Source organism: Corynebacterium sp. AOP40-4SA-5 (assembly GCF_052377355.1).
GTDB lineage: Bacteria > Actinomycetota > Actinomycetes > Mycobacteriales > Mycobacteriaceae > Corynebacterium.
Genome location: NZ_JBQSWS010000015.1, coordinates 1 through 56778, shown reverse-complemented (window position 1 = coordinate 56778; position 56778 = coordinate 1). Strand labels below are relative to the sequence as shown.

51 protein-coding genes and 3 tRNA genes (1 of these 54 only partly in view) are annotated in these 56778 nt (G+C 68.9%); 7 read left to right on the top strand and 47 right to left on the bottom strand.

All coding sequences use genetic code 11. From position 1 onward, the window contains the following. The 20 genes from carB to aspS form a co-directional block, all read right to left on the bottom strand. Nucleotides 1–1331, bottom strand: the 5' portion of a protein-coding gene (gene carB, locus ACT3S3_RS10185; protein WP_444626740.1) for a carbamoyl-phosphate synthase large subunit. Its footprint begins 2020 nt before the window's first position; 1331 of the gene's 3351 nt are visible here — the first part of the coding sequence; the start codon lies at nt 1329–1331; the stop codon falls past the left edge of the window. Beyond that, nucleotides 1332–2501, bottom strand: coding sequence for a glutamine-hydrolyzing carbamoyl-phosphate synthase small subunit (gene carA, locus ACT3S3_RS10180; RefSeq protein ID WP_301441905.1), 1170 nt, complete (start codon nt 2499–2501; stop codon nt 1332–1334). Next, nucleotides 2498–3892, bottom strand: coding sequence for a dihydroorotase (locus tag ACT3S3_RS10175; RefSeq protein ID WP_301441904.1), 1395 nt, complete (start codon nt 3890–3892; stop codon nt 2498–2500). Before ACT3S3_RS10175 ends, carA begins: the two co-directional genes overlap by 4 nt. Continuing rightward, nucleotides 3889–4872, bottom strand: a complete 984-nt coding sequence (locus ACT3S3_RS10170; protein WP_301441903.1) for an aspartate carbamoyltransferase catalytic subunit — start codon at nt 4870–4872, stop codon at nt 3889–3891. Before ACT3S3_RS10170 ends, ACT3S3_RS10175 begins: the two co-directional genes overlap by 4 nt. After that, on the bottom strand, nt 4869–5465 hold the full coding sequence (gene pyrR, locus ACT3S3_RS10165) for a bifunctional pyr operon transcriptional regulator/uracil phosphoribosyltransferase PyrR (RefSeq protein ID WP_301441902.1): 597 nt from the start codon (nt 5463–5465) through the stop codon (nt 4869–4871). Before pyrR ends, ACT3S3_RS10170 begins: the two co-directional genes overlap by 4 nt. 121 nt (nt 5466–5586) lie before the next feature. Continuing rightward, nucleotides 5587–6216 carry a transcription antitermination factor NusB gene (gene nusB / locus ACT3S3_RS10160; protein WP_301441901.1) on the bottom strand — a complete coding sequence of 210 codons (630 nt, stop codon included), beginning with the start codon at nt 6214–6216 and terminating at the stop codon, nt 5587–5589. Nucleotides 6217–6221: 5 nt separating this feature from the next. Continuing rightward, complete coding sequence (efp, locus tag ACT3S3_RS10155) at nt 6222–6785, bottom strand: elongation factor P (RefSeq protein WP_301441900.1); 564 nt, start codon at nt 6783–6785, stop codon at nt 6222–6224. Between the two features lie 59 nt (nt 6786–6844). Then, complete coding sequence (locus tag ACT3S3_RS10150; protein WP_301441899.1) at nt 6845–7909, bottom strand: M24 family metallopeptidase; 1065 nt, start codon at nt 7907–7909, stop codon at nt 6845–6847. Between the two features lie 57 nt (nt 7910–7966). After that, nucleotides 7967–8398: a type II 3-dehydroquinate dehydratase gene (gene aroQ, locus ACT3S3_RS10145; RefSeq protein ID WP_301441898.1), complete on the bottom strand. Its 432-nt coding sequence runs from the start codon at nt 8396–8398 to the stop codon at nt 7967–7969. Nucleotides 8399–8436: 38 nt separating this feature from the next. Beyond that, nucleotides 8437–9543: a 3-dehydroquinate synthase gene (aroB, locus tag ACT3S3_RS10140; RefSeq protein ID WP_441583063.1), complete on the bottom strand. Its 1107-nt coding sequence runs from the start codon at nt 9541–9543 to the stop codon at nt 8437–8439. Continuing rightward, nucleotides 9540–10154: a shikimate kinase gene (locus tag ACT3S3_RS10135; RefSeq protein WP_301441896.1), complete on the bottom strand. Its 615-nt coding sequence runs from the start codon at nt 10152–10154 to the stop codon at nt 9540–9542. Before ACT3S3_RS10135 ends, aroB begins: the two co-directional genes overlap by 4 nt. Beyond that, nucleotides 10154–11380: a chorismate synthase gene (gene aroC / locus ACT3S3_RS10130; protein ID WP_301441895.1), complete on the bottom strand. Its 1227-nt coding sequence runs from the start codon at nt 11378–11380 to the stop codon at nt 10154–10156. Before aroC ends, ACT3S3_RS10135 begins: the two co-directional genes overlap by 1 nt. Nucleotides 11381–11437: 57 nt before the next feature. Further along, the gene (locus tag ACT3S3_RS10125; RefSeq protein ID WP_441588155.1) at nt 11438–11893 is read right to left on the bottom strand and encodes an A24 family peptidase; all 456 of its coding nucleotides are present in this window, start codon (nt 11891–11893) and stop codon (nt 11438–11440) included. A gap of 46 nt (nt 11894–11939) precedes the next feature. Next, nucleotides 11940–12935, bottom strand: coding sequence for a shikimate dehydrogenase (locus ACT3S3_RS10120; RefSeq protein ID WP_444626739.1), 996 nt, complete (start codon nt 12933–12935; stop codon nt 11940–11942). Between the two features lie 48 nt (nt 12936–12983). Beyond that, on the bottom strand, nt 12984–14168 hold the full coding sequence (mltG, locus tag ACT3S3_RS10115) for an endolytic transglycosylase MltG (protein ID WP_301442968.1): 1185 nt from the start codon (nt 14166–14168) through the stop codon (nt 12984–12986). 151 nt (nt 14169–14319) lie between these two features. Beyond that, nucleotides 14320–14787: a Holliday junction resolvase RuvX gene (gene ruvX, locus ACT3S3_RS10110; protein WP_301442967.1), complete on the bottom strand. Its 468-nt coding sequence runs from the start codon at nt 14785–14787 to the stop codon at nt 14320–14322. Then, a complete protein-coding gene (gene alaS / locus ACT3S3_RS10105) occupies nt 14787–17483 on the bottom strand; it encodes an alanine--tRNA ligase (RefSeq protein WP_301442966.1) in 2697 nt (898 codons plus the stop codon). Before alaS ends, ruvX begins: the two co-directional genes overlap by 1 nt. Nucleotides 17484–17555: 72 nt before the next feature. Continuing rightward, complete coding sequence (locus ACT3S3_RS10100; protein ID WP_444626736.1) at nt 17556–18983, bottom strand: replication-associated recombination protein A; 1428 nt, start codon at nt 18981–18983, stop codon at nt 17556–17558. Then, complete coding sequence (locus ACT3S3_RS10095) at nt 18980–20170, bottom strand: phosphotransferase (RefSeq protein ID WP_301442964.1); 1191 nt, start codon at nt 20168–20170, stop codon at nt 18980–18982. The genes ACT3S3_RS10100 and ACT3S3_RS10095 overlap by 4 nt, the downstream gene beginning before the upstream one ends. Nucleotides 20171–20211: 41 nt before the next feature. Further along, entirely contained in the window at nt 20212–21996 is a 1785-nt protein-coding gene (gene aspS, locus ACT3S3_RS10090; RefSeq protein ID WP_301442963.1) for an aspartate--tRNA ligase, read from the bottom strand. A 170-nt stretch (nt 21997–22166) separates the two neighbouring features. Between aspS and ACT3S3_RS10085 the strand changes: the two genes are divergently transcribed. Beyond that, nucleotides 22167–22508, top strand: coding sequence for a hypothetical protein (locus tag ACT3S3_RS10085; protein ID WP_301442962.1), 342 nt, complete (start codon nt 22167–22169; stop codon nt 22506–22508). A 55-nt stretch (nt 22509–22563) separates the two neighbouring features. Here ACT3S3_RS10085 and ACT3S3_RS10080 read toward each other — a convergent pair whose 3' ends face one another. Beyond that, nucleotides 22564–22695, bottom strand: coding sequence for a hypothetical protein (locus tag ACT3S3_RS10080; protein ID WP_301442961.1), 132 nt, complete (start codon nt 22693–22695; stop codon nt 22564–22566). A gap of 304 nt (nt 22696–22999) precedes the next feature. Here ACT3S3_RS10080 and ACT3S3_RS10075 point away from each other — a divergent pair, with 304 nt between their 5' ends. Together ACT3S3_RS10075 and ypfJ are read left to right on the top strand one after the other, a co-directional pair. Then, nucleotides 23000–24904: a calcineurin-like phosphoesterase C-terminal domain-containing protein gene (locus ACT3S3_RS10075; protein WP_444626735.1), complete on the top strand. Its 1905-nt coding sequence runs from the start codon at nt 23000–23002 to the stop codon at nt 24902–24904. Between the two features lie 26 nt (nt 24905–24930). Then, on the top strand, nt 24931–25878 hold the full coding sequence (ypfJ, locus tag ACT3S3_RS10070; protein ID WP_441579699.1) for a KPN_02809 family neutral zinc metallopeptidase: 948 nt from the start codon (nt 24931–24933) through the stop codon (nt 25876–25878). 27 nt (nt 25879–25905) lie between these two features. Here ypfJ and ACT3S3_RS10065 read toward each other — a convergent pair whose 3' ends face one another. The 5 genes from ACT3S3_RS10065 to ACT3S3_RS10045 form a co-directional block, all read right to left on the bottom strand. Further along, nucleotides 25906–27489, bottom strand: a complete 1584-nt coding sequence (locus ACT3S3_RS10065; RefSeq protein ID WP_301443164.1) for a GMC family oxidoreductase — start codon at nt 27487–27489, stop codon at nt 25906–25908. A 64-nt stretch (nt 27490–27553) separates the two neighbouring features. Then, a complete protein-coding gene (locus ACT3S3_RS10060; RefSeq protein ID WP_301443163.1) occupies nt 27554–29059 on the bottom strand; it encodes an aldehyde dehydrogenase family protein in 1506 nt (501 codons plus the stop codon). Continuing rightward, a complete protein-coding gene (gene betT / locus ACT3S3_RS10055) occupies nt 29052–31202 on the bottom strand; it encodes a choline BCCT transporter BetT (protein ID WP_301443162.1) in 2151 nt (716 codons plus the stop codon). Before betT ends, ACT3S3_RS10060 begins: the two co-directional genes overlap by 8 nt. Nucleotides 31203–31330: 128 nt before the next feature. Continuing rightward, nucleotides 31331–32638: a histidine--tRNA ligase gene (hisS, locus tag ACT3S3_RS10050; RefSeq protein ID WP_441579623.1), complete on the bottom strand. Its 1308-nt coding sequence runs from the start codon at nt 32636–32638 to the stop codon at nt 31331–31333. Between the two features lie 31 nt (nt 32639–32669). Beyond that, the gene (locus tag ACT3S3_RS10045; protein ID WP_301442036.1) at nt 32670–33332 is read right to left on the bottom strand and encodes an MBL fold metallo-hydrolase; all 663 of its coding nucleotides are present in this window, start codon (nt 33330–33332) and stop codon (nt 32670–32672) included. Between the two features lie 182 nt (nt 33333–33514). Here ACT3S3_RS10045 and ACT3S3_RS10040 point away from each other — a divergent pair, with 182 nt between their 5' ends. Continuing rightward, complete coding sequence (locus ACT3S3_RS10040) at nt 33515–34360, top strand: peptidylprolyl isomerase (protein ID WP_301442035.1); 846 nt, start codon at nt 33515–33517, stop codon at nt 34358–34360. Between the two features lie 36 nt (nt 34361–34396). Here the strand turns inward: ACT3S3_RS10040 and ACT3S3_RS10035 are convergent, their stop codons facing one another. The 9 genes from ACT3S3_RS10035 to ruvC form a co-directional block, all read right to left on the bottom strand. Beyond that, nucleotides 34397–36667: a RelA/SpoT family protein gene (locus tag ACT3S3_RS10035; RefSeq protein ID WP_301442034.1), complete on the bottom strand. Its 2271-nt coding sequence runs from the start codon at nt 36665–36667 to the stop codon at nt 34397–34399. Nucleotides 36668–36710: 43 nt separating this feature from the next. Continuing rightward, nucleotides 36711–37253, bottom strand: coding sequence for an adenine phosphoribosyltransferase (locus tag ACT3S3_RS10030; RefSeq protein ID WP_301442033.1), 543 nt, complete (start codon nt 37251–37253; stop codon nt 36711–36713). Then, complete coding sequence (locus ACT3S3_RS10025; RefSeq protein ID WP_444626734.1) at nt 37250–39115, bottom strand: ABC transporter substrate-binding protein; 1866 nt, start codon at nt 39113–39115, stop codon at nt 37250–37252. Before ACT3S3_RS10025 ends, ACT3S3_RS10030 begins: the two co-directional genes overlap by 4 nt. A 22-nt stretch (nt 39116–39137) precedes the next feature. Then, nucleotides 39138–40382 carry a protein translocase subunit SecF gene (gene secF / locus ACT3S3_RS10020; RefSeq protein ID WP_444626732.1) on the bottom strand — a complete coding sequence of 415 codons (1245 nt, stop codon included), beginning with the start codon at nt 40380–40382 and terminating at the stop codon, nt 39138–39140. A 2-nt stretch (nt 40383–40384) separates the two neighbouring features. Next, nucleotides 40385–42259, bottom strand: coding sequence for a protein translocase subunit SecD (gene secD / locus ACT3S3_RS10015; RefSeq protein WP_444626731.1), 1875 nt, complete (start codon nt 42257–42259; stop codon nt 40385–40387). A gap of 160 nt (nt 42260–42419) precedes the next feature. After that, nucleotides 42420–42854 (bottom strand): preprotein translocase subunit YajC, encoded by a 435-nt coding sequence (yajC, locus tag ACT3S3_RS10010; RefSeq protein WP_301442029.1) that lies wholly within the window; start codon nt 42852–42854, stop codon nt 42420–42422. Between the two features lie 28 nt (nt 42855–42882). Further along, nucleotides 42883–43977: a Holliday junction branch migration DNA helicase RuvB gene (gene ruvB, locus ACT3S3_RS10005; protein WP_301442028.1), complete on the bottom strand. Its 1095-nt coding sequence runs from the start codon at nt 43975–43977 to the stop codon at nt 42883–42885. A 29-nt stretch (nt 43978–44006) separates the two neighbouring features. Then, complete coding sequence (ruvA, locus tag ACT3S3_RS10000; RefSeq protein WP_444626729.1) at nt 44007–44651, bottom strand: Holliday junction branch migration protein RuvA; 645 nt, start codon at nt 44649–44651, stop codon at nt 44007–44009. Continuing rightward, on the bottom strand, nt 44652–45224 hold the full coding sequence (ruvC, locus tag ACT3S3_RS09995; protein WP_367620291.1) for a crossover junction endodeoxyribonuclease RuvC: 573 nt from the start codon (nt 45222–45224) through the stop codon (nt 44652–44654). 127 nt (nt 45225–45351) lie between these two features. On the opposite strand from ruvC, the gene ACT3S3_RS09990 reads away from it, so the two are divergent. Continuing rightward, the gene (locus tag ACT3S3_RS09990) at nt 45352–45798 is read left to right on the top strand and encodes a DUF3817 domain-containing protein (protein WP_301442026.1); all 447 of its coding nucleotides are present in this window, start codon (nt 45352–45354) and stop codon (nt 45796–45798) included. A gap of 7 nt (nt 45799–45805) precedes the next feature. On the opposite strand, the gene ACT3S3_RS09985 is transcribed toward ACT3S3_RS09990, so the two are convergent. The 12 genes from ACT3S3_RS09985 to ACT3S3_RS09930 all read right to left on the bottom strand — a co-directional run bounded on the left by ACT3S3_RS09985 (nt 45806) and on the right by ACT3S3_RS09930 (nt 56189). Then, entirely contained in the window at nt 45806–46558 is a 753-nt protein-coding gene (locus ACT3S3_RS09985) for a YebC/PmpR family DNA-binding transcriptional regulator (protein WP_301442025.1), read from the bottom strand. A gap of 84 nt (nt 46559–46642) precedes the next feature. Next, nucleotides 46643–47290 (bottom strand): pyridoxal 5'-phosphate synthase glutaminase subunit PdxT, encoded by a 648-nt coding sequence (pdxT, locus tag ACT3S3_RS09980; protein ID WP_444626728.1) that lies wholly within the window; start codon nt 47288–47290, stop codon nt 46643–46645. Beyond that, a complete protein-coding gene (locus ACT3S3_RS09975; protein ID WP_301442023.1) occupies nt 47291–48193 on the bottom strand; it encodes an acyl-CoA thioesterase in 903 nt (300 codons plus the stop codon). It abuts the gene before it with no gap. Next, nucleotides 48194–49102: a pyridoxal 5'-phosphate synthase lyase subunit PdxS gene (gene pdxS, locus ACT3S3_RS09970; RefSeq protein WP_301442038.1), complete on the bottom strand. Its 909-nt coding sequence runs from the start codon at nt 49100–49102 to the stop codon at nt 48194–48196. It abuts the gene before it with no gap. A 113-nt stretch (nt 49103–49215) separates the two neighbouring features. Beyond that, nucleotides 49216–49692, bottom strand: a complete 477-nt coding sequence (locus tag ACT3S3_RS09965) for a hypothetical protein (protein WP_301442022.1) — start codon at nt 49690–49692, stop codon at nt 49216–49218. Beyond that, complete coding sequence (locus ACT3S3_RS09960; protein ID WP_301442021.1) at nt 49689–50867, bottom strand: glycosyltransferase family 4 protein; 1179 nt, start codon at nt 50865–50867, stop codon at nt 49689–49691. Before ACT3S3_RS09960 ends, ACT3S3_RS09965 begins: the two co-directional genes overlap by 4 nt. Next, a complete protein-coding gene (locus ACT3S3_RS09955; RefSeq protein ID WP_301442020.1) occupies nt 50864–51817 on the bottom strand; it encodes a phosphatidylinositol mannoside acyltransferase in 954 nt (317 codons plus the stop codon). Before ACT3S3_RS09955 ends, ACT3S3_RS09960 begins: the two co-directional genes overlap by 4 nt. Beyond that, on the bottom strand, nt 51810–52499 hold the full coding sequence (pgsA, locus tag ACT3S3_RS09950) for a phosphatidylinositol phosphate synthase (RefSeq protein WP_301442019.1): 690 nt from the start codon (nt 52497–52499) through the stop codon (nt 51810–51812). Before pgsA ends, ACT3S3_RS09955 begins: the two co-directional genes overlap by 8 nt. Nucleotides 52500–52561: 62 nt before the next feature. Then, nucleotides 52562–53137, bottom strand: a complete 576-nt coding sequence (locus tag ACT3S3_RS09945; RefSeq protein ID WP_301442018.1) for an HIT family protein — start codon at nt 53135–53137, stop codon at nt 52562–52564. Continuing rightward, complete coding sequence (thrS, locus tag ACT3S3_RS09940) at nt 53097–55175, bottom strand: threonine--tRNA ligase (protein ID WP_301442017.1); 2079 nt, start codon at nt 55173–55175, stop codon at nt 53097–53099. Before thrS ends, ACT3S3_RS09945 begins: the two co-directional genes overlap by 41 nt. Nucleotides 55176–55249: 74 nt before the next feature. Continuing rightward, nucleotides 55250–55942, bottom strand: a complete 693-nt coding sequence (locus tag ACT3S3_RS09935) for a copper resistance CopC family protein (RefSeq protein WP_444626725.1) — start codon at nt 55940–55942, stop codon at nt 55250–55252. Between the two features lie 172 nt (nt 55943–56114). Further along, nucleotides 56115–56189: transfer RNA gene (locus ACT3S3_RS09930), tRNA-Val, on the bottom strand. Between the two features lie 368 nt (nt 56190–56557). On the opposite strand from ACT3S3_RS09930, the gene ACT3S3_RS09925 reads away from it, so the two are divergent. Beyond that, a tRNA-Gly gene (locus ACT3S3_RS09925) sits at nt 56558–56630 on the top strand. 69 nt (nt 56631–56699) lie between these two features. Continuing rightward, nucleotides 56700–56771, top strand: a tRNA-Cys gene (locus ACT3S3_RS09920). Nucleotides 56772–56778: the final 7 nt, after the last annotated feature.

Sequence of the window (56778 nt, the reverse complement as noted above, 5' to 3'; positions counted from 1 at the left end):
ATACGGCCCTCGGTGGGACGTCCCAGGTCGTCGAGCACGGCGGCGAGGTCGCCGGCACGCTCGCCGGCGAAGTACTCGTCGGTGGTCGTCCAGAAGCCGGCCGGCTTGGTCTCCAGGGAGCGCAGCACCTTGTTCAGGGCGGCGATGTAGTTGCGGCCCACGGACATGGCCTCACCCACGGCCTTCATGGTGGTGGTGAGGGTGTCGTCGGCGCCGGGGAACTTCTCGAAGGCGAAGCGCGGGGCCTTGACGATCACGTAGTCCAGGGTCGGCTCGAAGGCCGCCGGGGTGACCTGGGTGATGTCGTTGCGCAGCTCGTCGAGGGTGTAGCCGATGGCCAGCAGGGCGGCGATCTTGGCGATCGGGAAACCGGTCGCCTTCGACGCCAGCGCCGAGGAGCGCGACACACGCGGGTTCATCTCGATGGTGATCAGGCGGCCGTCGTCGGGGTTGACGGCGAACTGGATGTTGCAGCCGCCGGTGTCCACGCCCACGGCGCGCAGGATGTCGATGCCCTGGTCGCGCATGATCTGGTACTCGCGGTCGGTCAGCGTCATGGAGGGCGCGACGGTCATGGAGTCGCCGGTGTGCACGCCGAGTGCGTCGACGTTCTCGATGGAGCAGATGACCACGGCGTTGTCGTCGCCGTCGCGCATGAGCTCCAGCTCGTACTCCTTCCAGCCGAGGATGGACTCCTCGATGAGCACGTTGGCCTCGGGGGAGGCGGCCAGGCCGCCACCGGCGATGCGGTCCAGGTCCTCGTAGGTGAAGGCGAGGCCGGAGCCCAGACCACCCATGGTGAACGACGGGCGCACGACGACCGGCAGGCCGAGCTCGGCGACGGTGTCGTGGACCTCGTCCATGTTGTGGCAGACCCGCGAGCGGGCGGACTCGCCGCCAATGGAGGCGACGATGTCCTTGAACTTCTGACGGTCCTCGCCGCGCTCGATGGCGTCGATGTCGGCGCCGATGAGCTCGACGTCGAACTTGTCGAGGATGCCGGCGCGGTCCAGCTGGATCGCGGCGTTCAGCGCGGTCTGCCCACCGAGGGTGGCCAGCACGGCGTCGACCGGGTGGCCGGCCTCCTTCTCCGCGGCGAAGATCTTCTCGATGTACTCGGGCTGGATCGGCTCGATGTAGGTGTGGTCGGCGAACTCCGGGTCGGTCATGATCGTGGCCGGGTTGGAGTTGATCAGCGAGACCCGCAGGCCCTCGGCCTTGAGGGCACGGCACGCCTGGGTGCCGGAGTAGTCGAACTCGCAGGCCTGGCCGATGACGATCGGGCCGGAGCCGATGACGAGGACGTGGTTGATGTCGGTGCGCTTCGGCATTTAGTTGTTCCCTTCCATCAGTTCGATGAACTGGTCGAACAGCGGATTGGCGTCGTGAGGACCGGCGGCGGCCTCGGGGTGGTACTGGACGGAGAAGGCGAGGCCGCTGTCGAGGGCGACACCCTCGACGCAGTCGTCGTTGAGGCAGGTGTGGGTGACCTGGGCGGTGCCGAAGTCGGTGTCGAAGGGCTCACCGGCACGGCCGCTCAGGGCGAAGCCGTGGTTCTGCGAGGTGATGTCGATCTTGCCGGTGAGGTGGTTGAGCACCGGCACGTTGATGCCACGGTGGCCGAACTTCAGCTTGTAGGTCTCCATGCCCAGGGCGCGGCCCAGGATCTGGTTGCCGAAGCAGATGCCGAACAGCGGGATCCTGCGCTCCAGCACGGTACGGACCTGCTCGACCATCACGTCGGCGGTGGCCGGGTCACCGGGACCGTTGGAGATGAACACGCCGTCCGGGGAGTACTGCTCGATGAGCGGCTCGACCGGCGAGTTCGCCGGCACGACCACGGTGCGCACGCCGCGGGCGACGAAGTTGCGCGGGGTGTTGGTCTTGATGCCCATGTCGTAGGCGAGCACGGTGAAGCGCGTCTCCCCCTCGGGCTCAAGCACGTAGGTCTCGTCGGTGGAGACCTGGGTCGCCAGGTCGGCGCCGGCCATCGACTGCTGGGCGTTGACCTCGGCGACGAGCTCCTCGACCGGACGCCCGGCGGCCTCGCCGCTGAACACGCCGGCGGCGACGGAACCCTTGTCGCGCAGGTGACGCACGATAGCGCGGGTGTCGACACCCTGGATGCCGATGACGCCCTGCTTCTCCATCTCCTCGGCGAGGCTGCGGTCGGCGCGCCAGTTGGACACGGTGCGCGAGAGGTCGCGGATGACCAGGCCGGCGACCCAGATGTGGTCACCGTGGGACTCGCCGTCCTCGTCGTTCCAGCCGGTGTTGCCGATCTGCGGGGCGGTCGCCACCACGATCTGCCGGTGGTAGGACGGGTCGGTCATCGTCTCCTGGTAACCGGTCATGCCGGTGGTGAAGACGGCCTCACCGAGGGTGGTGCCGGTGGCGCCGAAGGCCCGGCCGCGGAACACCCGTCCGTCGCCGAGGACCAGCAGCGCGGGGGTGCGGGAGGAACTCACAGCAGTACTCTTCTCTGTCGTATTATCGGTCATTTGTCGCTCACCTGGCCGTCCTGCCAGGTCACCTTGCCGCGCAGCAGCGTGGTGGTGACCTTCACCGGCAGGTCCATCCCCTCGTAGGGGGTGTTGGCCGACTTGGAGGCCATCTGCTCGCCGTGGGCGGTCCAGCCGTGGTCAGGGTCGACCACGCACAGGTTCGCCGGCTCGCCCACGGCCACCGGACGCCCGTGTCCGGGCAGCCGCAGGATCTCCGCCGGGCGCTCCGACATCACCCGGGCCACGAAACGCCAGTCCTGGCGCTCCTGGTCCTGCGGTGGGTCGGTGACGAACAGCCCGGCGATGATCGCCAGGGAGGTCTCCAGTCCCAGCATGCCGGGGCGGGCCTTGTCGAACTCGCAGCACTTCTCCTCGGAGCCGTGCGGGGCGTGGTCGGTGGCCACGCAGTCCACAGTGCCGTCGATCAGGGCCCGGCGCAGCGCCAGGGTGTCGCGGGTCTCGCGCAGCGGAGGGTTGACCCGGTAGTGCCCGTCGTAGGTCTCCAGCTTCTCGTCGGTGAGGATGAGGTGGTGCGGGGTGACCTCGGCGGACAGCGGGATGTCGTGCTCGCGGGCCCAACCCAGCAGGCCCACGGTGCCCTCGGTGGAGGCGTGGCAGATGTGCAGGCGTCCGCCGTAGTCGCGGGCCAGCAGGGCGTCGCGGATCACGATGGACTCCTCGGCGACGCGCGGCCAGCCGCGCAGTCCCAGGCGGGCGGCGGTCTCACCCTCGTGGGCGACGGCGCCCTCGGTCAGGCGGGGCTCCTCGCAGTGCTGGGCGAGCAGCACGTCCAGTCCCCCGGCGTACTCCACGGCCCGGCGCATCAGGCGCGGGTCGTCGACGCACTTGCCGTCGTCGGAGAACATGCGCACCCTGGCGTCCGAGTCGGCCATCATGCCGAACTCGGTGAGCTCGGTGCCCTTGAGCCCGCGGCTGATCGAGCCGACCGGGTGCACGTCGCAGAGGTTCTTCTGCTGGCCCTTGAGCCACACCATCTCGGCGATGGCGGGGGTGTCGGTGACCGGGTCGGTGTTGGCCATGGTGAACACGGCGGTGAACCCGCCGCGGGCGGCGGCGGCCGAACCGGTGGCGATGGTCTCGGTGTCCTCACGGCCGGGCTCGCGCATGTGCACGTGCATGTCGACCAGGCCCGGCAGCAGGACCTGGCCGTCGAGGTCGATGACCTCGAACTCATCGGTGGCGCTGATGCTCCCGGTCGGGGCGATCTCGGCGATCACGCCGTCGCGCACCAGCACGTCCTGCGGGTCGCCCTCGCCGTAGGGCAGGACGCCGCGCAGCAGCACGGCCCCCTCGGCGGCCGGGTGAAGGACGCCGGTTGCCGGGTAGTCGTTCACGTTGTTCTCCTCCGGGATGGTTGTTGTGCTCATCGCTGCTCCCCCGCGTTCGTCTCGGTGCCGACCAGCAGGGTGAACAGGGCCGCCATGCGCACGTGCACACCGGCGGTGACCTGGTCGAGGACCACGGTCTGCGGGGCGTCCGCCACCGCGTCGTTGATCTCCATGCCGCGCAGCATCGGGCCGGGGTGCAGCACGATCGCGTCGTCCTTCAGCGCTGCCAGGCGGTCCTGGGACAGCCCGTAGCGCGTGGCGTACTCGCGGTGCGAGGGGAAGAAACCGCCGTCCATGCGCTCGGCCTGCACGCGCAGCATCATCACCGCGTCCGCCGAGGCGATGGCGGTGTCCATGTCGTGGCTGACGCGCACGGTGCCCTTGCCGGCGGCCGGGCCGTTCGGGTTGACCCAGTGCTCGATCCCCGGGGCCAGCAGGGTTCGCGGGGCGACGAAGGTCACGTCCGCGCCCAGGGCGGTGAGCAGCAGGGCGTTGGAGCGCGCCACCCGGGAGTGCAGGATGTCGCCGACGATGACCACGTGGGCGCCGTCGAGCGTGCCGAGCTTGTTGCGCAGCGTCACCGCGTCCAGCAGGGCCTGGGTGGGGTGCTCGTGGGCGCCGTCGCCGGCGTTGAGCACGCTGATGCCGTCACTGCCCTGGCCGACCCAGTTGGCGACCTGGCGGGCCGCACCGGACGAGGGGTGGCGCATGATGATCGCGTCGGCGCCGACGGCGCGCAACGTCAGGGCGGTGTCCTTGAGTGACTCGCCCTTCTTCACCGAGGACGAGGACGCCGAGATGTTGATCACGTCGGCGCTCATCCACTTGCCCGCGGTCTCGAAGCTGGAGCGCGTGCGGGTGGAGTTCTCGTAGAACAGGGTGAACACGGTGCGACCACGCAGGGTCGGCAGTTTCTTGACCTCACGGTCGCGCAGCGTCTCGGCGAAGCGGTCGGCCTCGTCGAGCAGCAGGGTGATGTCGTCGGCGTCGAGGTCGGCGATGCTCAGCAGGTGCTTCATGCGTTGTCTCCTTCCGGCGCCGTGCCGGCCGGGCGGAGCAACTCCACCCGGTCCACGCCGTCGATCTCGGCGAGGGAGACACGGACGTCCTCACTGGTGGAGGTGGGGATGTTCTTGCCCACGTAGTCGGCGCGGATGGGCAGTTCGCGGTGGCCACGGTCGACCAGGACCGCCAGCTGCACGATGCGGGCACGGCCCACGTCGCTCAGCGCGTCCAACGAGGCGCGGATGGTCCGCCCGGAGAACAGCACGTCGTCGACGAGGATGACGGTGGCACCGTCCACCCCGTCGCGCGGGACGCTGGTGGGCTTCAGGGCGCGGTGCGGCGTGGAGGTGAGGTCGTCGCGGTAGAGCGTGGCGTCCACGGCCCCGTGGAACACGCCCACCCCGCTGAACTCCTCGATCTTCTCGGCGAGTCGCGCCGCCAGCGGCACTCCCCCCGACGGGATCCCCAGGAGCACGACCCGGTCGGAGCCGGGTGCGTCCAGTGCCGTTTTCTCGATGATCTGGTGCGCGATGCGTGCGACAGTACGTCCGACGTCGTCCGGACCCAGGAGGGTGACCGTGGTGCCGTCGGTATGCTGCGTGCTCATCGTGACCTCCTTCCCCGCCTCACAGGACGGATCGTTAAAGGTGGTCGGAACCGGCACGAGGACCGGATCCAGTTTCCGTGCAGAATTCTAGCACGGTCCCGGGACGTCAGCCCCGGGGAGTCTAGTTCTCGTCGCCGGGCTCGTCGTCCGGCTCGTCGGCGGGTTCGTCGACGATGCCGTCGACGAGGGCGTCGGCGCGCGCCTGCTCGGCGTCACGCTCGGCCTTCGCCGCCGCAGCGTCCTGCTCGGCCTTCTCGGCGGCGGACGCCTCGTCAGCGAGGCGCTTGTCGCGGGCGATCCCGTCGAGCACGGCGTTGACGTAGCCGGGGGCCTTGTCGTGGGAGTACTCCGAGGCGAGCTGGATGCCCTCCTTGAGCGCCACCCGCGAGGGGACCTCCGTGTTGTAGAGCAGCTCCCAGGCGGACACGCGCAGCACCGCACGGTCCACCGCCGGCAGGCGCTCCAGACGCCAGGTGCTGCTCAGGTGGCTGGCGATCGCTCGGTCGATCTCGTCGAGGGAGGACGCCACCCCCGGCACGATCCGGGCGGTGTACTCCGGCACCTGCTTGACCTGGTTGGACTCGTCCCTGGCCAGTTCGGTGCGGTCCTCGACGATCTCGACGGGGTCGATGTCGCGGAACTCGGCCTCGAAGAGGATGTCGACGGCGCGTCGACGGGCCTTGTAACGGGCCCCGTGGCGGCGGTAGGCCTCACCGGCCTGCTTGTCGCCGGAATGATTCTCGTTGGACATGACGTCTAGTTGTTGACGCGGGAGAGGTACTCGCCCGAGCGGGTGTCGACCTTGACGACGTTGCCGGTCTCCAGGAACAGCGGGACCTGGATCTCCGCGCCGGTCTCCAGGGTGGCGGGCTTGCTGCCACCGGTGGAGCGGTCGCCCTGCAGGCCCGGGTCGGTGTGCTGGATCTCCAGGTCCACGGAGACCGGCAGCTCACCGAAGAGGATCTGGCCGTCGTGGAAGGACAGCTGCACGCGCATGTTCTCCAGCAGGAAGCGGCCGGCGTCGCCGAACTTCTCGGAGGGCACCTCGAACTGCTCGAAGTCCTTGTCGTCCATGACAACGAAGTTCTCGCCGTCGTGGTACAGGTAGGTCATGTCGCGACGGTCGACGGTGGCGGTCTCGACCTTCACACCGGCGTTGAAGGTCTTGTCGAGGGTCTTGCCCGAGACGACGTCCTTCAGCTTGGTCCGCACGAACGCGGGGCCCTTGCCCGGCTTGACGTGCTGGAACTCGATGATCTGCTGCAGCTTGTTGTCGATCTTCAGCACGAGACCGTTCTTGAAATCCGCGGTGGTCGCCACGTGTCTACTCCCTGGGAAACGAGGATGGATGGTCAGCCGGTCAGTCTAGCAGTCCCCTGCTAGAGCACACGCAACTCGGTCGGCGAGGGGTTCACCGACTCCGCGCCGGTGGCGGTGACGATGTAGGTGTTCTCGATCCGCACACCGGTACGCCCGGGCAGGTAGACGCCCGGTTCGATGGTCAGCGTCATCGACTCGGAGAGCTGCTTGTCCTGCGGGGTGCGCGAGGCTGCGTAGGGCGCCTCGTGCACGTCCAGGCCGACACCGTGGCCGGTGGAGTGCACGAAGTACTCCGCGTAACCGGCTTCGTCGATGATGTCGCGGCAGACCTTGTCGACGGCGAACAGGCCCGCCCCCGGGCGCACGGCCTCCACCCCGGCGTTGAAGGAGCGGTACACCAGGTCGTAGATCTCCGCCGACAGTGCGTCCGGCTCCCCCACGCACACCGTGCGGGTCTGGTCGGAGGCGTAGCCGTCGAGCCACACGCCGAAGTCCATGGTCACCAGGCCCGGGACGATGACGTCGCGCGAGACGCCGGCGTGCGGCTTGGCCGCGTTCACGCCGGACGCCAGGATCGTGTCGAAGCTCAGTCCGTCCGCCCCGGCGGCCCGCAGGCGGTACTCCAGGTCGGCCGCGGCCTCGATCTCGGTGATGCCCTCGCGGATGCCGCCGGCGGTGATGAATTCTGTGAAGACCGAGTCCGCCAGCCGGCCGGCCTCGCGCAGGGCGTCCAGCTCGGCCGCGTCCTTGACCAGGCGGGCCCCTTCGACCGCGCCGGAGAGGATCGCCGGGTCACCGAGTTCGCGGGCGGTGGCCACGCTCATGCCCGGTTCGACGGCGAAGGCGCTGTCGCCGGCGACTCCGCGCAGTTCACCGAAGAGGTCACGGGTGATCCGGATGTCGATGTTGGTCGAGTCCGCGGTCTCCTGGCGCACCTGGGTGTCGTAGCGTCCGTCGGTGACCAGGGTCGCCGCACCGTCGGTGTCGAGCAGCAGGGCGGCGTTGGAGCCGCTGAATCCGGTGAGGTAGCGGATGTTCTTCAGGTCGGAGACGAGCAGGAGGCTGTGGCCGGCGTCGGCGACGGTCTGTGCGACGGCGCGGCGGCGGGTGAGGGTGTCGGTCATGACCCTCAGGGTACTACCCCGCCGCGGGCGACGGTGTGCCCGCTCGGGAGGTACCCACTAGCTGCCTGCGAGGTACTCCAGCGCCATGGTGTAGCCCTTGACCCCGAGCCCGGCGATCACGCCGCGGGCGATCGGTGAGAGGTAGCTGTGGTGGCGGAAGGCCTCGCGGGCGTGGATGTTGGAGATGTGCACCTCCACGAAACCGGGGCCGTCGGCGACCTCGACCAGGGCGTCGCGCAGGGCGACCGAGGTGTGGGTCAGGCCGCCGGGGTTGATGACGACCGCGTCGCCGTCGTCGGCCGCCCGGTGCACCCGGTCGATGAGGTCGCCCTCGTGGTTGGACTGCAGCGTCTCGATCTCCACGCCGAGGCGCCGGGCGTCGGCCCTGAGCCCCTCCTCCACGTCGGCCAGGGTGGTGGAGCCGTAGATCTCGGGCTGGCGGCGTCCGAGCCGGTCGAGGTTCGGTCCGTTGAGCACGACGATGCGCATGGTGTCTCCTTGGCTGACTTTGGCTGACTGTTGACGAGCTAGCTGGCGGTGTTGCGGTAGGCGGTCTGCAGGTCTGCCTGGGCGGGGTTCACCAACGTCTGCGGGACGTAGGAACCGTCACCCTCACCGTCGCCTTCACGGTCGCCCACGACGACGACGCGCAGGCTGCCGTCCTTGTTCTTCTTGTCGCGGGCCATGACCTCGGTGAGCTCGGCGAGGGTGGCGTCGGAGTAGCCGGTGGGCAGGCCCACGCTGTCGAGGATACGTCGGTGGCGGGCCACCGCGTCGGCGTCGAGCAGGCCGGCGGCATGGGCGAGCTCGGCCTCGAAGACCATGCCCACCGCCACGGCGTGACCGTGGCGCCACCGGTAGTTCTCGTGCTGCTCCACGGCGTGACCGTAGGTGTGGCCGTAGTTGAGGATCTCGCGCAGCGAGGACTCGCGCAGATCCTGGCCGACGACGTCCGCCTTGACCCTGATGGCCGCCTCGATGAGCTCCGGCAGGGTGCCGTGCGGGTCGCAGGCGGCAGCGGGGTCGGCCTCGTAGAGGTCGAGGATGTGGCCGTCGCGGATGAACCCGGCCTTGATGATCTCCGCGCTGCCCGCCACGATCTCCTGGTGCGGCAGCGTCTCGAGCACGTCGAGGTCGACCAGGACGGCCGAGGGCTCGTGGAAGGCGCCGACGAGGTTCTTGCCGGCGGCGGTGTTGATGCCGGTCTTGCCGCCCACCGCCGCGTCGACCATGGCCAGAAGCGTGGTGGGGTACTGCACGACCCGCACCCCACGCATCCACGTCGCGGCGATAAACCCGGCGAGGTCGGTGGTGGCCCCGCCGCCGACGCCGACGACGACGTCCTGACGCGACAGTCCGGCGTCGGCGCAGACGTCCCAGCACTGCGCGGCACCGGCGACGGTCTTGGCTGCCTCGGCGTCCGGCGTCTCGTACAGGACCGGTTCGACACCGGCGGCGCGCAGGCCGTCGGCCACGCGGGACGCCAGGTCCGCCAGCGGCGGCTGGTGCAGCACCACGGCGCGGCGTGCCCCGGGCACGGCGTCGGCGACAGCGGCGGTCAGGTCGCGTCCGATGACGACGTCGTAGGGGTGCTCCGTGGCGACGTGCACCGTGCGGGTGGTCGGGGTACTCACAGCTGGGCCTCCGGGGTGTGTTCGGGCTCGTCGTCGGCAGGCTCGTCGGCGGCGGGGTCGTGCACGCCGATCAGGGCGAGCACCTCGGCCACGGTGTGCCGGGGGGTGCGTCCGTCGGCGTCGACGACGTAGGTGGCGACCTCCCCGTAGAGGTCCTCACGCTCGGCGAGGATCTCGCGGTAGCGCGCGGCGGGGTCGTCGCCGTCGGCGGCGGCGAGCACCGGACGGGTCGCCAGGTGCGCGGTGCGCCTGGTCCCCTCCTCCGCCGACACCCGCAGGTAGACCACGGTGTGCGCGGCGAGCAGCCGGCGGGTCGCCGCGGAGAGCACCGCGCCGCCGCCGAGGGACACCACGCCGGTGGAGCCCAGCGCCTCGGCGACGTGGGTCTCCTCGCGCGCCCGGAACTCCGGCTCGCCGAGGGCGGTGAACAACTCACCGCAGGACGTGCCGTTGGCGTCCTCCAACAGGGTGTCGGAGTCCACGACCCCGCAGCGCAACGCCTCGCCGAGGGCGTGACCCACGGTGCTCTTGCCGGCACCGGGCGGCCCGACGAGCACGACCCGGGGGGTTGCGGTGGCAGACGCTCCGGCAGCGCCCGTCTCGCCGGCCATCAGGCCTCGTCCCAGGTCAGTCGGGCGTCCACGTCGTCGATGTAGGAGCGGTAGTTGCGGCGGGTCTCGGCGACGCTGTCGCCGCCGAACTTCTCCATCACCGCACGCGCCAGCACCAAGGCGACCATTGACTCGGCGACCACGCCGGCGGCGGGCACCGCGCACACGTCGGAACGCTGGTGGATGCCGGTGGCCGGACGTCCGTCGTCCATGTCCACGGTGGCCAGGGCACGCGGCACGGTGGAGATCGGCTTCATCGCCGCACGCACGCGCAGCTGCTCACCGTTGGTCATGCCGCCCTCCAGGCCGCCGGCGCGGTTCGTCCGACGCCCCACACCCGAACTCCGGTCGAGGCGGTCGATCTCGTCGTGGGCCTCGGAGCCACGGCGACGGGCCTCCTCGAAGCCGTCGCCGACCTCGACACCCTTGATCGCCTGGATGCTCATCAGCGCCTGGGCCAGCTGGCCGTCGAGACGACCGTCCCAGCTGACGTGGGTGCCCAGGCCGACCGGCAGCCCGGAAACCACGACCTCCACCACGCCACCGAGGGTGTCGCCGGACTTGCGGGCGGCCTCGATCTCGCTGATCATCGACTTCTCGTGGTTGTCGCCGTGGGCGGTGAACGCGCGCACCGGGGAGCCGTCCACCGCGTCCAGGTCCGCCGCGGTCGGCGGCGGGCCGGTGTAGGTGTCCGACGGGCCGATCGACAGGACGTGGCTGACAACCTCGGCACCGGTGACCTCGCGCAGCAGGGCGCGGGCGAAGGTGCCCGCCGCCACGCGCGCGGCGGTCTCCCGGGCACTGGAGCGTTCCAGCACCGGGCGGGCCTCGTCGTGGCCGTACTTCACCATGCCGGGGAAGTCGGCGTGCCCCGGGCGTGGGCGGGTCAGACGTGCACCGCGGCCGGAGTCCATCTCCTTGGCCACGGCCTCGTCGGTGAGGTCCACCGGGTCGGCGGACATGATGGTGGTCCACTTCGGCCACTCGGTGTTGCCGATCATCACGGCCACCGGCGAACCGATGGTCAGTCCGTGACGCACGCCGCCGAGGAAGGTCACCTCGTCGGCCTCGAACTTCATGCGTGCGCCACGGCCGTAGCCGAGGCGCCGTCGGGCGAGTTGGCGGGACACCTCGACGCGGGTGACTGGCACCCCGGCGGGAATGTCCTCGACAACGGAAACAAGGGCCTGGCCGTGTGATTCCCCGGCAGTCGTCCATCGAAGCATGCCCTACATTGTCGCACGGGCAACCATTGGTCGTCACCACAACCCGGGGTTTATGGCTCAGGTCACCGTCACGGCGGTGACGGCCGTGGCGACTACCGTGGCCAGCAGCATGCCGGGACCGTGCGGCAACCCGCGCGCCCGGACCCGTGGCGACAGGGCGAACACGAGGGTGACCAGCGAGGCGCCGGCCACGGCGAGCAACACCCCGGCCGCTCCCCCGGCCACCGCGGGGGCCACGCCCAGACTCAGGGCCAACTTGGCGTCGCCGCCACCGACGCGCCATCGCGGGGTGAGCCTGCCGGGCAGCACGCACAGCAGGAACCAGCCCAGCCCACCGAGCACCGCCCACGGGTGACCGGACGCCACGGCGAGCACCCAGGCCACCGGCACGGCGGGCAACGTCAACCTGTCCGGCAGCCGCCGCGAGCGCAGGTCGTGCACCACCAGCGCGCCCGCCCACAGTGCCACGGCCGCCAACGCGACCGTGCTGAGCAGCGCTGTGCTGATTAGCACAGACCCCCCGGTCTCCCCCATCCCCATTCGTCCCCCCGTTCGTCCCCTACGCCCCCGCGTCAGAGCCGGCGGCCGACTCCAGGGTCCTGCGGTGCGCCCGCAGCAACCGGTACATGCCCTCCGTGGAGGGCGTCTCCGCGGTGAACTGCCGGAACTGCTCGACACCCTGGCCGGCCAGCATCAGCAGGCCGTCCGACACCGGGTGGCCGGCGCTGCGCGCGGCCAGCATCAGCGGCGTGGGGTACGGGTCGTAGATCACGTCGACCACCGCGGCCGCCGAGGCCAGCTGCTCGGCGACCGCACCCGCCCCGGCGGCCGGGATGGTGGAGATCAGCACGTCCGCCGCGGCACAGGTCGACGCGAGCCGCTCATCGTCCAGGCGCAGCCAGTCGAACTCCATGCCGTAGGACTCGACCAGGCTCTGCAGGTTCAACGCCCGCTCGGAGCGTGCCAGCACGGTGACCGAGGTGAACCCCTCGGCCGCCAGCGCGGCGACGGCAGGACGCGACGTCCCGCCGTTGCCGACGACGACACCTCGTCCTGAGCCACGTCCTGAACCGGGGGCCTCGTCCTCGCCGAGGACGGCGCGGAGGCAGGCGGCCAGACCGTCGACGTCGGTGTTGTCGGCCATCCAGCGGCCCGTGGGGACGTCGTCGGCGTCGCGCAGGGGCACCAGGGTGTTCGCACTGCCGATCAGCGCCGCGCGGTCGGTGACCTCGTCGGCAAGGTCGTGGGCGGCGGACTTGCCCGGCATCGTCACCGAGAAACCACGCACGCACTCCGGCGAGTGCTGCATCAGCCGACGCACCTCCGAGGGCTCACCGGCGTCCACGCGGACGTACACCAGGGCGTCGTTGTCCATCATCGCCGCACTGCCCAGGTGGATCACCGGGGACAGGGAGTGCCCCACCGGACGCCCCAGCACGGCGCACAACTGTGCCGGCGTGCCCTCTGTGCCTTCCGAGTCAGCCTGGAGCCGGGCGGCGAGTTCGAGGAACTCCTCGACGCTGTACACCTCGGGGGCGTCGTTGCTGCTGTCCATGATCCTCTTACCTCGCGTCTGTCTGGGGTTATCGGGCACTAACGGGCACTAACGGGCACTGTCGAGGACACCGTTGCGGCGCGACTCCTCGATGGCGGCCTCGTGGTCGGAGAACTCGCGGTTGAACACGGTGCGTCCGTCGGTGTCCACGGTCACGAAGTAGAGCCAGTCGCCGTCGGCGGGGTGCTCCACGGACTGCAGCGCGGTGATGCCCGGTGAGGCGATCGGGGTGTCCGGCAGCCCCTTCTTGGCGTAGGTGTTCCACGGGGTGTTGCGGGCACGGTCCTCGTCGGTGGTGGCGACCTCCTGGGCGGAGACGTCGTAGTTGACCGTGGAGTCGAACTCCAGCTGCTGGTCCTCGTCCAGACGGTTGAGGATCACCCGGGCGACCTTGTCGAAGTCGCCCTCCGGGGCCTCGCGCTCCACGAGGGAGGCGGCGGTGATCATGTCATAGGGGCTCAGGCCCACGCTGTCGGACGCCTCGAGCAGACCGGTGCCCTCGTAGACCTCCGCGGAGTCCTCCAGCAGGGTGTTCATGATCTCCTGCGGGCCGGCGGTGGGGTCGAAGAGGTGCACACCCGGGGAGATCAGGCCCTCGACCCGTCGTGCGTCGTCGCCGCGGGCCTCCACGGCGTCCACGGCCCACTCGGGCACGCCGAGCTCGTCGGCCGGGGTGGTCGCGACGGTCTCACGCAGGTCGTCGACGCTGACGCAGTCCTCCAGCCCGTCGGTCAGGCCTTCACGGCAGGAGTTGCCGGCGATGGCGGAGTAGATGCCCTCGCGGGCCTCGCCGCCGACCACGGTGACGTCCTCGAGGGTCAGGCCGTTGGGGATGTCGATGACACCCAGGCGACGCTCGTCGTCGGTCAGTGCGGTCATCGCCGCCTCGGCGGACATCTCCTCCTGCAGTGCGTAGTAGCCGGCCTCCAGGCCGCGGGTGTCCCCGTTCTGCTCCGCGTGGTCGGCGGCACTGAGCATCGCCGAGCGTGAGCCGACCACGTTGTCCTCCAGCAGCTGCGGCAGCAGGCCGGAGACGGTGTCGCCCTCGTCGACGCGGACGAGGACCACGTTGCCGTTGCCCTCCCCCTCGTAGTCGCGGGTGCCGACGACCTCACGCTGGTAGTAGACGTAGGCGACGACGAAGACGAGAAGAAGGATCAGTGCAAGGCTGATAGCAATCGACCACTGTCGGCGCCGACGGTACCTGGGTTCGGTACTGATCTTTCGAGGCAAGGTTCACTCCCACGTCTCTACTGTGTACTTGGTGTAACAACGTCTTGGAACGTCATAAAAAGTCTATGGAACAGCATCGCATGTTCCGCTGCGCGTTATTCTCGCATGTCCTGCCCGGAAATCCTTGATCGGACACCCGGTTACGGGGTGGTTAACGGTCCAGCCGGGTGGTACGCGTGTCCAGCCACCCCTGCAGGATGTGCACCGCGGCGGCCTGGTCGATGCGCGAGCGGCCCTTGCGTTCGCTGACCCCGGAGGCACGCATTGCGCTGGTGGCGGCCACGGTGGACATGCGTTCGTCAACCAGGCGCACCGGTGTGCCGTCCAACGCCTCACGCAGGGCGGCGGCGTAGTTCTCCGCGCGGATCGTGCTCTCGGTGCGCTTGGAGCGCAGTGTCACCGGAAGCCCCACGACGACCTCGACCACGAAATTCTCCTCGATGAGCTCGAGGACGCGGGCGAACTCGCTGCCGGGGCGCCGACCGCTGCCCTTCTCCGCGGCGACGGTCTCCAGCGGGGTGGCGAGGATGCCGTCGGGGTCGGACAGGGCCACGCCGATGCGTACCGTGCCGACGTCCAGGCCCAGACGGCGTCCCCGCCCGGGGTCCCCGTCCTCCATCACTTGCCGCCGGCGAGGACCGACTCGACGTGCGGACGCACCGCGGCGACCGCGGCGTCGATGCCGGAGGCGTCGTTGCCGGAGCCCTGCGCCATCGACGGCTTGCCGCCGCCGCGTCCGCCGACCAGCGGGCCGACGGCCTTGACGACCTCACCGGCGGACAGGCCACGGTCGACGGCGGCGTCGGTGACTGCGGCGATGAACGGCACCTTGCCGGACTCGGTGTCCGCCGAGGCGAAGAGCACGACCGCCGGCTCGGACCCGAAGCGGGCCTTGGCGTCGTTGGCGATGGTGCGCAGGTCGCCGCCGGCGATACCGTCGGCCACACGGGCGGCGAGCACACGCACACCGTCAACGGTGACGGCCTGCAGCACGTAGTCGCCGACCTTGGCGGTCAGCTCGGCGGTGCGGAACTGGTTGATCCGCTTCTCCGCCGCCTGCAGGCGCTCGTTGATCTGGGCGAAGCGCTCCGGCAGGTCCTCGGAGGTGACCTTCAGCCGCGAGGCCAGGCTGCCGGCGACGGCGTTCTGGCCGGCGAGGAAACGCATCGAGTCCATGCCGGTGTAGGCCTCGATACGGCGCGTGCCCGAGCCCACGGAGGACTCGCCGAGGATGGTGACCGGGCCGACCTGGGAGGAGTGGTCGACGTGGATGCCGCCGCACAGCTCCATGGAGAACGGTCCGCCGATCTCCACGACGCGTACCTGCGAACCGTAGTTCTCACCGAACAGGGCCATCGCACCCATCGCCTTGGCCTCCTCGAGGCTGGTCTCGATGGTGTTGACCTTGTAGTCGGTGTCCACGGCCTCGTTGGAGATCTCCTGGATGCGGCGCAGCTGGTCGTCGGTGAGCTGGGTGCCGTACTTGAAGTCGAAGCGCAGGTAGCCCGGCTTGTTCATCGAACCGGCCTGCACCGCGGTGGGCCCGAGCACGTCGCGCAGGGCGGCGTGGATCAGGTGGGTGCCGGAGTGCGCCTGGCGTGCGGCGTGGCGCCACGCGTGGTCGACGTGTGCGGAGACGGTGTCGCCCACGGCGAGCTCACCGCCGGTGACGGCGACGCGGTGCAGCGAGACCTTGCGTCCGGTCTTCTGCACGTCGCGGACCTCGCCCAGCCCGCCGGGGCCGGTGAGGGTGCCGCGGTCGGCCATCTGGCCGCCGGCCTCGGCGTAGAACGGGGTGCGGTCCAGGATGACCTCGACCTCGGTGCCCTCCGGGGCGCGGTCGACCAGGGTGCCGGCGGAGACCAGGCCCAGGATGTGGGCCTCGGCGTCGGTGGAGTCGTAGCCCAGGAAGACCGTGGGGTGGTTGTCGACGAAGGAGCGGTACACCGACACGTCGGCGTGGACCTGCTTCTTCGCCCGGCTGTCGGCCTTGGCGCGGGCCTTCTGCTCGGCCATGTGGGCGTCGAAGCCGTTCTCCCCGTCCTTGTCGACGGTCAGTCCCTCCTCCGAGGCCATCTCGATGGTCAGGTCGATGGGGAAACCGTGGGTGTCGTGCAGGGTGAAGGCGGAGGCGCCGTCGAGCTCGGTCCGGCCCTGGGCCTTGACCTTGGCCGCGGCCTCCTCGAACAGGCGGGTGCCGGACTCCAGGGTCTTCAGGAAGGCGGTCTCCTCGCCCACGGCGACGGCGCGGATGCGCTCCCAGTTCTCCGTGATCTCCGGGTAGGACGGGGTCATCGTGGTGCGCACGGTGTCCATGAAGCGCTCCATGGTCACCCCGGTGGCGCCCAGCAGCCGGGCCGAACGGATGATGCGGCGCAGCAGACGGCGCAGGATGTAGCCGCGGCCCTCGTTGCCGGGGGTCACGCCGTCCAGGATGAGCATCAGGGCCGTGCGGGTGTGGTCGGCGATGACGCGGAAACGCACGTCCTCCACCGAGTTCTCCACCAGACCGTAGACGGCGCCGGTGAGCTCCTCGGCGACCTTGATCACCGGGGCGAGCAGGTCGGTCTCGTAGACGTTCTCCACGCCCTGCAGGATGCAGGCGACGCGCTCGATGCCCATGCCGGTGTCGATGTTCTTCTGCGGCAGCTCACCGACGGGTTCGAAGCCCTCCTTCGGGCTCTTCTCACCGCGCACGTCCTGCATGAAGACCAGGTTCCAGATCTCGATGAACCGGTTTTCGTCGGCCTCCGGGCCGCCGTCGACGCCGTACTCCGGGCCACGGTCGTAGAAGATCTCCGAGCACGGGCCGCCCGGGCCGGGCACCCCCATGTCCCAGTAGTTGTCCTCGCCACCGCGGCGCTGGATGCGCTCGGCGGGCACACCGATCTCCTCGTGCCAGATCGCCGCGGCCTCGTCGTCGGTCCGGTACACGGTGGGCCACAGCCGGTCGGGGTCCAGGCCGAAGCCGCCCTCGGCGACGGGGTTGGTCAGCAGGCCCCAGGCGAAGTGGATGACCTCGCGCTTGAAGTAGTCGCCGAAGGAGAAGTTGCCGGCCATCTGGAAGAAGGTGTTGTGGCGGGTGGTGATGCCGACCTCCTCGATGTCCAGGGTGCGCACGCACTTCTGGATCGAGGTGGCGCGCGAGGACGGCGGCGTCTGCTCACCGAGGAAGTAGGGCTTGAACGGCACCATGCCGGCGTTGACGAACAGCAGGTTCGGGTCGTCCAGGATCAACGAGGCACTGGGGACCTCGGTGTGGCCTTGCTTCACGAAGTGGGAGAGAAAGCGCTCGCGGATCTCATGGGTCTGCACAGTTTCGGAACCTTCTTGATAGCTGAATCGTCGACGCGGTGTTTTACACGTGTTGCCTTAACCGGAAACAGTCTACCCGCTGCCCCGGACGATGCCACGCAGGGTCTCCAGGCGGGGCTTGAGCGTGTGCTCACGGCCGTGCTCGGTCGGCCGGTAGTAGCGGGCTTCCGCCAGGTCCTCCGGCAGGTAGTCCTGGCGCAGGACGCCGCGCGGGTCGTCGTGCGGGTACCGGTAGCCGACGGCGTTGCCGAGCGACTCCGCCCCCGAGTAGTGCCCGTCGCGCAGATGCGGCGGCACCACCGAGCCGCGTCCTTCCCGGATGTCGGCGAGGGCGGCGTCGATGCCCTGCACCACCGAGTTCGACTTCGCCGCGGTGGCGATGTGCACCGTCGCCTGCGCCAGCGGGATGCGTCCCTCGGGCATGCCGATGAAGCTCACCGCCTGGTGCGCGGCGATCGCCGCCTGCAGGGCCGTGGGGTCGGCCATGCCGACGTCCTCGGAGGCGTGCACCACCAGTCGGCGGGCGATGAAGCGGGGGTCCTCCCCCGCGTCGATCATGCGGGCCAGGTAGTGCAGCGCGGCGTCCGGGTCCGAGCCGCGCAACGACTTCACGAAGGCACTGGTGATGTCGTAGTGCTGGTCGCCGTCGCGGTCGTAGCGCGCCACCGCGCGGTCGGTGGACGCCCGGACGTCCTCGGCGGTCAGGAGGCTGGGCGCGTCTGTGTCGGTCGTTCCGTTCCCACCAAGGTCCCCGAGTCCCTCGACGGCGGCCTCGAGGTAGGTCAGACCACGGCGGGCATCCCCGGCCGCGAGGGCGGCGAGCAGGTCACGGGCGTCGTCGGCCAGGGTGACCGCGCCACCGTAGCCGCGGCGGTCGGTCGTGGCCCGGGTGAGCAGCATGGCGACGTCGGCGTCCTGCAACGGCTTGAGCTGCACCAGCAGCGAACGTGACAGCAGCGGTGAGACCACCGAGAAGCTCGGGTTCTCAGTCGTCGCCGCGACGAGCAGCACCGTGCGGTTCTCCACCGCGCCCAGCAGTGCGTCCTGCTGGGTCTTGGAGAACCGGTGGACCTCGTCGATGAACAGCACCGTCGACTCACCGTGGGTGAGCAGGCGACGGGCGTTGTCGATGACCGAACGGACCTCCTTGACCCCGGCGTTGAGCGCCGAGAGCGCCTCGAAACGCCGGCCGGACGCCCCGGCGACCAGGGAGGCCACCGTGGTCTTGCCCGTGCCGGGTGGGCCGTAGAGGATGACCGAGGAGTCCCCGCGGCCGTCGATCAGACGGCGCAGCGGGGAGTTGTCGCCGAGCACGTGGGACTGGCCGACGACCTCGTCGAGGGAGCGCGGACGCATGCGCACCGCCAAGGGCGCGTGCGCCCCGGGGTGGAAGTAGGAGTCCGCCGACCGCGACGGGATGCCGGCCCCGGAGGCCCCAGGGTTATCCGCGGCCTCGGGGCTCCCGCCAGGGACCTCGAAAAGTCCGTCGCCGTCAGTCATCGAATCTGCGGCTGCGCCCCGAGCTTGGCCAGGGTGGTGAGCAGCTCGGCGGCGAAGTCGCGCACGGCCGGGAAGCTCTCGTCGACGTCGTGACGCTCGGCGAAGCGGCGCACCGCCTCCACCGTGGTCGCCAGGTCGGCGAGGTGCTCACGGGGCATCAGGTCGAGACGACGGGCGCCCTCGGCCGCCGATGCGGAGGTCTCGATGACCGCCAGGGTGCCGTGGTAGAGCAACGACAGGCTCATCAGCGCCCAGCCGACCAACGACGCCATCAGCGCCTTCTCCAGGCGCCCCTCCTCACGCACGGCAGGCCACACCACGGAGACCTCCGAGGACCAGGACTCGATGAACTCGCGGAGTTCCTCGGGGTCCAGCAGCGGGGTGGTGATGTCGTGGGGGAACCCGGCGATCACGCAGGCGACGTCGGAGACGATGTCGCGGAAACCCGCCCACTCGTAGTCCAGGAAGACCACCGAGTCGGCCAGCATGATGTTGTCCGGGGTCAGGTCGAAGGGGGTGAACGCCTGCACCCGGCTGCGGGACTGACGCGCCCCTGCCTCGTGGGCGAGCGCCTCCACGGTGGGGTCCACCGTCACCCCGCTGCGACGCAGCAGGTCCAGGCCCTGCTCCACCAGAGCGGCGACGTCCACGTCACGGTCGGTGACACCGGAGGCCGGGAGGTTGTGGCGGGAGTGCTGACGACGGTTGAGCGTGTCGAAGGCCTCCTGCCCGTCGGCGGTCGCGACGTGCATGCGTCCCAACGCCCGGCCCAGCTTGCGCAGGGCCGCGGCGCGCTCCGGTTCGTCGGCCATGGTGAGGATGTCGGAATAGTTGCGTCCGTCACCGAGGTCGGAGAGCACCATGATGCGGGTGTCGATGTCGTGGGCCAGCAGCTGCGGGCCCGGACGGTGCTCCTCGGCCAGCGTGTTGGTGTACTGGTAGGCCACCACCTCGCGGACCATCGCCGAGATCGCCTCGGAGTCGTCGCCACGCGAGGTGACCGGCGGAAGCTGCTTGATCACGACGGTGCGCTCCTGGAGGAACGGGTTCGGCGACACCCGCACCCGCACGACCAGGGAATCCCCGCTCCCACCGAGGTTCTCCGGGTGGGTCAGTTCCGGGGTGCCGCCGAAACGGTTCCCCAGCAGGTGTGCCGCACTCTCCAGCGCGTCGTCGATACTCAGCACGTCGATGTCCTCTCTCGGACGTCCCTCCATGTGCGAAGGACTCAGGCGTTCTTCTTGGGTTTGGCGTCGATCCCGGACTCCTTGCGCTGCTGCGCGGTGATCTCGCCCGGGGCGTCCGTCAGCGGGTCGATGCCGCCGCCGGACTTCGGGAAGGCGATGACGTCACGGATGGAGTCGTAGCCGCCGAGCAGCGAGACGATACGGTCCCAGCCGAAGGCGATACCGCCGTGCGGCGGGGCGCCGAAGGCGAAGGCGTCGAGCAGGAAGCCGAACTTCTCGCGCGCCTCCTCCTCGGTGATGCCCATGACCGCGAAGACACGCTCCTGGATGTCGCGACGGTGGATACGGATCGACCCGCCGCCGATCTCGTTGCCGTTGCAGACGATGTCGTAGGCGTAGGCGGTGGCCTCGCCCGGGTTGTCGTCGAAGTTGTCGATCCACTCCGGCTTCGGGGAGGTGAACGCGTGGTGCACCGCGGTCCAGGCGGAGTGGCCCAGGGCCACGTCGCCGGAGGCGGTCGCGTCGGCGGCCGGCTCGAACATCGGGGCGTCGACGACCCAGGTGAAGGCCCAGTCGCCGTCCTTGATCAGGCCGAGGCGCTCGGCGATCTCGCCACGGGCCGCGCCGAGCAATGCGCGGGAGGACTTCACGTCGCCGGCGGCGAAGAAGATGCAGTCGCCGGGCTTGGCGCCGACGTGCTCGGCGATGCCGGCACGCTCCTCCTCGGTGATGTTCTTGGCGACGGGGCCGGACAGGGTGCCGTCCTCGCCGACGAGGATGTAGGCCAGACCCTTGGCGCCGCGCTGCTTGGCCCAGTCCTGCCAGGCGTCGAGGGTACGACGGGCCTGCGAGGCACCGCCGTCCATGACCACGGCACCGACGTAGTCGGACTTGAACACGCGGAAGGAGGTGTTCTCGAAGAACTCCGCGCACTCGGTGATCTCGATGTCGAAACGCAGGTCCGGCTTGTCCGAACCGTAGCGGCGCATCGCGTCGGCGTAGGTGATCCGCGGGATCGGCCCGGTGATCTCGTAGCCGATCTCCTTCCACACCGCGGCGAGGATCTGCTCGGCCAGGGCGATGACGTCCTCCTGGTCGACGAAGCTCATCTCCACGTCGAGCTGGGTGAACTCCGGCTGACGGTCGGCACGGAAGTCCTCGTCGCGGTAGCAGCGCGCGATCTGGAAGTAGCGCTCCATGCCGGAGACCATGAGCAGCTGCTTGAACAGCTGCGGGGACTGCGGCAGGGCGTAGAAGTTACCGGGGCGCAGACGCGCCGGCACCAGGAAGTCGCGTGCACCCTCCGGGGTGGAGCGGGTGAGGGTGGGCGTCTCGATCTCGGTGAAGTCCTGGTCGACCAGCACGTTGCGGGCTGCGGCGTTCACCTTGGAGCGCAGGCGCAGGGCACGGGCCTGGTTGTCCCGGCGCAGGTCCAGGTAGCGGTACTTCAGACGGGTCTCCTCGCCAACCTCTCCGCCGCTGGCGGAGTCGTCGATCTGGAACGGCAGGGCCGCGGACTCGTTGAGGATCTCCAGGCCGGAGACGTTGAGTTCGATGGCGCCGGAGGCCAGGTTCGGGTTCTCCGAGCCTTCGGGGCGCCCCTCGACCACACCGGTGACACGCAGGCAGTACTCGCTGCGCAGTGCGTGGGCGCGCTCGGCGACATCACTCTCACGGAACACCACCTGGGCGAGTCCGGAACGGTCGCGCAGGTCGATGAAGATCACTCCACCGTGGTCCCGTCGACGGGAGACCCATCCGGTGAGGGTGACCTCCTCGCCGATGTGGTCTGAGCGAAGGTCACCACAAAGATGGGTCCGCAGCACGTCGCGTAGTCCTTTCGGATTGTTCGGGGAGGCTACTCGTCGGCACGGTGGTGCCGGAGGTAGCCCGATATCAGCGGCCCAGTGTACTACCCCTCCGTCGCGGGCGGAACAACGGTGGCATGCTGGAGGGCAACGGTCGAGATCCGATCGACGACGAAAGGACACCTGAGATGACACAGCAGGACCCCAACACACCGGGCGCCGCAGGACAGGGCGCCGGGGCCCACCGCCACCCCGACTCCGACGGCATCGCCGACCAGCTGACGGTCGAGGACACCGTGGTCACCCCCCTGGACTCCCGCGACCCCTACCGCCTGTTCTGGCTGACGAGCCAGATCGTGCTGCTGTTCTCCACGGTCATAGCCGTGGTGGCACTGGTGTACGGGCTGGCCACCGACACCGAGGCGTCCTGGGTCAGCGGCATGGCGTGCTTGGGCATCAGCATGCTCGCGGTGATCGGACTACTGCTCGCCCGTCTGGGCAGCGACCTGAAGGCCGCAGACGTGATCTGACCGCGCCCCTGCCGGGCATGACCAGGAGGGGGCACGGTCAGGAAGGGGGGCACACTCAGGCGCCGACGCCGCTCCAGTCGAAGCGGCCGAGGGTGGCGTCGTACACCTGCTGGGCGATGTCCCAGTGGTTGTAGGCGGCCCAGTCGCCTGCGTCGAGAGCCTGCTGCGCGAGTGCGATGTAGTCCATGTTCTTCCGGTTCTCCTGTGCGTCGGGGTTGCTTTGTCGGGGTGAAGCCAGTTCCTATGCCCACATCCCGACAATTATGAAACGAAGTATAGCCTTCCTCACCCCGGACCGCAGCCACAGGCGTCCCGCGCCTCCCCTGCGCCCCAACCCGCCGGGCCGGCAACCCTCCCGCCCACAGCTGTTCACCCCGGTGTCACGTCGAGGCCACCGCGGCAACAACCCCACGCCCTACGCTCCCAGAGGCACGGCCTAACCCGTGGCTTCACACCCCTCATGATCCAACATCCCAGGGAGCACCCCCACCATGTCTCGACAGCCCTTCCGGTCGCGCACCGGGATCGCACTCTCCACCGTCCTGCTGACCGCCCTGTCCACCACCCTCGCCACCGCGGTACCCGCCGCAGGACAGGACGCACTGCCGGACGCCGACACCTCGTCCTTCTCCGACGGGCCGTCCCTCTCCAGCTCCTCGGGCTCCTCGGATGCCGCGGCCCCCGACGAAGCCCCCACCACCAACGACGGCCTCTACGAAGGATCCGTCGAGGTACTGCGTGGCGACGACAGTGCCGCCGATACCGCCGAGACCATCACCGGCCGGGTCTTCGACGACGCCGACCGTGACTCCTCCCTCGGCGGCGACGAGGACGGCGTCGCCGGGGTGAGCGTCTCCAACGGCATCGACGTGGTCACCACCGACGAGGACGGCAACTACAGCCTTCCGGTCCGCGACAACATGTCCGTCACCGTCACCCAGCCTTCCGGCTGGCAGGTCCCGGTCGACTCCTCCAACTTCGCCCAGTTCAGTTACGAGCACTACCCCGAGGGTTCCCCCGACCTGAAGTACGGCGGACTCGAGCCCACCGGCCCGGTGCCGGACGCGGTGAACTTCCCCCTGGCGAAGTCCGAGGCCACCGCCTCGAGCGCCCAGAACTGCGCTATCGCCGCCGACACCCAGACCTACGACAAGACCGAGGTCGGTTACGCCGCCAAGGGTGCCCCGGCCGACCTGGCCGCACGCGACGACTACGCCGGCTGCGGCATCCTGCTGCTCGGCGACAACGTCGGCGACGACCTCAGCCTCAACCCGGACCTCAAGGGCCTCTACGCGGACGCCAACGGCCCGGTCCGCGCCCTGCCCGGCAACCACGACATCGACTACGACGCCGACAGCGACATCAACGCCACCGACACCTACCGGCGTGACTTCGGCTCCCCCTACTACTCCTACGACGTCGGCGACGTGCACATCGTCGCCCTCGACAACATCGACTACAACGGCGACGACGGCTCCGGCAACGGTGGCTACGACGAGCGCATCTCGGACGAGCAGCTGCGCTGGCTGCGAAACGACCTGGCCACCGTGCCCGACGACCGTCAGGTCGTGATCGCGGCCCACGCCCCGATCGTCAACTACGCCGAGGTCGTCACCGACAACGCCGCGGAGCTCTACGACGTGCTCGCCGAGCGTCCCGACGCCGTCACCGTCGGCGGCCACACCCACACCCGCGAGACCCTGCTCGCCGGGGAACGCCGCGAGGAGTGGGCCACCTACGACGAGAGCCCGATCGAGGAACTGCCCAACGACCAGATCGTCGCCGGTGCGGTCTCCGGCGACTGGTACTCCGGGGAGCTCAACGACAACGGCGTGCCCTACGCTTACACCCAGGACGCCGCCGAGCCGGGAGTGCTGACCATGCAGTTCTCCGGCGGACAGCGCAGCGAGTACTACACCGTGCGCAACGAGGACCCCTCCCACCAGTTCCTCACCGGTGTCAACTCCCCCACCTGGCGCTCCTGGGCCGCCGCCGCGGAGGCCAAGGGCGAGGACGCAAAGGTCGATCCGATCGACCCGCGCGAGGTCTCCAAGGCCGACGTCGAGGGCGGCGAGAGCTACCTGTCGAGCAGTTTCTTCAACGGCTCCACCGACGCCTCCGTCACCGTGAGCATCGACGACTCCGAGCCGCAGGACGCCGAGCTGACCCAGCCGGCCGAGGGGGAACCCCTCAACAAGGGGTGGGAGTACACCGAGACCGTCTCTGCCACCCACAACCTCAGCTCCACCGGCAACGTGGCCCAGGCGAGCCCGCACCTGTGGCGGACCTCCCTGCCCGCCGACCTGGAGGTCGGCCGGCACACCGCCGTGGTCACCGGCACCGACCGCCACGGCGAGGAGTTCCAGGACACCGTGGAGTTCACGGTGACCGACTGACACCCCGGTCCCGCTACACTTCCACCATGTCGTTCAACAACAACCTGTCCGGGATGGGCGGTCGCGCCCGCTCGGGCGGCAGCAGCGGTGGTGGCGGAGGCTTCGGCCTCGGCGGGGGTAACAACGGGGGCAACCGGGGCGGCGGTATCCTCGGCATGATCCTGATGAGCCGTGTCGGACGGCGCTTCGGGCTTCCGGGGATCATCGTCGTCGCCGCGGTGATCTTCTTCGCCAACGGTGGTGCCGGCATGTTCGGCGGCTCCGATGGAACCTCCGGTGCCACGCGCACCGATGGCGGGAACCTGGAGCACTGCACCACGGTGGAGGACGCCAACACCTACGACGACTGCCGCATCGAGGGCACCGCCATCTCCCTGGACGCCGTGTGGTCCGGTCTGCTCCCCGAGCAGGCGGGCATCCGCTACACCGAACCCGGCCTGGTCATCGGTGACGGGCAGGTCAACACCGGGTGCGGTACGGCCTCGACGGCCCAGACCGGCCCGTTCTACTGCCCCGGCGACCAGACCGTCTACATCGGTGACGACTTCTTCACCCAGCTGCGCCAGATGGGCGGCTCCGACGGCCCGTTCGCGCAGATGTACGTGGTCGCCCACGAGTTCGGCCACCACATCCAGAACCTGGAGGGGAACCTGGGGCTGTCTGACTACGACGACCCCGGCGAGGACTCCAATGCGGTGAAGATGGAGCTGCAGGCCGACTGCTACGCCGGTGTCTGGGCCGCCCACGCCGACAAGGGCGAGGACGCCGTGCTCGACCCCGTCACCCCCGAGCAGGTCAACCAGGCCATCACCTCCGCCCAGGCGATCGGCGACGACGCCATCCAGTCCGCCGGCGGCGGCCAGGTCAACCCGGACGCCTGGACCCACGGCTCATCCGAGCAGCGCCAGCAGTGGTTCACTACCGGCTACGACAACGGCACGATGGAGTCCTGCGCCCAGGACTTCAGGCGCTGAGGACTCCCCTCGCCGATCGGATGCTGATCAGTTGCCGCGGATCAGGTCCGAGGCGCGCTCCCCGATCAGCATGCAGCTGATGTTGGGGTTGACCGCGGTGAGTTGCGGCATCACCGAGGCGTCGACGACGCGCAGCCCGGAGACACCCTTGACGCGCAGCTCCGGGTCCAGCGGCGACATGACGTCGTCCACGGCACCCATGCGCACCGTGCCGGCCGGGTGGTAGACGGTGTTGTGCGTCTTGGCCACGTAGTCGGCGATGTCCTCGTCCGACTGCACCTCGGTACCCGGGAAGAGCTCCCGGCCGGCGTACTCGGCCATGGCCGGCTGGGCGACGATCTCGCGGGCGAGCTTGATGCCCTCCACGGCGATGTGCATGTCGTAGCCCTCCTCGTCGGTGAAGTACCGCGGGTCGACCATCGGCTTGTCGCGGAAGTCGCAGGTCCGCAGCCGCACCGTGCCGCGGGCCTTGGCGTGGGTGATGTTCGGCGTCAGGCAGAACGCCTCGTCCGCGGTCGGGTAGCCCTGACGACGGGTGTGCATGTCGAAGGGCATCGAACCGTAGTGCATCATCAGGTCCGGCAGGTCCAGGCCGTCGGCACCGCCCTCGTCGACCTTGTCGAAGATCCCGATCTCCCACCACTGTGTGGCGTCACGGGTCATCGGGACCTTGGACTCCCAGGAGATCACGGCCTCCGGGTGGTCCTGCAGGTGCTCGCCGACGCCGGGGGCGTCGACCAGGGTCTCCACGCCGACCTCGGCGAGGTGCTCGGCCGGGCCGATGCCGGAGAGCATGAGCAGCTTCGGGCTGTCGATCGCGCCGGCGGAGAGGATGACCTCACGGTTGGCGTCCAGGGTCTTGAGCCGTCCGAAGGGGTTGTCCAGGTACTCGATGCCGGTGGCCGTGGGCTGCCCGCCCTCGCCGTCGGTGGTCTCGCTGAACAGGATCCGGGAGACCTGACGGTCGGTCAGGATGTCCAGGTTCTCGCGCTCCATGACCGGGTGCAGGTAGGACACCGAGGACGAGGAACGCACGTTCTCGTCGGTGGCGTTGATCTGGAACCAGTCCGCACCGTGGTTGACGGTGGTGCCCTCGTTGAAAGGCGTGTTCGGCAGGCCCTGCTGTTCGCAGGCCTCGATGATCGCCGTGCCCACCGGGTCGCGGTGCGGCACCGAGCGCAGACGGACGGGGCCGTCGTGGCCGTGGTTGTCGCCCTCACGGTCATTGGTCTCCAGGCGCTTGATCAGCGGCAGGACGCTCTCGGAGTCCCAGCCGGCCGCACCCAGGCTCACCCAGTGGTCCAGGTCCTGGGCCGGGGTGTGGAAGGCGATGCACGAGTTGTGCGAGGAACAGCCGCCGAGCACCTTCGCACGCGCGTGGCGCATGAAGGAGTTGCCGTGCTGCTGCGGCTCGATCGGGTAGTCCCAGTCGTAGCCGGACTCCAGCAGTCCGGGCCACTCGGCGAGGTTCAGGATCTCTGGCTTGTCGACATCGGTGGGGCCGGCCTCGATCAGGGCGACGGTGACCTCCGGGTCCTCGCTGAGCCGGGACGCCACCACGGCGCCCGAGGAACCTGCACCGATGACGATGTAGTCGTAGTTGTCTCGCATGTCTTCTCCACTCCTCATGTGTTCCATGAATTCAGGTGAACAGTCAGGTACTGCTGACGGGGTACTACTTCTGGGGGAACCAGCCGGTCGCGGCCGGCTCGGTGTTCTCGTAGACGTGCTTGGCCTCGCGGTACTCCTCGAGTCCGGCCAGGCCGAGCTCGCGTCCGGTGCCGGAGGCCTTGAAGCCGCCCCACTCCGCCTGGGGGACGTAGGGGTGGTAGTCGTTGATCCACACCGTGCCGTGGCGCAGCGCCCGGGAGACCCGGTTCGCCACTCCCCGATCGCTGGTCCACACCGCGCCGGCCAGGCCGTACTCGGTGTGGTTTGCCGTGGCGATGGCCTCGGCCTCCGTGGTGAAGGTCTCCACGGTGATGACCGGGCCGAAGCCCTCCTCGACGACCGCGGGGTTCTCCGCGGTGCAGTTGTCGAGGACCGTCGGGGCGTAGAAGCAGCCCTTCTCCAGCTCGGGGCCGCCCCAGTGGCCGCCGCAGCGCAGGGTCGCGCCGGCCTCCACACCACGCCGGACGTAGTCGGTGACCTTGTCGCGGTGCTCCACCGAGATCAGCGGGCCGGTCTCGGCGGCCTCGTCGAAGGGACCGCCCATCACGATGCCCTCGGCACGGCGGACGAGCTCGTCGACGAAACGCTCCTTGATGCTCTCCTCGACGATCAGACGGGTGCCGGCCGAGCAGACCAGGCCGGAGTCCAGGAAACCGGCGTTGAGGGCGTTGTCCACGGCGGCGTCGAAGTCGGCGTCGGCGAAGACCACGTTCGGGTTCTTGCCGCCGAGCTCCAGGGCCAGCTTCTTGATGGACGGGGCCGCGGCGGCGGCGATGCGCTGACCGGTGACCAGACCACCGGTGAACGAGACCATGTCCACGTCCGGGTGCGATGACAGCGGCGCACCGGCCTCGGCACCCGCGCCGAGCACCAGGTTGGCCACACCGGCGGGCAGCCCGAGCTTGTCCAGCACGTCGATGATCAGGATGGCGGTGTGCGGGGTCAGTTCGGCGGGCTTGAGCACGAAGGTGTTGCCGGCGGCGATCGCCGGGGCGATCTTCCAGCTGGCCTGCAGCAGCGGGAAGTTCCACGGGGTGATCATCCCGCACACGCCGACGGGCTCGTAGACGACCCGGGAGATCACCGAGTCGTCCCCGGCGTCGATGATGCGGCCCGGGTGCTGGTCGGCGATCTTGCCGAAGAACCGGAAGCAGTTCATGATGTCGTCCATGTCGCCCTCGGCCTCGACCAGACGCTTGCCGGTGTCCAGGGCCTCGGCGCGGGCGAACTCGTCCTTGCGCTCGGCCATGGCGTCGGCGACCTTGAGCAGCAGGTCGCCACGGTAGGCAGCCGAGGTGGAGGACCACTCGCCGGCGTCGAAGGCCCGTCGGGCCGCGGCGATGGCCTTCTCGGTGTCGGCGGAGGTCGCCTCGGAGACCACGGCGACGACGCTGCCGTCCGCCGGGCAGGTCACGGTTCGGGTGCCGCCGTCGGCCGCGGCGGTCCAGGCGCCGTCGATGTACAGCGACCAGGGGGTGTCCTGGGGGGTGTCCCGGATGGTGTCAGTCATTGCTGTTCTCTCTTCCTGTCTGTTCAGGGTCGTTGTCGTCGTTGGTCCACAGCGAGGGTGCCGTGCCGTGGGCGTCGGCGGTGGGGGTACCACCGTCACCGGTCAGGGACATGTACTCCACGTGCACCTCATAGGAGTCCAGGACATCCGAGATGACCTGGTCCTTCGAGTAGCCGAGGATGTTGTGGCCGCGTGAACCGGTCGCCGAGAAGACCTCGAGCGTGAAGTACACGTCGTGGTCCACGTTAAGGTTCACCGCGAAGTTCGGCACCTGCCCCGGCACCGGGTACGCCTGGTACTTGAAGTCGTCCTGGCCCGGGAACCGGACCAGCAGGTCGACGAAGTCGATCGGGTACTCCGGGTGTGTGTCGCGGGTGAGCGAGACGTCCAGGCCGAGTTCGCGCAGTTCCTCGGCGACCTCGGTGATGGCCGGCGCCGCGGTGCTCTCCACGTAGGCCTGGGTCTCCTTCGCCGAGGGGAAGCTCATCCGGCGCTTGAGCCGGTTGCGCCACGCCAGTCGCGGCTGCGGGGTTCCCGCCCGGTCGGACAGCGCGCCGGGCAGGGAGAGCGCCCGGGACTGCAACCAGTGGGCCTCGGCGCCCAGGACCCGCCAGATGCTGAACATCAGCAGGTACATGATCACCGAGAACGGCAGCCCGATGAGCACCGTCGCCGCCTGCAGTGTGTAGACACCGCCGATGAGCAGCATCACCAGCGTCAGCGCACCGGTGAGCACCGCCCACACGATCCGCAGCCACGGCGGGCCGTCCGCGTCCTCCACCGAGGGCTTGGACGTGATGTTCGCCATCACCAGCGAACCGGAGTCCGCCGAGGTGACGTAGAACAGCAGGCCGGTCAGCACGGCCAGGGCCACCGCGAAGGTCGATCCCGGGTACTGCTGCAGCAGCAGGAAGAACCCGGACTCCGGGGTGTCCACCGCGGTCTGCAGGAACTCCTCGTCGCCGTCGCGGAAGAAGCCGAGGGCGGCGTTGCCGAAGATCGAGATCCAGATCGCGATGAAGGCGAAGGGGATCACGAGCACGCCGAGGATGAACTGGCGCAGGGTGCGTCCGCGCGAGATCCGGGCCAGGAACAGGCCCACGAAGGGTGCCCAGGCGATCCACCAGGCCCAGAAGAACAGTGTCCAGTCCGACTGCCACTGGTCCGCCGGGTAGTCGGCGGCACCGTCGGTGTAGGCGAAGGTGTTCATGATCATCGAGGGGAACCGGGCCACGAAGTCGCCGAGGTTCTGCACCAGGGCGTTGAGCAGCTCGGCGGTCCGGCCCATGACCACGATCCACACCATCAGCGCCAGGGCCAGCCACACGTTGAGCTCGGAGAGCCGGCGGATGCCCTTGTCCACGCCGGAGACCGTGGAGATGACGGTGATCAGCACGGAAAGGCCGATCAGGGCGACCTGGACGCCGGTGTTCGTGGGGATCCCGAAGATCTCGGAGAGACCGTAGTTCAGGAACACCACGCCGATGCCCAGGGAGACGGCGATGCCGAAGGCGGTGCCGATGGCCGCGGCGATGTCCACGCCGTGGCCGATCGCGCCGTGGATGCGGCGTCCGAAGACCGGGGCCAGGGCCGAGCGGATGCTCAGCGGCATGTGGTAGCGGTAGGCGAACAGGCCGAAGGCCATCCCCATCAGGGCGTACATCGCCCAGCCCGGGATGCCGTAGTGGAACATCGTCCACAGCGGGGCCATGCGGGCGGCCTCGTCGGAGAGCTCGGCGGTCTCCGGCGGGGTGAGGTAGTTCGTCGCGGGGCCCGAGACGCCGAAGAACATCAGGTCCACACCGATGCCGGCGGCGAAGAGCATTGCGCCCCAGGTGAACATCCCGAACCGTGGCTGCGAGTGGTCCGGGCCGATCTTGGTGTTGCCCACGCGGCGAAACGCGATCACCAGGACGAAGACCACCACCACCCCGGCGGTCAACACGTAGTACCAGCCCAGGTTGGTGGAGACCCACTCCTTGACCGTGTTGATCACGTTGTCCGCGGAGTCCGGGGCCAGCCAGGCCCAGACCACGAAGGCGACCATCAGTCCGGCGGACACAATAAACACCGGCCAGTTGACCGGTGAACTGCGTGCTGCCGTCGTTGACTCCCCGCCTCCCGGGGACTCAGATTCTTCCATGAAAATACTCCTCTGGGCTCAGTGTGAGGTCTCTGCGCCTGAATATAACTTTCAGGATTCAGAGACAAGGCTAGCCCATCGGAGCACCCGCCACCCCCGGTTGAGGAGAGGCTAAGGTCAGAGCAAGATCAGGCGGTTACTTCCGCTAATGCCCTGGTTACAACCTGCTCCACATCCTCTACCGCGACCTCGGTCTGCTGACGGGTCGACAGGTCGCGCAACACCACGGTGCCGTCCCGGAGCTCGTTGTCGCCCAGGACCAGAGCGAAGAGGGCGCCCGCCCGGTCCGCGCCCTTCATCGCGCCCTTGAGACCACGGTCGCCGTAGGACATGTCGGCGCTGACGCCGGCGCGGCGCAGCCGGTCGACGACCACCGCCATCCGACGCTTCGCGTCGGCACCCATCGGCACGCCGTAGACGTCGACACGGCGTCCCGTCGTCGGCGAGACACCCTCGGCCTCCAGGGCGAGCACGGTGCGGTCCACGCCGAGACCGAACCCGATGCCGGAGAGGTCCTGGCCGCCCAGCTGGGCCATCAGGCCGTCGTAGCGTCCTCCCCCGCCGATGCCGGACTGCGCGCCGAGTCCGTCGTGGACGAACTCGAAGCAGGTCTTGGTGTAGTAGTCCAGCCCGCGCACGAGGCGGGGGTTCAGGGTGTAGGACACGCCCATGTCGTCGAGGGTGCCGGTCACGGTCTCGAAGTGCTCCCGGGCCGCGTCGGACAGGTTGTCCGGCATCAACGGGGCGTCCGCCATCATCTCGCGGACCTCCGGGCGCTTGTCGTCGAGCACGCGCAGCGGGTTGATCTCGGCACGTCGACGGGTCTCCTCGTCCAACGGCAGGGCGAAGAGGAACTCCTGCAGCTTCGCGCGGTACTGCGGGCGGCAGGTCTCGTCGCCCAGCGTGGAGAGTTCAAGGCGGAAGTCCGAGAGCCCGAGCGCGCGGTAACAGCGGTCGGCCATGGCCACGACCTCGGCGTCCAACGTGGGGTCGTCGACGCCGATCGCCTCGACGCCGACCTGCTGGAGCTGGCGGTAGCGTCCCGCCTGCGGACGCTCGTAGCGGAAGAACGGGCCGGAGTAGGTCAGCTTCACCGGAAGCTGGCCGCGGTCGAGGTTGTGCTCGATCACCGAACGCATCACCCCGGCGGTGCCCTCCGGACGCAGGGTCACCGAGCGGCCACCACGGTCCTCGAAGGTGTACATCTCCTTGGAGACCACGTCCGTGGACTCCCCCACCCCGCGGGCGAACAGGGCGGTCTCCTCGAAGACCGGCAGTTCGATGTGGCCGTAGCCGGACTTGTGGATGACCTCCTCGAACGTGCTGCGCACAGCATGGAACGCCGCGGATGCCGGGGGCACGTAGTCCGGCACCCCCTTGGGGCCGGCGAACGATTGGACCTGTCCGGTGGAACCGGTGCTGCTGGAGTCACTCACGGGGGTCAACTATAGCGACCCGGCCGTCGGCTCACACGACCCCCTGCAGGAAGCCGTTCTGCTCCTTCTCCGTGCCCACCGTCGTCGCCGGGCCGTGACCGGGCACCACGGTGTCCTCCCCGTCGAAGGTCTCCACCAGGCGGCGCAGGCTGTCGACCATCACCGCCGGCTCGGAGAACGGCAGGTCGGTGCGTCCCACCCCTCCGCGGAAGAGCACGTCGCCGCCGAGGATCAGGCCCTGGCCCTCGACCTCGCCGCGGAACATCACCGAGCCCGGCGAGTGCCCGGGCATGTGGTGGGCGGTGAACCCCACCCCGCAGATGTCCAGCACGTCGCCGTCGGCGACGGGCGTGGGGACCTCCGGGGTCTCCATCGTGGCCACGTCGTGCGCCTCGCCGGACGGTCCCATCGCGTCGAGCACCTCGCGCTGCAGGAAGACGTTGTCCGCCGGGTGCATGTGGGACGCCACGGCGTAGGTGGCCTGCACCGAAGGCAGGTCGCGGACGTGGTCGATGTGACCGTGGGTCAGCACGATCTGCGTGACCCGCAGCCCCTTCTCCGCCACGGCCTGCTCGATCAGTGCCGCGGCCCCCATCCCCGGGTCCACGACGGTGGCCTCGGCCCCGTCGTGCAGGAGCAGGCAGTTCGTCTCGAACGGGCCGGTGGGCAATACTTCCACGGTGAGGTTCGCCATGGCCGCCACCCTACCGTCCGGCGCGGCCCGGATTCACCGGCGAGGTGGATCCCGGGGCAGATTCACAGGCGACAAGGTGGCGTGCTGCTGGAGTAAGCAGGTGCGGGGTGGAACAATGGGGCAGTCGATCACGACCGATCACATCCGATCACGACCATCCCCGAGGGAAAGGCCACGGAGCTTTGTCCGACAACTCCTCCCGCCGCGACGCGGCACTCAAGAATCTCGACAAGGAACTGAAGTCGAGGGCACGGCGCGAAAAGCTGCGCCCCCTCGGCGTCACGCTGGCCACCCTGGTCGTGCTCGTCGCCCTGGTCGGCGGCATCTACATCGCCGCCACGGCCGGTGGCGGCGACGAAGACGACCAGGAGAACCTCGCCGACGGCCAGAGCTCCGCCCCGAGCACCCCGGAGACCGAGGAGGCCTCGGCCCCGCAGGAGTGCGCCTACAACGAGTCCGGCGACGCCGCCAAGGAGGTCTCCGTGCCCAGTGCCGACGACCTGCGCACGGACGGCACCTCGGACGTCACCCTGGCCACCAACAAGGGCGACATCGGCGTGACCCTGGACTACGGCCAGGCCCCCTGTGCCGCCACCAGCTTCGAGCACCTCGCCTCGGAGGACTTCTACAACGACACCACCTGCCACCGCGTGGTCGTCAGCGACTCCATGAAGATCCTGCAGTGCGGTGACCCTGCCGGTGACGGTTCCGGCGGCCCCGGCTACTCCTTCCCCGACGAGTACCCCGTCTGGAACGAGGACGGCGAGCCGGTCGAGGAGGAGGGCCAGTACAAGCGCGGCGTGCTCGCGATGGCCAACAGCGGCGAGAACACCAACGGCTCCCAGTTCTTCCTCGTCGACGACGAGACCCAGCTGCCCAACGACTACACCATCTTCGGCACCATCTCCGAGGACGGGCTGAGCACCCTGGACTCCATCATCGAGGAGAACGAGGGTCAGCACGAGGACACCGGCGGCGACGGCGAGCCCGTCGACGAGGTCCGCATCGAGAGCGCCACGGTCGCCTGACACCCCGCGTCCGGTAGGTCGCGCCGTCGGCGCGTCCTACCCCCCGGTGGTGACGCGGTAGACGTCGTAGACGCCCTCCACGTTGCGCAGCTGGTTCATCAGGTAACCCAGCTGCTTGGTGTCCGACACCTCGAAGGTGAACCGGCACATCGCCACCCGGTCCTCCGCCACGTGAGTGCTCGTGGCGATGATCGGCACCTTCTGTTCACTGACCACACGAGTGACCTCGCTGAGCAGGCCCGTGCGGTCCAGGCCCTCGATCTGCAGGGTGACCACGAAGACCGCGTCGCGCACGTCCGAGGCCCACGCCACGTCGATGAGGCGCTCCGGCTCTGAGTGCAGCTTCTCGGAGTTGGTGCAGTCCGTACGGTGCACCGACACCCCGCCACCCTTGGTGATGAAGCCGAAGATCTCGTCGCCGGGCACCGGGGTACAGCACTTGGCGAGCTTCGCCGAGAAATCCGAGTTGCCCTGCACCAGCACACCGGAGCCGTCACCACGGCCGGACTGGACCTGCTGCTGCGGGGTCGTGCGACGCACCGCGGGGGCCGGGGCGACCGGCTGGTCGTCCTCGTCGGCGTCGCCCTGGTAGATGTCCTGCAGCATGTGGACCACATGCCCGGCGGTGACCCCGCCCTTGCCGATGGCGTCGTACAGGTCGTCCACGGAATCGCGGGAGAGCTGCGTAGCCACCGTGCGCAACGCCGTGGCCGTCACCAGACGCTGCAACGGGATACCCGTACGCTGCGCCTCGGCCGCCAGAGCCTCCTTGCCCTTCTCCAGGGTCTCCTCGCGGCGCTCCTTGTTGAACCAGGTGCGGATGCGGTTACGCGCCCGCGGGGAGACCACGAACTTCTCCCAGTCCTTCGACGGACCCGCGGTCGAGTCCTTCGAGGTGAAGATCTCCACCTTGTCGCCGGTCTTGAGCGGCGACTCCAACGCGACCAGCTTGCCGTTGACCTTCGCACCGATGCACCGGTGGCCGACCTCGGTGTGCACCGCGTAGGCGAAGTCCACCGGGGTGGCGTCCGTGGGCAGTGTCACCGCGTCGCCACGGGGGGTGAACACGAAGATCTGGGTCGTCGAGAGGTCGTAGCGCAGCGAGTCCAGGAACTCGTTGGGGTCCGCGGCCTCCTTCTGCCAGTCGAGCAGCTGACGCATCCACGCCATCTGGTCGACCTCGGCGGCGTCGCCCTTGTGCGAGCCCTTGGTCTCCTTGTAGCGCCAGTGGGCGGCGATGCCGTACTCCGCCTGGTAATGCATCTCGTGGGTACGGATCTGCACCTCCAGCACCTTGGCGTCCGGCCCGATGACCGTGGTGTGCAGCGAGCGGTACACGTCGAAGCGCGGCTGGGAGATGTAGTCCTTGAACCGGCCGGGCATCGGCTGGTACTGCGAGTGCACCGCGCCGACGGCGGCGTAGCAGTCGCGGATCTCGTCGACGAGGATGCGGATGCCCACCAAGTCGAAGATCTCGTCGAAGTCGCGGCCGCGCACGATCATCTTCTGGTAGATCGACCAGTAGTGCTTCGGCCGGCCCACCACCTCGGCGGTGATGTGCGAGTCGCGCAGCGTGGACTGGATGTCGTTGATGACCTTCGCCAGGTACTGGTCACGCTTGGGCGCACGGTCGGCGACGAGCCGGACGATCTCCTCGTACTTCTTCGGGTACAGGATCGCGAAGGACAGGTCCTCCAGCTCCCACTTGATCGTGGCCATGCCCAGGCGGTGCGCCAGCGGTGCGATGACCTCCAGGGTCTGCCGGGCCTTCTTGGCCTGCTTCTCCGGCGGCAGGAAACGCATCGTGCGCATGTTGTGCAGCCGGTCGGCGACCTTGATCACCAGCACGCGCGGGTCGTGGGCCATGGCCACGATCATCTTGCGGATCGTCTCGGCCTCGGCCGCGGAACCCAGGGCGACCTTGTCCAGCTTGGTCACCCCGTCCACCAGCTGGGTGACCTCGGCGCCGAAGTCGGCGGTGAGGTCGTCGAGGGAATAGTCGGTGTCCTCGACCGTGTCGTGCAGCAGCGCGGCGACCAGCGTGGTGGTGTCCATGCCGATCTCCGCGGCGATGGTCGCCACGGCAAGCGGGTGGGTGATGTAGGGCTCCCCCGACTTACGCAGCACCCCGGAGTGCAGGCGTTCTGCGGTGGTGTAGGCGCGGCTGAGGATCTCGACGTCGGCCTTGGGGTGGTAGCGCCGGTGCACGGCGATCAGCGGCCCCAGCACGGGGTTGATCCTGCTCTTGCCGGTGAGGCTGCGCGCGATACGCGCGGCCATCCACAGCGAGTTCTTCTCGTTCGTCATGCCTCACCGTTTCCCTACTGTGTGCAGCGTGTGAACGACAAGCCTACTGTCCGCGGGAAACCACGTACAACGGAAGGTCCCCCAAACGTTTCGCACCCTGCAGTTCCGGGACCTCCAGGGCCACGGCGACACCCACGGTGATCGCGCCGGCCTTGTCCAGCAGGGCACGTGCGGCGACCAGCGTGCCGCCGGTGGCGAGCACGTCGTCGACGAGCAGGACGCGGCGTCCGTGCACGTCGAGGCCCTCCGAGGGGATCTCCAGGGCGGCGGTGCCGTACTCCAGGGCGTAGTCCTGGTGGAACACCGGCGGCGGGAGCTTGCCCGCCTTGCGCAGCGCGAGCACACCGACACCGAGTTGCAGGGCGACCGCGGAGCCGAGCAGGAAGCCGCGGGCGTCGAGGCCGGCGACGACGTCGATGTCGAACTCGCGGCAGACGTCGGCCATCTCGGTGACGATCGTGCGGAAGGCCGTTCCGTCGGCGAGGACGGGGGTCAGGTCCTGGAAGACGATCCCGGGCCCCGGGAAGTCCGGGACGTGTCGGGTCTTGGCCGCCAGGGCGGTCCTGGCGTCCGGGTAGTCAGTCACTGCTCGTCCTCACTGTTTTCACTGTCGTCACTGTCGTCACTGTTGCTGCTGCTGGGCTCGGTCGGCGCCGTGGTCGGTGCCGAGGTCGTCGGGAAGTCCGGGGAGACCCAGCGGTCCATGTTCCAGCTCATGCCGGTCTCGCCGGGGTTGTCGACCACGTTGGACAGGCCACGGTCCACCGCAACCGAGCGGGGCTCGGCGGTCAACGGCACGGTCGCCGTCGAGTCCGCCAGGACGTTCTCGGCGTCACGCAGCTGGCTGACCGTGGCCGTGCCCGAGGCGCCCGACGACGCCGGGAACGAGACCTGCGGGTTCTGGCCGAAGGTCGACCGGGTCTCCAGCAGGGCGTCGTAGTCGGTGCCGAGGCCGTCGAGGTCGTCGACACCCAGCGGGACCGGCACCACGGTCACGTCCGCGGCGGAGCAGGACTCGACGAGGGTGTCGACCATCGCCCGGTAGCGTGCCACGTCGGAGAAGTAGCCGACGCGCACGGTCGTCCCGCCCAGGCGGTCGGTGGTCGGCGCGGTGTCGGTGTTGTTGTTGCGGGCGGCGATGTCGCCGAGGTTCTCCCCTGCCTGGGCGCCGGGGGCGATCAGCCGGAAGGGTGCCTCGTCGACGGTGATGCCGGACTCCGACTTCACCGCGTCGGCCACCGCACTGCGGTCCACGCAGCGCGCGAAGGCGCGCCGGTTCTCCGCGGAGTCGAAGATGCCGCTGTCCGACAGCGTCAGACCGTCGACACGGGTGCCGGAGCCACGGGTCACGGCGAAGCGTCCGGAGACGTCGTCGGAGTCCGAGAGGTCCGGGGCGGTCTCGTCGGTGTCCGCCCGGATGCCGTCATCACCGTCCTCTGCACCGTCGGCACCGTCGGCGTCATCGCTGCCGGTCGTCTCGCTGGACGGTGCACCGGTCTCGGTTGCCGTGTCAGTCGCCGTCTGCGTCCCTGTCTCCGGAGCGACCTCGAGGCCCGCGGCCACCGGGTCGGTCTCAGGGGGGACGTCGGCGACGTAGAGCCGGTAGTCCGAGGAGAGCTGCTCGAAGTCGGGTCCCTCGATGCCGGCACCGGGACCCGACCACATCACGACCTCGTCCAGACCGGGGCGCACCCCGGTCCACTCCGGGTTGACGGTGAGCGCCAGGGAGCCGTCCTCACCACGGGAGGCCACCCGGTACGGCCCGTAGGTCGGGACCTGCGAGGGGTCGGTCTCGGCGACGCGGAAGGTGGAGCTCCACTCCCGGCCCAGGTCGGCCAGAGCATCCTGGTCGCCGGTGTCGATGGCACCGACCACGTCGTACACGCCGGCGCGCTCGGCCACGGTGTGCGAGGGCAGAACCTCGCCGACACTGAACAGCTCGCGGTAACGGCTGCCCATGCCCCGGTCGAACTCGATGCTGAAGTCACGCTGACCGGCGTCGCAGTTGAAGTCCTTGACCCGGGCGGTCAGGCCCAGGTCGGAGGAGAACAGGTCCGGGTACTTCGATGCCACCCACGTCAGCAGGAAGTCGTCGCAGACCACCGGGGCGCCGTCGGAGTAGGTCACCTGGTCGCTGATCCGGTAGTTGACGATGTCGCCGTTGTCCGCCGAGGGCGTCGCCCTCACCAGGTCGGTGTTCGGCAACAGCCGTCCGTCCGGCCCGGTGAGGTAGGAGCCCGGGTACAGGCGTGCGGACACCTTCGCCGCATCGGTCGCCGCGCCCTGGGCGCTCGCGGCGTTGAGGGTCACGATCGGGCGTGGCAGTGCGTAGCCGAACAGCGGGTCGGACGCGTCCTCGACTCCGTCGTCGGAGGAGCACGCCACCACCCCGAAGGCCACCGCCGTGGCCGTGAGGAGAGCCGCCGGACGGCGGAATCGATGCGTCATCGTCCTGTCTTTCCTTGTGAGATTACATCCCGGGCCGCCAGGTGCGGCCCCTGTCCTGACCGGGTTCGGTGTCCCCGCCGTGCGAGTGCGGCGGCAACGTGACGGTGCGCCGCGGCTGCTCGTCGGCCGCTTCGGCGGCCGGGCCGTCCTGCGCGGCCTCGTCGCCGGAGGCGTCAGCAGCGGACTGGTCCGCCGGTACGACGCTGCGGTCCGCGGCGAGTTCGCGGGCGCGGGCGACCTTGCGGTCGTGCTCGACCATCTTCTTCTGGCGGCTCTTCAGGGTCACCAGCAGCGGCGCCGAGAAGTAGATCGAGCTGAAGGTACCGGCGATCACGCCCACGAACTGGACCAGGGCCAGGTCCTTGAGCGTGCCGACACCCATCAGCCACACCGCCACGACCAGCAGCGAGGCAATCGGGACCACGGAGAACAGCGAGGTGTTCAACGACCTCATCACCGTCTGGTTGATCGCCAGGTTGACCTGTTCACCGTAGGTGGAGCGCGTCGAGCTGAACACGTCCTGCGTGTTCTCGTGGACCTTGTCGAACACGATCACGGTGTCGTAGAGCGAGTACGCCAGAATCGTCAGCAGGCCGATGATCGTGGCCGGTGAGACCTCGAATCCGACGAGCGAGTAGATGCCGGCGACGAAGATGCCGTCCAGCAGCAGGGTGACGATCGCGGAGATCGCCATGTCGCGCTCCATGCGGATGGTGATGTAGACGAAGACGATCGCCAGGAACACCACCATGCCGATGACCATGCGTTCGGTGACCGACTGGCCCCAGGACTCCGACACGGTGGAGTCGCTGATGGCGTCGGGGCTGGGCTGGCCGGTCTGGTCGGTCGGCTCGAACTCATCGTAGAGCGCGACCCGTGCCTCACGGATCTGCTCGTCCGACAGACGCTCGGAGGCGACCTCGATGCTCTGGCTGTTGCCGCTGCCCACGGTCTGCACCGACTGCGGTGTCACACCGGTGGCGTCCTCGACGACCTCGGTGACCGAGGTCTCGGTGGCACCGTTGGACGGCGGCATGGTCAGCTTCGTGCCACCCTCCAGGTCGATGCCCAAGGTGAAGCCCTTGATCGCGATGACCAGGAAGCACAGCAAGGTCAGCAGCGCGTAGATCCAGTACCAGCGGCGCCGCTTGCCGACGAAGGCGAAGTTGGCCTCGCCGTTATAGGTCTTCTCGAGGATACCGGCGGGCTTGGGGGTAGGCGCGGTGGAAGACGTGTTGGAAGACGTGGTTTCAGTCGTCGCGTTCATGCTCACTGGTCCTTTCCGTTCTCAGTGGAGGACGCAGGGCCGTCCTGTGGAGCGCTGTCCGGATCGCCGTCGGGTTCTCCGTCCGGCTCGCTGTCGGGGACCGTCACGGGCTCGGAGCCTTCGGCCAGCTGGCCGGCGCGGCGGCGTTCCGCCGAGCGGAAGGCCGAGTGCAGGCCGTTGAGCTTCGGCGAGGCGAACTTCTCCGAGCGCGACATCAGGATCACCAGCGGTGCGGTGACCAGGAAGGCGATGACCACGTCGAAGACGGTGGACAGACCCAGGGTGAAGGCGAAGCCCTTGACGTCGCCGACGGCCACGAAGTACAGGACCAGGGAGGCGACGATGGACACCACGTTGCCCGTGATGATCGTGGCACGCGCCCGCTTCCAGGCGCGTGGCACCGCGGACCGGAAACTGTGCCCCTGTTGGATCATGTCCTTGATGCGTTCGAAGTAGACCACGAAAGAGTCCGCGGTCGTACCGATACCGATGATCAGACCGGCGATGCCGGCCAGGTCCAGGCTGTAGTCGATCCACCGGCCCAGCAGGACCAGGGCACCGTAGATCAGCAGACCCGAGGCGATCAACGAGAACACGGCGACGACACCGAAGCCGCGGTAGTAGATCAGCGACCAGAGCGCGACGAGGACCAGGCCGACCAGACCGGCGATGAGACCGGCCTGCAGTGCGGCGGTACCCATCGTCGGCGAGATCGTCTCGGCCGTACCGCCCTGCTCACCGTTCTCGCCGGTGAAGCTGAGCGGCAGCGCGCCGTAGCGCAGGTTGTTGGCGAGGTCGGACGCCTCGCTCTCGGTGAAGTCACCGGTGATCTCGGAGTCGCGGCCGGGGGGCGTCGGCGACTGCATCGTCGGTGCGGAGAGCACCTGGCTGTCGAGGGTGATGGCGACCTGCTGCTGGGCGTACTCCTGCCCGATGCGCTGCCAGGTCTCGCCACCGGGGGTGGCGTCGCCGGTCTTGAACCGGAAGGTGATCTTGATCTGGCCGGTCTCGGAGTCCAGTCCGCCGAAGATCTGCGAATCGGTGTCGATCATGTCACCGGTGAGGCGGGTCCCGTTCTCCTCGTCCTCCTGGCCATTGAGCAGCGGGGCCGGCTCCAGCAGGATCGGCTGACCCTCGCTGCAGCTGACCAGCGGCTTGGCGGCGTCGTCGGCACCGGCGAGCGGGTCGACGCCGTCCGAGCAGGTCATGAGGAAGGAGGCGGCGATCTGGGTGTTGGTGTCCTCGGACTGGCGGTCCTCACGCATCACCTCGGTGGTCTCCTGGCGCCGGTCGGCCTCCTCGATGGAGTTGGCCGGCTCGGCCGGTTCCTGCGCGGTGACGGTCGGGGTGTCCTCCGGGGTCTCCATACCCATCTGCTCGACGGTCGCCATGGCGTCCTCGAGCTTCTGGTCCGCCTCGTCGGCGGTGAGAATCCCGGTCTCGACCCAGCGGTCGGCCATCTCGGTGAGGACGTCGTTGAGACCGTCCTCGGGCATACCGCCCTGCATCACCGGACGGAAGAGCATCTGGGAGGTCTGGCCCAGGGTGCGTGCCTCGGAGGAGTCCTCGCCGGGAACGGTGATGACAAGGGAGTTGCCGTCGGAGACGACCTGGGCGCCACTGACACCCATGCCGTTGACACGTTCCTCGAGGATCCGGCGTGCCTGGCTCAGCTGGTCGCTGGTGGGCTCCTCGCCCTGTGGCACCAGGGTGACCCGGGTACCGCCTTGCAGGTCGATGCCCAGCTTCGGCGTGGGGCTCTTGTCACCGGTGAAGAATACGAGGCCGTAGATCACGACCAGGATGGCGACGAAGAGCAGAAGTGCCTGCTTAGGCCACCTTCTTGCTCTGGCGGCCGTTGAGCCCTTGGAACTCACTCGGGTTACTCCTGAAGTTTCGGGGATGTCGGCAACATGGGCATGACAAAAGAACCACCGCCATGTCGTCGACTGAGTCTAGACCCTCCGGCTGGCAACGTGGGTCATCACGGTCTCACCGGAGGGGTGTGTGGGGAAGGAACTGAGGTGGCGGGACCGGTTACGACCGGGGCGTGTCGCCGTCGTCCTTACGCTCGTCGCCGTTGAACGGGTTGTCCATGGCCTCGTCCTGACGGTCCTCGAAGGGCTCCACGGTGTCGAAGTTCTCGAACTCGGAGGCCGGAGCTTCCTCGGCCACGACGTTCTCCTCGACGGCCCCGTCGGCCTCGCCACCCTGGTCGGTCTCCACCAGCTTGAGCACGGCGGTGCGGTCCCAGGTGGTGGTCACGCCGGGTGCGAGCTCGACGTCGACGGTGGTGGTGCCCACCTCGACGAGCCGGGCGTGGATGCCCGAGGTCATCTGCACGATCATTCCGGGTTCCAGCTGTGACTGGAAGGTCTTGATCTGATTGATCTGCTTCGACTGCTTACGCATCGACAGGACGGGCAGGCCGAGGAAGACAAGGACAATCAGAATCAGAAGAAAGGGTTCCATGCGGCCAGTCTGCCACACGGGTGTTTGGTCACCTATCGGCCGGTTGTTCCAGTCCGAGGTGCCGCCAGGCCGCCGGCGTGGCGGTCCTCCCGCGGGGCGTGCGCGAGACCATACCGGCCCGCACCAGGTAGGGCTCGCAGACCTCCTCGACGGTGGTGGGTTCCTCCCCCACCGCGACCGCCAGGGTGTTCACCCCGACGGGACCACCGTTGTGGCCACGCACCAGAGCGTCCAGGACCGCCCGGTCGAGCCGGTCGAGACCGAGCTCGTCGACGTCGAAGATCTGCAGCGCGGCGCGGGCGACGTCCACGCTGATCGTCCCGTCACCCTCGACCTCGGCGTAGTCACGCACGCGGCGCAGCAGGCGGTTGGCGATACGCGGGGTGCCCCGCGACCGGGAGGCGATCTCCACGGCGGCGTCCGCGGTCACGGTTACCCCGAGGATGCCGGCGGCGCGGGTGACCACACGGGTGAGGTCGGCGGTGTCGTAGAACTCCATCTGCGCGGTGAAGCCGAAGCGGTCGCGCAGCGGCCCGGTGAGCATGCCGGCACGCGTGGTGGCGCCGACGAGGGTGAATTGCGGCAGTTCGATCGGGATCGAGGTAGCCCCGGGCCCCTTGCCCACGATCACGTCGATCCGGAAGTCCTCCATCGCCATGTAGAGCATCTCCTCCGCCGGGCGGGCCATGCGGTGGATCTCGTCGATGAACAGGACGTCGCCCTCGATGAGGTTCGACAGCATCGCCGCGAGGTCGCCGGCGCGTTCCAGGGCCGGCCCCGACGTCATGCGGACCGAGGAGCCGAGTTCCTGGGCGATGATCATGGCCATGGTCGTCTTACCGAGCCCGGGAGGCCCGGCGAGCAGCACGTGGTCGGGGGCGACGTTGCGCGCCTTCGCCCCGCCGAGGACCAGCTCCAGCTGGCTGCGGACCTTCGGCTGGCCGATGAACTCGCCCAGTGAGCGAGGACGCAGCGAGAGCTCGGCGTCGCCCTCCCCGGGCTGGGGCGTCGGCGAGAGGTCCTCGTTGACGCCGCTGCCGCTGCCGCCGAACCCTGCGCCTCCCCCGCTGTTCGTCACCCCGGCCGAGCCGGTGTCGAACTCGGTGCGTTCGATGTCACCCATCTGTTCTCCTTCTTGTACCGGTGCCCACGCTACCGTCGGCCACCGAGGTGGGCGAGCGCCCGGCGCAGGACGGTGGCGGTGTCCGCGGGCTCGGCAGCACCGCCGTCGCCGTCTGCACCAGTCGCGCTGATCTCGCGTACGGCCTTCTCCGCGTCACGTTCGGTGAAGCCGAGGCCGGTGAGTGCGTCGACGACCTGACCGGGCACCGCGTCGGCGAGCGGCTCGTCCTGCCCCACGCCACCATCGGCCGCTGTCGCGGTGGGCGCGACGGCGTACCCGTCGAGCTTGCCCTTGAGGTCCACGGCCATGCGCTCGGCAAGCCGCTTGCCGACCCCCGGGGCGCGCTGCAGGGCCTTGACGTCGCCCTCGGTGACGGCACGGGACAACTCGGCCGGGTCGAGCACCGACATCACGCCCATGGCCAGGCGGGCGCCCACGCCCGACACCGACTGCAGCAGGCCGAAGACCTCGCGCGAGGCGACGTCCGGGAACGCGAACAGGGTCTGCGAGTCCTCACGCACCACCATGGTGGTCAGCACGAAGACCTCCTCCCCGCGCGGCAGGGTGGCCAACGTCGGGGTCGTCGCCTGGCACTGGTAGCCGACGCCGGCGCACTCGATCACCACGGAGTCGAGCCTCTTGTCGATGACGGTGCCCCTCAATGAAGCAATCACTTATGAACCTTTCGAGTCTGAGGCATCTGAGACCAGGGCCTGGTACGGCGAACGCCAGCAGTGACACACCGCCAGCGCGAGGGCGTCGGCGGCGTCCGCGGGTTTCGGCGGTTCCGACAGTCCGAGGATGCGGGTGATCATGTTGGTCATCTGGCGTTTGTCGGCCCGGCCGTTGCCGGAGACCGCCTTCTTGACCTCGCTGGGGGTGTACTGGTGCACGGGCAGGTTGCGGCGCGCGGCGCTGAGCATGAGTACCCCGACGGCGTGAGCGGTGTTCATCACGGTGGACACGTTCCCGCGTTCGAAAACTCGTTCAATGGCCACCACGTCCGGACGGTAGTCGTCCATCCAGCTCTCGACCGCCTCGGAAAGCCGGCGCAGCCGCTGGGGAAGCTCGACCTCCGCCGGCGTGCGCACCACACCCACGGCGACCGGCACCACGGAGCGCCCCTGACCGGAACGCACCACCGACAGCCCACACCGGGTCAGACCAGGGTCGATACCCATCACGAGCAGTCCCTGCGCCGCCGGGGTGGAGCGTGGTTGCCCTGTCACCTGTCTGCTCCTCACCATGATCGCCCGTGCACACCTTCGCGACCTGAACATAGCACACCTGTACGAAAGCCGCGGGCCACGTGCCGCGAACTCCCCCAACGTGACTTATGACCGGCACCGCGGCGTCGGGTAGCATCAGCAGCCGATGACTCCTCTGAAAATATACCGGACCACCGCAATCATCGAGGCCGTGACCTGGGGGCTGCTGATCCTCGGGATGATCCTCAAGTACACCGGCGTGACCGAGGCAGGTGTCTCCGCCGCCGGCCCGATCCACGGACTGGCCTTCCTGGCCTTCGTCGTGGTGACCGTCCTCGTGTGGATGAACAACCGCTGGAGTGCCGGCCAGGGCATCCTGGGCCTGTTCTCCGCCGTCGTCCCCTTCGCCACCGTCCCCTTCGAGATGGCCGTGGCCAACCGGGGTGGGCTGGACGGCCCGTGGCGTACCGAGGCCGGCCCCGGGGCACCCCTCGGCGACCGGATCCTCGCGGTACTGGTGGGACGTCCCTACCTGTCCGCCGGAACCCTCGCCGTGGTCGTGCTGCTCGTCTTCGGCGGCCTGCTGGTCGTCGGCCCGCCCTTCGGCGGGTAGCGGGACGTCAGGCGTCGAGTTCCGCCAGGACCTCGTCGGAGACGTCCATGTTCGTGAACACGTCCTGGACGTCGTCGGACTCCTCGAGGACGTCGATGAGGCGGAAGATCTTCTTCGCGCCCTCGGCGTCCAACGGGACCTCGACGTCGGCCCGGTAGTCCGGGTCGGCGGAGTCGTACTCGATGCCGTTCTCGTCCAGCGCGCTGCGCACGTTGGTCAGGTCGGACAGGCTGGAGACGATCTCGAACTTCTCGCCGAGGTCGTTGACCTCGTCTGCGCCCGCGTCGAGCACGGCCATGAGCAGGTCGTCCTCGGTGTGGTCGGCCTTGTCCAGGATCACGACACCCTTGCGCTCGAACAGGTAGGACACCGAACCGGCGTCCGCCATGTTCCCGCCGTTCTTGTTCATCGCGGTACGCACGTCCGTGGTGGCGCGGTTGCGGTTGTCGGTGAGGCACTCGATGAGCACCGCGACACCGTTGGGACCGTAACCCTCGTAGACGATGGTCTCCCAGTCCGCACCGCCGGCCTCCTCGCCGGAGCCGCGCTTGCGGGCGCGCTCGATGTTGTCGTTGGGGACCGAAGCCTTCTTGGCCTTCTTGATCATGTCGTCGAGGGTCGGGTTCGCCGACGGGTCCCCACCACCGGTGCGGGCAGCGACCTCGATGTTCTTGATCAGCTTCGCGAACTCCTTGCCGCGCTTGGCGTCATTCGCAGCTTTCTTGTGCTTCGTTGTCGCCCATTTAGAGTGGCCGCTCATCGTCTACCTGATCTCCCATTGGTCGGGTGCTTGACGAACCCATGATAGTGCACCACACCGAAACACCGGTTCACCGCACCGTGTTCACCCGTGATGCGGTGACTTCCGCGCCTGCGCTGACTCCCCCACCATCGTGAGGAAGTACCGGTGCAGCCGGTCGTCGCCGGTGAGTTCCGGGTGGAAGGACAGCCCCAGGACGGGGCCCTGACGGACCGCGACGACGGCACCGTGCGCCGGGCCGCCGTCGTCGACGCGGGACAGCACCTCGACGTCCTCGCCGACCCGCTCGACCCACGGCGCGCGGATGAACACCGCGTGCACCGGGTCGCCGGTGGCACCGGTGACGCCGGCGACGTCGAGGTCCGTCTCGAAGGAGTCGACCTGACGTCCGAAGGCGTTGCGGCGCACCGTCACGTCCAGGGCGTTCAGGCAGTGCGCGTCCGCGCGCGTGTCCAGGATCTCGCTGCCCAGCAGGATCAGGCCAGCGCACGTGCCGAAGCAGGGCAGTCCGTCGGCGATCAGGGAACGCAGGGGCTCCAGCATCCCGCCGAGCTCCATGAGCTTCGACATCGTGGTGGACTCCCCACCGGGGAACACGAGGCCGTCGAGGCCCTCCAGATGACCCGGACGGCGCACCAGACGCGTGCGCGCGCCCAGGCCCTCCAGCATGCGGACATGCTCCACGACCCCGCCCTGCAGGGCCAGCACACCGATGAGTGGACGTTCGCTCACTTACTTCCCCTGAAGGTCGGTCTTGATCGGCACGGACTGCTTCCCCTCGGCCAGGGACCGGGTAAGACCCTCCTGGGTCACCGTCGCCACCAGGTCGCCCTGCTGGTTGAAGATCCGGCCCGTGGTCAGCGCGCGCCCACCGTGGGCGGACGGCGAGGACTGGTCGTAGAGCAGCCACTCGTCGGCCCGGAACGGGCGCATGAACCACATGGCGTGGTCCAACGACGCCTCCTGGACCGGCTCGTCGCGGTGCGGGACCAGCGCCGAACCCAGCAGGGTCATGTCCGACATGTACGCCAGGGTGCAGATGTGGAAGGTCTCGTCGTCCGGCAGCGGCACCTTCGACTTGAACCACACCACCTGCTGGGAGGCGGCGCCGGGGCTCTTCTCCCACATCTCCGGCGGGACGATGCGGATGTCCCAGTCCTCCCAGTCCTTGGCGAAGGCGCGGACCAGCGGACGGTCGGAGTCCACCTGCGGACGGATCTCCTCCGGCGGCGGCACCTTGCGGACGATGTCCGAATGCTCCGGGCCCTCGTCACCGCGTACGTGGAAGCTGGCCTGCATCACGAACAACGTCCGGCCGTCCTGCACGGCGCGCACGGAGCGCACCCGGAACGAGCGGCCGTTGCGCACCTCGTCGACGAGGTACACGGTCGGACGGTCCGAGTTGCCCGGCCCCACGAAGTACCCGTGCAGCGAGTGCACCCGGTACTCCGCGCCCACCGTGCGTGTGGCGGCGACGAGGGACTGTGCAGCCACCTGGCCACCGAAGGTGCGCGAGAGCGCCGACGGGATGACCTGGCCGCGGAAGATCCCCGGCTCGATCTGCTCGAGATCGAGGACGTCGGTGATCCGCGGCCGACGACCGTCGGCAGGCTGGGCAGACTGGGCGTCAGACATTCACCAGCCCCGCTCTGCCAGACGGTGGGGCTCCGGGATCTCGTCGACGTTGATGCCGACCATGGCCTCACCGAGACCGCGCGAGACCGAGGCCACCGTGGCGGCGTCCTCGTAGTTGAGCGTGGCCTGCACGATCGCGCGGGCCCGCTTCTCCGGGTCGCCGGACTTGAAGATGCCCGAACCCACGAAGACGCCCTCGGCGCCGAGCTGCATCATCATCGCCGCGTCCGCCGGGGTGGCGATACCGCCGGCGGTGAACATCACCACGGGCAGCTTGCCGTTCTCGGCGACCTCGCGCACCAGCTCGTAGGGGGCCTGCAGCTCCTTGGCCGCCACGTAGAGCTCATCGGGCGCCATCGAGGTCAGCCGGTTGATCTCGCCGCGGATGGTGCGCATGTGGGTGACCGCGTTCGAGACGTCGCCGGTGCCGGCCTCGCCCTTGGAACGGATCATCGCCGCACCCTCGTTGATGCGACGCAGCGCCTCGCCGAGGTTCGTCGCGCCACAGACGAAGGGCACGGTGAAACCGAACTTGTCGATGTGGTTGGCGTAGTCGGCCGGGGTGAGGACCTCGGACTCGTCGATGAAGTCGACCCCGAGGCTCTCGAGCACCTGCGCCTCGACGAAGTGGCCGATGCGGGCCTTCGCCATCACCGGGATGGTGACGGCCTCGACGATGCCCTCGATCATGTCGGGGTCCGACATACGTGACACGCCGCCCTCGGCGCGGATGTCGGCGGGCACGCGCTCCAGTGCCATCACGGCGGTGGCGCCGGCGTCCTCGGCGATCTTCGCCTGCTCCGGGGTGACCACGTCCATGATCACACCCCCCTTGAGCATGTCGGCGAGGCCGCGCTTCACGCGCCCGGTACCCCTGGCTGCGACGTTGTCGGCACTGTTCTGCGTCATCATGACCTCTGATTCTCGAGTGATCTCGGTAGCCTAATGGTGATCAAGGCGCATTCTACCGGGCAAGACAGACCGTGCGGTCCACAGGGTGTGAATCAGATCGCGGACGCCCGTCAGGGCGTCTCCGAACCCACCGACATCGCCTCGTAGTAGGCGGGCAGCGGGGCGGAGCCCGCCAGCCGGAACACCCGGATCACCGGGCGTCCCCGCAGGTCGCGCGTGTCGCCGACGGCGTCGTTGTAGAACCGTGCCGCCAGGTCGACCTTCACCGACGCCTCGACGAACGCCGGATTGGCGATGTCCTCGGCGCGCAGTTGCCGCAGCAGGACGTTCTCCGCGTCGGAGCGGGCGTCCATGTCCTCGGCGCGCAGGGCCACGGACGTGGTGCGTCCGGCGCTGCGCATCAGGTCCGGATGGATCGCGGAGACCACCGCGGAGCGCGACTGCAGCGCCCCCTCGAGCGCCAGACGTGCGGCGTCGGTGCGGATGTGCAGCCGGTTGAGCCGCGAGGCGGTCAACGACAACCACAGCCCCACCAACGCCAGGACCGCCACCACCACGACCAGGACAAGCAACCACACCGGGATCATGACCTGCGCACCTTCCTGCCGTCGGTGACGACCGTCTCGTAGACCCGTTCGACCTGGGTGGTCACCCGATCCCAGTCGAAGTCGCGGCTACGCTCGTAACCGCGCTCGACGAGACGCGCGCGCCGTCCGTCATCGGCGAGCAGGTCCTTCACCGCGCGCGCCAGGTCGCGTGCCGAGCCGTTGGAGAACAACCGTCCGGCACGACCGTGGTCGGTCACCGCGCTGAAGGCGGGGATGTCGCTGGCCACCACGGCCGCGCCCGCGGCCATGGCCTCGACGAGCACGATGCCGAAACTCTCGCCGCCGGTGTTCGGAGCGACGTAGACGTCGGACGCCGCCAGCGCCGCAGCCTTGTCCGCCTCGCTGAGCCGGCCGAGGATGCGCACGGTGGCGCGGTCCTGCCCTGCTCCCTCCCCGGCTTCGTTGCCGCTGCCCTCCACGAAACTCACCCGCGCCTTGCGCAGCGACTGCCTAAGTTCCTCGGTCTCACCACCGCCGACCACGACGACCTCGACGTCCGGCACCTCCCGCAGGATCCCCGGAAGCGCCTTGAGCAGCAACGGGAACCCCTTGCGCGGTTCGGTGAACCGGCCGAGGAACATCACGCGAGGACGGTCCGGGTCGAGCGCGGGCATCGGTGTGGCCGCCCGGTAGGTCGCGGTGTCCACCCCGTTGGGGATGAGCACCGGATCCCCGGACAGCATCTCGACCTGCCAGCGTCGCGCCTCCTCGGACACGGCGATACCTCCCTGGATGCGTTCCAGGAAGGGACGCAGCACCGGCAGGAAGACCTTGAGGACCAGGGACTCGCTCGCCGAGGCGTGGTAGGTCGCCACGATCGGCCCGTCGGCCTTGGCCAGGGTGATCATGGAGTAACTCGGTGAGTTCGGTTCGTGGATGTGCACCACGTCGAAGTCGTGCCGGTCGATCCAGTCACCCAGGTGCCGCCAGGTGGACGGCCCGAATGCCAGCCGGGCGACCGACCCGTTGTACGGGATCGGGATGGCGGCACCGCCGAGCTCCACGAAGTCGGGGACCTCGGCGTCCTCCCCGCCCGGCCCGATCAGGCTGACCTCGTGGCCCCGACGGATGAGCTCGGTGCACAGGTCGACGGCGTGGATCTGGACCCCTCCCGGCTCGTCGAAGGAGTAGGGGCACACCATGCCGATCTTCATCGCGCGCCGTCTCCCCCGGCATCACCGGCATCACCGGTGATGCCGAGGCGTCGGCGCCGGGCGTCCGACAGGTCGGAGAACCACAGGGGCTGCAGCATGTGCCAGTCCGCCGGGTGCGCGGTGATGTTGCGGGCGTAGACGTCCGCCTGCTGCTGGACGATCTCGTCCAGCGTGCCGCTGGTGTCGAGTTCCTCGCTGAAACTGGACTCCCAGCCGTCGGGGGTGAAGGACGTGTGGAAGACCATCAGCGCCGCACCGGTCTCTTGCGCCAGCCGCGCCGCGCCGGCCGGCATGGAGGTGCGCTCGCCGAGGAAGTCCACCTCGACCCCCTTGCCCGAGAGATCACGCTCGCCGAGCAGGCACACCACGCCGCCGGCGCGCACGACCTCGCGCAACCGGCCGAACGGCGGGGCCTCACCACCGGAGAGCGCCAGCACCTCGAACCCGAGGGACTCACGGAACTCCACGAAGGCCTCGAACAGGCTCTCCGGCTTCAACCGCTCGGCGACGGTGGCGAACTGGCCGAAGTGGTCGACGAGCCACACCCCCGCCATGTCCCAGTTGCCGGAGTGCGGCAGACTCAGCACCGCGCCCTTGCCCCGGGCCAGTGCCGCGTCGAGACGTTCCACGTCCGCCGGGTCGAAGCCCGCGGCCACGCGTGCGGCCAACTCCGGGCCCGCCATGCTGGGAAGCTGGAAGGCCTCGCGCCAGTAGCGCATGTAGGACCGCATGGAGTCGCGCACCAGCTCGCGGGTCACGTTCTCGTCGCCCACGACCCGGCCGAGGTTCGCCCGCAACTGCTCCGGACCCCGCCCGTTACCGGACACCCTGTCGGCGATGACGGTGAACAGACGGTCCGCCAGTCCCTGCGGCAACCGTCGCGTCAGCGCCCATCCGGCCTGGTAGCCGAGCGCGCTGAGCCGCTCGGCGAACGACGCGTCCTCACTCATGTGACCTGCTTTCCTCTGCGTCCGCCGTGTCTTCATAGCTCTTCGCCCCGGTCGGCGGGGCGATGCGCTCGGACGCCGCGTCGGAGCGGGACACGATCACCAGGCGCTCGAAGACGGTGTACACCGACCCCACCGCCAGCAGGATCAGGCCCGCTCCCAGGATGTAGGGCACCCCGAGGCCGGACAGCCCCAGCGACACCAGGCCGATGATCAGGCGCTCCGGGCGCTCGATGAGCCCACCGTCGACCTTGATCTGCGAGGCCTCCGCACGGGCCTTGACGTAGGACGTCACCTGGCTGGCGATCATGATCACCAGCGCCGCGGCGAACAGCCCCTTGTAGGGCTCGTGGTCGTGCTGGAAGGCCATCCACCACGCGATCGCGCCGAACAGGACACCGTCGGTGATCCGGTCGCAGGTCGCGTCCAGCGTGGCACCGAACCTGGTGCCACCACCGAGCATCCGGGCCATGGTGCCGTCGATCATGTCGGTGGCCACCGTGATCCCGAGCAGGATGCCGGCGAGGAAGTGGTGCCCGGTGGGGATCAACGCCACCGACAGCACGACGGCGACCGTGGTCGAGGTGATCGTCACGGTGTTGGGGGTCACTCCCCAGTTCACCAGCCGTCGGGCGATCGGTTCAATGACCACCGCCGCCGGCCGGCGTCCACGAACGCTCAACATGTTTCAGGTCTCCTTGCCGTGCTTGCAGACTTCATCTCCGCCGATATTCTCTCAGTTCCGTGTCAGTCGAGCTGTTGCCACGCCGAGGCCAGCAGCTCCCGGGTCTCCCCCAGCACCTGGATCAGCACCTTCGAGCCGGACAACACGGTCATGAAACTCGTGTCACCCTGCCAGCGCGGAACGATGTGCTGGTGCAGGTGACCAGGCACCGACCCGCCGGACGCCCGGCCGAGGTTCATGCCCACGTTCAGCGCGTCCGGCCCGGAGACCGCCCGCAGCACCCGGATCGCCTTCTTCGTGAACTCGGCGAACTCCGCGGTCTCGGAGTCCGTGAGGTCCTCGTACGAGGCGACCCTACGGTACGGCAGGACCATCATGTGCCCCGGATTGTACGGGTACAGGTTCAGGATGCAGAAGACCTCCGCTCCCCTGGCGACGATCAGACCGTCCTCGTCGGACTTGTCGGGGATCGTCAGGAACGGGTCGTCCGGGTCGGCGCCGGTGTCCCCACCGGTCTCGCCGGACCCGCTCTTCTCACCGATGTAGGCCGAGCGGTACGGCGCCCACAACCTCTGCAGGCCGTCCGGCGACAGGTCGTCAGCTGAGCTCGCCAATGTTGTCTCCACTCGGCTGCTCATTGCGCCGGCTACGCACCCAGTCGGTGATGATGCGCACCGCATCGTCCTTCGGCACGCCGTTGACCTGGGTGCCGTCGAGGAACCGGAAGCTCACCGCACCGGCCTCGACGTCGCGTCCGCCGGCCAGCAGCATGAACGGGACCTTGCCGGTGGTGTGGTTGCGGATCTTCTTCTGCATCCGGTCGTCGGAGGTGTCGACCGCGGCACGGATGCCCTGCCCGCGCAGCTGGGCGGTGATGTCCTCCAGGTAGTCGACGAACTCGTCGGCCACCGGGATGCCGGTCACCTGGTGCGGTGCCAGCCAGGCCGGGAAGGCGCCGGCGTAGTGCTCGAGCAGCACGCCGAAGAAGCGCTCGATCGATCCGAATAGCGCACGGTGCACCATGATCGGCTGCTTCTTCGTGCCGTCGGGCGCGGTGTACTCCAGGTTGAAGCGCTCGGGCATGTTGAAGTCCAGCTGAACGGTGGACATCTGCCAGGTCCGGCCGATGGCGTCGCGAGCCTGGACGGAGATCTTGGGGCCGTAGAACGCCGCACCCTCCGGATCCGGCACAAGCTCGAGACCTGACTGCGTGGCTACCCGACGCAAGGTCTCGGTGGAACGCTCCCAGATCTCGTCCGAGCCCACGGACTTCTTCGGGTCGCGGGTGGACAGCTCCAGGTAGAAGTCGTCCAGGCCGTAGTCGCGCAGCAACGAGATGACGAACTCGAGCACGGTGGTCAGCTCGTCCTCGAGCTGGTCCTCGGTGCAGTAGATGTGCGCGTCGTCCTGCGTGAAGCCACGGGCACGGGTCAGGCCGTGGATCACGCCGGACTTCTCGTAGCGGTACACCGTGCCGAACTCGAACAGACGCAGCGGGAGCTCACGGTAGGAGCGGCCACGGGAGTCGAAGACCAGGTTGTGCATCGGGCAGTTCATCGGCTTGAGGTAGTAGTCCTGCGGCTGCTTGGTGCAGTTGCCGTCCTCGTCCCACTCACCGTCGGCCTGCATCGGCGGGAACATCGCGTCCTTGTAGAACCCGAGGTGCCCGGAACGCTCGTAGAGGTCGCCCTTGGTGATGTGCGGGGTGTTGACGAAGGAGTAGCCGGCCTCGATGTGGCGACGCCGCGAGTGCTCCTCCATCTCCAGGCGGACGATGCCGCCGTCCGGGTGGAAGACCGGCAGGCCGGAGCCCAGGTCGTCGGGGAAGCTGAACAGGTCAAGCTCCTGGCCGAGACGACGGTGGTCGCGCTTCTCCGCCTCCGCCAGCATGTGCTGGTGCTCCTCGAGGGCCTCCCTGGACTCCCAGGCGGTGCCGTAGACACGCTGCAGACCCTCGCGGGACTGGTCGCCGCGCCAGTAGGCGGCCGAGGACCGGGTCAGGGCGAAGGCCGGGATGTAGCGGGTCGTGGGGATGTGCGGGCCGCGGCACAGGTCCGACCACTCGACCTCGCTGGTGCGCGGGTTGACGTTGTCATAGGCGGTGAGTTCGCCGGCACCGACCTCGGTGGCCTCGTCGGAGTCCGGGTCCACGTTGCCCTTGTCCTGGATCAGCTCCAGCTTGAACGGCTCGGCGGCGAGCTCCTCGGCGGCTGCCTCGGTGGACTCGTAGACCCGACGCTCGAAGCGCTGACCGGACTTGATGATCTTCTTCATGCGCTTCTCGAGCGTCTTGAGGTCCTCCGGGGTGAAGGGCTCGTCGACCTGGAAGTCGTAGTAGAAGCCGTTCTCGATCGCCGGGCCGATGCCGAGCTTGGTGCCCGGGAACTCACGCTGGACCGCCTGTGCCAGCACGTGGGCACAGGAGTGGCGGATGACAGCGCGTCCGTCCTCGGTGTTCGCGGCGACGGCGGTGACCTCCGTGTCGGTCTCCGGCACGAAGGCGAGGTCGCGCAGGGACCCCTCGGCGTCCTTGACGCAGACGATGGCGTCGGCGCCCTTGTTGGGCAGGTCCAACGGGCGCATGGCCGCCCCGGCGGACTCGCCGGCGGGGACGGTGAAGACCACGGGCGCCGCGGTGACGGCTCCTCGTTCGGCGTCCAGTGCTGATTCACTCACGGGTGCTGTGCTCCTTACACGGAAAAGATGGCGGCGGTCACATACCTGGTGACAGCCGTAAGTCGAGGACCACCTTACCTGTCGTCGGAATCCCGGGAACCGTCGGAGCCGTCGGAGCCGTCAGGGCCGTCCGTACCCTCGGTGCCGTTCGAGGACATGCTGCGGAAGCGTGCGATCGCCACGACGAGCGCGCCGAGCACCACGATGACCCCGGCGATGCTGCCCAGCGTGATCGCCCAGCCCGGCAGGCCGTCGTCCTGCGCCTCGTCGGAGACGTCGGAAGCATCGGAATCCTCGGACGTACCGGTGGCCGACGCCTCCCCCAGGTTGAAGGTGTAGTCGCCGCGCGTGGCGTGGCCGTCGGACGAGGTGATCTGGTAGCCGACGGTGTAGGTGCCGTCCTCCATGTCCACGTTGTCGGGGATGTCCAGGGTCAGCATGCGCCCGTCGATCGTGGGTTCGCCGGTGTGGACCACGTCGCCGTCCCGGGACAGCGCGACGGTGTTGAAGGTGTCCTGCGGGATGCCGGAGAACTCCAGCTCGATGCTGGTCGGCGCCTCGGCGACCGTGGAGTCCGGCTCGGGTGTGGCCCCGACCATCGCATCGTGCGCCGACGCCACCGGCAGTCCACCCGTCGCCCCGGCACCGAGGAAGACGGGGGCGGAGATCATGGCAGCGGCCAGCACCGGGGCGGCGACGACACGGGCGGCACGGGCACCCCGGGCAGCATGGGAACGGTCGGAACGGGCAGACGGCAGACGGGACATGGGGGTCCTTTCGCTCGGCAGGGTCGCGGGAGGCAGTGCCCGCATGAGGTCGATTCCCCACCTTAACGGCGCCGCCGCGGCGGGACCGCCACCGAATGACCAAGCTCACCCCCGACCCGTTCCACGACGACAAAACCCCCGGCAGTCGTTGTGACTGCCGGGGGCTTTGCGGTGGTGGTCCCAGCTGGGATTGAACCAGCGACCTTTCCGGTGTGAACGGAACGCTCTCCCACTGAGCTATGGGACCTCTGTGGAACGAGAGGTAATCTATCACCCTCGCCGTGCCTACGTACAAATCGCCAGGTCAGGACGCCCCGGGGACGGCGCAGGCATGGCGCCTCCGTCGCGCAGGACGCGGCCCCGGGCGTGCTGCACTTCGGGGCATCCTGCGGCCTCGCGCGTGCGCGAGCGGGCGACGCGCGCGGCGCGTGGAGGCTACGAGACGCCGACGGAGCCGACCGGGCCGTCGAGGACCGCCACAAAACGCGGACGAATCACACCGTTGGGGTTCACCATGACTCCCCTTGAGCCTGGATATGCGACTTCACCTGCATGTTTGTGCGTGGAAGCCGGAACCTATAGAGTTCTGTGGCGCACCGGTACTACACGGTGCTTGCGGATGTAGCGCAGTTGGTAGCGCATAACCTTGCCAAGGTTAGGGTCGCGAGTTCGAGTCTCGTCATCCGCTCAGGTTCTCATTTCTCTTCCGGCTCCCGAGTCGGTAGGGTCGAGATCCGATACGAGGCGGCGACGCCACGGTGGAATGGCTGAGTGGCTTAGGCAACGGTCTGCAAAACCGTGTAGACGGGTTCGATTCCCGTTTCCACCTCGCATCA

What these genes read in the sequence shown, in the direction of transcription:
- carA (WP_301441905.1), bottom strand. Translation starts at nt 2,501, where the DNA reads ATGACCGATAATACGACAGAGAAGAGTACTGCTGTGAGTTCCTCCCGC.
- ACT3S3_RS10175 (WP_301441904.1), bottom strand. Translation starts at nt 3,892, where the DNA reads ATGAGCACAACAACCATCCCGGAGGAGAACAACGTGAACGACTACCCG.
- ACT3S3_RS10170 (WP_301441903.1), bottom strand. Translation starts at nt 4,872, where the DNA reads ATGAAGCACCTGCTGAGCATCGCCGACCTCGACGCCGACGACATCACC.
- pyrR (WP_301441902.1), bottom strand. Translation starts at nt 5,465, where the DNA reads ATGAGCACGCAGCATACCGACGGCACCACGGTCACCCTCCTGGGTCCG.
- nusB (WP_301441901.1), bottom strand. Translation starts at nt 6,216, where the DNA reads ATGTCCAACGAGAATCATTCCGGCGACAAGCAGGCCGGTGAGGCCTAC.
- ACT3S3_RS10150 (WP_301441899.1), bottom strand. Translation starts at nt 7,909, where the DNA reads ATGACCGACACCCTCACCCGCCGCCGCGCCGTCGCACAGACCGTCGCC.
- aroQ (WP_301441898.1), bottom strand. Translation starts at nt 8,398, where the DNA reads ATGCGCATCGTCGTGCTCAACGGACCGAACCTCGACCGGCTCGGACGC.
- ACT3S3_RS10135 (WP_301441896.1), bottom strand. Translation starts at nt 10,154, where the DNA reads ATGGCCGGCGAGACGGGCGCTGCCGGAGCGTCTGCCACCGCAACCCCC.
- aroC (WP_301441895.1), bottom strand. Translation starts at nt 11,380, where the DNA reads ATGCTTCGATGGACGACTGCCGGGGAATCACACGGCCAGGCCCTTGTT.
- ACT3S3_RS10120 (WP_444626739.1), bottom strand. Translation starts at nt 12,935, where the DNA reads ATGGACAGCAGCAACGACGCCCCCGAGGTGTACAGCGTCGAGGAGTTC.
- ruvX (WP_301442967.1), bottom strand. Translation starts at nt 14,787, where the DNA reads ATGGAGGACGGGGACCCCGGGCGGGGACGCCGTCTGGGCCTGGACGTC.
- ACT3S3_RS10100 (WP_444626736.1), bottom strand. Translation starts at nt 18,983, where the DNA reads ATGACTGACGGCGACGGACTTTTCGAGGTCCCTGGCGGGAGCCCCGAG.
- ACT3S3_RS10085 (WP_301442962.1), top strand. Translation starts at nt 22,167, where the DNA reads ATGACACAGCAGGACCCCAACACACCGGGCGCCGCAGGACAGGGCGCC.
- ACT3S3_RS10080 (WP_301442961.1), bottom strand. Translation starts at nt 22,695, where the DNA reads ATGGACTACATCGCACTCGCGCAGCAGGCTCTCGACGCAGGCGACTGG.
- ACT3S3_RS10075 (WP_444626735.1), top strand. Translation starts at nt 23,000, where the DNA reads ATGTCTCGACAGCCCTTCCGGTCGCGCACCGGGATCGCACTCTCCACC.
- ypfJ (WP_441579699.1), top strand. Translation starts at nt 24,931, where the DNA reads ATGTCGTTCAACAACAACCTGTCCGGGATGGGCGGTCGCGCCCGCTCG.
- ACT3S3_RS10065 (WP_301443164.1), bottom strand. Translation starts at nt 27,489, where the DNA reads ATGCGAGACAACTACGACTACATCGTCATCGGTGCAGGTTCCTCGGGC.
- ACT3S3_RS10060 (WP_301443163.1), bottom strand. Translation starts at nt 29,059, where the DNA reads ATGACTGACACCATCCGGGACACCCCCCAGGACACCCCCTGGTCGCTG.
- betT (WP_301443162.1), bottom strand. Translation starts at nt 31,202, where the DNA reads ATGGAAGAATCTGAGTCCCCGGGAGGCGGGGAGTCAACGACGGCAGCA.
- ACT3S3_RS10045 (WP_301442036.1), bottom strand. Translation starts at nt 33,332, where the DNA reads ATGGCGAACCTCACCGTGGAAGTATTGCCCACCGGCCCGTTCGAGACG.
- ACT3S3_RS10035 (WP_301442034.1), bottom strand. Translation starts at nt 36,667, where the DNA reads ATGACGAACGAGAAGAACTCGCTGTGGATGGCCGCGCGTATCGCGCGC.
- ACT3S3_RS10025 (WP_444626734.1), bottom strand. Translation starts at nt 39,115, where the DNA reads ATGACGCATCGATTCCGCCGTCCGGCGGCTCTCCTCACGGCCACGGCG.
- secF (WP_444626732.1), bottom strand. Translation starts at nt 40,382, where the DNA reads ATGAACGCGACGACTGAAACCACGTCTTCCAACACGTCTTCCACCGCG.
- yajC (WP_301442029.1), bottom strand. Translation starts at nt 42,854, where the DNA reads ATGGAACCCTTTCTTCTGATTCTGATTGTCCTTGTCTTCCTCGGCCTG.
- ruvB (WP_301442028.1), bottom strand. Translation starts at nt 43,977, where the DNA reads ATGGGTGACATCGAACGCACCGAGTTCGACACCGGCTCGGCCGGGGTG.
- ruvC (WP_367620291.1), bottom strand. Translation starts at nt 45,224, where the DNA reads ATGGTGAGGAGCAGACAGGTGACAGGGCAACCACGCTCCACCCCGGCG.
- ACT3S3_RS09990 (WP_301442026.1), top strand. Translation starts at nt 45,352, where the DNA reads ATGACTCCTCTGAAAATATACCGGACCACCGCAATCATCGAGGCCGTG.
- ACT3S3_RS09985 (WP_301442025.1), bottom strand. Translation starts at nt 46,558, where the DNA reads ATGAGCGGCCACTCTAAATGGGCGACAACGAAGCACAAGAAAGCTGCG.
- ACT3S3_RS09975 (WP_301442023.1), bottom strand. Translation starts at nt 48,193, where the DNA reads ATGTCTGACGCCCAGTCTGCCCAGCCTGCCGACGGTCGTCGGCCGCGG.
- pdxS (WP_301442038.1), bottom strand. Translation starts at nt 49,102, where the DNA reads ATGACGCAGAACAGTGCCGACAACGTCGCAGCCAGGGGTACCGGGCGC.
- ACT3S3_RS09965 (WP_301442022.1), bottom strand. Translation starts at nt 49,692, where the DNA reads ATGATCCCGGTGTGGTTGCTTGTCCTGGTCGTGGTGGTGGCGGTCCTG.
- ACT3S3_RS09960 (WP_301442021.1), bottom strand. Translation starts at nt 50,867, where the DNA reads ATGAAGATCGGCATGGTGTGCCCCTACTCCTTCGACGAGCCGGGAGGG.
- ACT3S3_RS09955 (WP_301442020.1), bottom strand. Translation starts at nt 51,817, where the DNA reads ATGAGTGAGGACGCGTCGTTCGCCGAGCGGCTCAGCGCGCTCGGCTAC.
- pgsA (WP_301442019.1), bottom strand. Translation starts at nt 52,499, where the DNA reads ATGTTGAGCGTTCGTGGACGCCGGCCGGCGGCGGTGGTCATTGAACCG.
- ACT3S3_RS09945 (WP_301442018.1), bottom strand. Translation starts at nt 53,137, where the DNA reads ATGAGCAGCCGAGTGGAGACAACATTGGCGAGCTCAGCTGACGACCTG.
- ACT3S3_RS09935 (WP_444626725.1), bottom strand. Translation starts at nt 55,942, where the DNA reads ATGTCCCGTCTGCCGTCTGCCCGTTCCGACCGTTCCCATGCTGCCCGG.